This window comes from Amycolatopsis sp. CB00013 (assembly GCF_001905755.1).
Classification (GTDB): domain Bacteria; phylum Actinomycetota; class Actinomycetes; order Mycobacteriales; family Pseudonocardiaceae; genus Amycolatopsis; species Amycolatopsis japonica.
This window is the reverse complement of record NZ_LIWC01000004.1, coordinates 396,850-452,627: the sequence shown is the minus strand read 5'-3', so window position 1 is coordinate 452,627 and position 55,778 is coordinate 396,850. Positions and strand designations below refer to the sequence as shown.

At 68.7% G+C, this 55,778-nt stretch carries 57 protein-coding genes (1 of these 57 running past the window's edge); 28 read left to right on the top strand and 29 right to left on the bottom strand.

Going from position 1 to position 55,778, the window contains the following annotated elements; genetic code table 11:
* Together glpK and AMK34_RS43600 are read left to right on the top strand one after the other, a co-directional pair.
* Positions 1-382 carry the 3' end of a glycerol kinase GlpK gene (gene glpK, locus AMK34_RS28840; protein ID WP_073847453.1) on the top strand. The gene continues 1,130 nt to the left of window position 1, outside the view, so the window shows 382 of its 1,512 coding nt (coding positions 1,131-1,512); its start codon lies beyond the left edge, outside the window; its stop codon occupies positions 380-382.
* A gap of 119 nt (positions 383-501) precedes the next feature.
* Entirely contained in the window at positions 502-978 is a 477-nt protein-coding gene (locus AMK34_RS43600; RefSeq protein ID WP_241832886.1) for a hypothetical protein, read from the top strand.
* 81 nt (positions 979-1,059) lie between these two features.
* On the opposite strand, the gene AMK34_RS28830 is transcribed toward AMK34_RS43600, so the two are convergent.
* From AMK34_RS28830 to AMK34_RS28815, 4 genes are all read right to left on the bottom strand, one after another.
* Positions 1,060-1,602: a hypothetical protein gene (locus AMK34_RS28830; RefSeq protein ID WP_073847452.1), complete on the bottom strand. Its 543-nt coding sequence runs from the start codon at positions 1,600-1,602 to the stop codon at positions 1,060-1,062.
* 5 nt (positions 1,603-1,607) lie between these two features.
* Positions 1,608-2,261 carry a class F sortase gene (locus tag AMK34_RS28825; protein ID WP_073847451.1) on the bottom strand — a complete coding sequence of 218 codons (654 nt, stop codon included), beginning with the start codon at positions 2,259-2,261 and terminating at the stop codon, positions 1,608-1,610.
* Between the two features lie 152 nt (positions 2,262-2,413).
* Positions 2,414-2,854: a hypothetical protein gene (locus AMK34_RS28820; protein ID WP_083650040.1), complete on the bottom strand. Its 441-nt coding sequence runs from the start codon at positions 2,852-2,854 to the stop codon at positions 2,414-2,416.
* A gap of 104 nt (positions 2,855-2,958) precedes the next feature.
* The gene (locus tag AMK34_RS28815; RefSeq protein ID WP_016331316.1) at positions 2,959-4,362 is read right to left on the bottom strand and encodes an NAD(P)H-quinone dehydrogenase; all 1,404 of its coding nucleotides are present in this window, start codon (positions 4,360-4,362) and stop codon (positions 2,959-2,961) included.
* A 127-nt stretch (positions 4,363-4,489) separates the two neighbouring features.
* On the opposite strand from AMK34_RS28815, the gene AMK34_RS28810 reads away from it, so the two are divergent.
* Positions 4,490-4,942, top strand: a complete 453-nt coding sequence (locus AMK34_RS28810; protein ID WP_179948472.1) for a gamma-glutamylcyclotransferase — start codon at positions 4,490-4,492, stop codon at positions 4,940-4,942.
* Positions 4,943-5,005: 63 nt separating this feature from the next.
* Here AMK34_RS28810 and AMK34_RS28805 read toward each other — a convergent pair whose 3' ends face one another.
* The 6 genes from AMK34_RS28805 to AMK34_RS28780 all read right to left on the bottom strand — a co-directional run bounded on the left by AMK34_RS28805 (position 5,006) and on the right by AMK34_RS28780 (position 13,012).
* Positions 5,006-5,899, bottom strand: coding sequence for a DUF559 domain-containing protein (locus AMK34_RS28805; protein WP_073847450.1), 894 nt, complete (start codon positions 5,897-5,899; stop codon positions 5,006-5,008).
* Between the two features lie 177 nt (positions 5,900-6,076).
* A complete protein-coding gene (locus AMK34_RS28800; RefSeq protein ID WP_083650025.1) occupies positions 6,077-7,375 on the bottom strand; it encodes an amidohydrolase in 1,299 nt (432 codons plus the stop codon).
* A gap of 238 nt (positions 7,376-7,613) precedes the next feature.
* Positions 7,614-7,913 (bottom strand): hypothetical protein, encoded by a 300-nt coding sequence (locus AMK34_RS28795; RefSeq protein ID WP_038519335.1) that lies wholly within the window; start codon positions 7,911-7,913, stop codon positions 7,614-7,616.
* 57 nt (positions 7,914-7,970) lie between these two features.
* Positions 7,971-8,969 carry a methylmalonyl Co-A mutase-associated GTPase MeaB gene (gene meaB / locus AMK34_RS28790; RefSeq protein WP_038519337.1) on the bottom strand — a complete coding sequence of 333 codons (999 nt, stop codon included), beginning with the start codon at positions 8,967-8,969 and terminating at the stop codon, positions 7,971-7,973.
* 3 nt (positions 8,970-8,972) lie between these two features.
* Entirely contained in the window at positions 8,973-11,141 is a 2,169-nt protein-coding gene (gene scpA / locus AMK34_RS28785; RefSeq protein WP_038519340.1) for a methylmalonyl-CoA mutase, read from the bottom strand.
* Positions 11,141-13,012, bottom strand: a complete 1,872-nt coding sequence (locus AMK34_RS28780; protein WP_073847449.1) for a methylmalonyl-CoA mutase family protein — start codon at positions 13,010-13,012, stop codon at positions 11,141-11,143. The genes scpA and AMK34_RS28780 overlap by 1 nt, the downstream gene beginning before the upstream one ends.
* Positions 13,013-13,161: 149 nt before the next feature.
* Here AMK34_RS28780 and AMK34_RS28775 point away from each other — a divergent pair, with 149 nt between their 5' ends.
* Positions 13,162-14,928 (top strand): serine/threonine-protein kinase, encoded by a 1,767-nt coding sequence (locus tag AMK34_RS28775; protein ID WP_073847448.1) that lies wholly within the window; start codon positions 13,162-13,164, stop codon positions 14,926-14,928.
* Here the strand turns inward: AMK34_RS28775 and AMK34_RS28770 are convergent.
* A complete protein-coding gene (locus tag AMK34_RS28770) occupies positions 14,872-15,594 on the bottom strand; it encodes a MerR family transcriptional regulator (protein WP_073847447.1) in 723 nt (240 codons plus the stop codon). The two genes, AMK34_RS28775 and AMK34_RS28770, sit on opposite strands and share 57 nt — an antisense overlap.
* 76 nt (positions 15,595-15,670) lie before the next feature.
* Between AMK34_RS28770 and AMK34_RS28765 the strand changes: the two genes are divergently transcribed.
* Genes AMK34_RS28765 through AMK34_RS28755 form a run of 3 tightly spaced genes read left to right on the top strand, consistent with a single transcriptional unit; the run spans position 15,671 to position 17,851 of the window.
* Positions 15,671-16,645 carry a hypothetical protein gene (locus AMK34_RS28765; RefSeq protein ID WP_073847446.1) on the top strand — a complete coding sequence of 325 codons (975 nt, stop codon included), beginning with the start codon at positions 15,671-15,673 and terminating at the stop codon, positions 16,643-16,645.
* Complete coding sequence (locus AMK34_RS28760; protein ID WP_038519346.1) at positions 16,642-17,073, top strand: ABA4-like family protein; 432 nt, start codon at positions 16,642-16,644, stop codon at positions 17,071-17,073. Before AMK34_RS28765 ends, AMK34_RS28760 begins: the two co-directional genes overlap by 4 nt.
* Positions 17,066-17,851: a purine-nucleoside phosphorylase gene (locus tag AMK34_RS28755; protein ID WP_073847445.1), complete on the top strand. Its 786-nt coding sequence runs from the start codon at positions 17,066-17,068 to the stop codon at positions 17,849-17,851. Before AMK34_RS28760 ends, AMK34_RS28755 begins: the two co-directional genes overlap by 8 nt.
* Positions 17,852-17,923: 72 nt before the next feature.
* Here AMK34_RS28755 and AMK34_RS28750 read toward each other — a convergent pair whose 3' ends face one another.
* The gene (locus AMK34_RS28750; RefSeq protein WP_073847444.1) at positions 17,924-19,081 is read right to left on the bottom strand and encodes a glycosyltransferase; all 1,158 of its coding nucleotides are present in this window, start codon (positions 19,079-19,081) and stop codon (positions 17,924-17,926) included.
* A 29-nt stretch (positions 19,082-19,110) separates the two neighbouring features.
* Between AMK34_RS28750 and AMK34_RS28745 the strand changes: the two genes are divergently transcribed.
* The 8 genes from AMK34_RS28745 to hisS all read left to right on the top strand — a co-directional run bounded on the left by AMK34_RS28745 (position 19,111) and on the right by hisS (position 26,549).
* Entirely contained in the window at positions 19,111-20,748 is a 1,638-nt protein-coding gene (locus AMK34_RS28745; protein WP_073847443.1) for a phospho-sugar mutase, read from the top strand.
* A 1-nt stretch (position 20,749) separates the two neighbouring features.
* A complete protein-coding gene (locus AMK34_RS28740; protein ID WP_038519348.1) occupies positions 20,750-21,202 on the top strand; it encodes a flavodoxin family protein in 453 nt (150 codons plus the stop codon).
* 358 nt (positions 21,203-21,560) lie between these two features.
* Complete coding sequence (locus tag AMK34_RS28735; protein WP_038519350.1) at positions 21,561-21,953, top strand: helix-turn-helix domain-containing protein; 393 nt, start codon at positions 21,561-21,563, stop codon at positions 21,951-21,953.
* Positions 21,950-22,471 carry a hypothetical protein gene (locus AMK34_RS28730; protein ID WP_016331300.1) on the top strand — a complete coding sequence of 174 codons (522 nt, stop codon included), beginning with the start codon at positions 21,950-21,952 and terminating at the stop codon, positions 22,469-22,471. Before AMK34_RS28735 ends, AMK34_RS28730 begins: the two co-directional genes overlap by 4 nt.
* Positions 22,468-23,601, top strand: a complete 1,134-nt coding sequence (locus AMK34_RS28725; RefSeq protein ID WP_073847442.1) for an MAB_1171c family putative transporter — start codon at positions 22,468-22,470, stop codon at positions 23,599-23,601. Before AMK34_RS28730 ends, AMK34_RS28725 begins: the two co-directional genes overlap by 4 nt.
* Positions 23,598-24,776 carry an amidohydrolase family protein gene (locus AMK34_RS28720; RefSeq protein ID WP_073847441.1) on the top strand — a complete coding sequence of 393 codons (1,179 nt, stop codon included), beginning with the start codon at positions 23,598-23,600 and terminating at the stop codon, positions 24,774-24,776. Before AMK34_RS28725 ends, AMK34_RS28720 begins: the two co-directional genes overlap by 4 nt.
* Positions 24,777-24,836: 60 nt before the next feature.
* Positions 24,837-25,226 carry a hypothetical protein gene (locus tag AMK34_RS28715; protein WP_073847440.1) on the top strand — a complete coding sequence of 130 codons (390 nt, stop codon included), beginning with the start codon at positions 24,837-24,839 and terminating at the stop codon, positions 25,224-25,226.
* Positions 25,227-25,262: 36 nt separating this feature from the next.
* Positions 25,263-26,549: a histidine--tRNA ligase gene (gene hisS, locus AMK34_RS28710; protein ID WP_073847439.1), complete on the top strand. Its 1,287-nt coding sequence runs from the start codon at positions 25,263-25,265 to the stop codon at positions 26,547-26,549.
* Positions 26,550-26,598: 49 nt separating this feature from the next.
* On the opposite strand, the gene AMK34_RS28705 is transcribed toward hisS, so the two are convergent.
* The 3 genes from AMK34_RS28705 to AMK34_RS28695 are packed head-to-tail and all read right to left on the bottom strand — an operon-like array spanning position 26,599 to position 29,007.
* Positions 26,599-27,600 carry an aldo/keto reductase gene (locus tag AMK34_RS28705; protein WP_073847438.1) on the bottom strand — a complete coding sequence of 334 codons (1,002 nt, stop codon included), beginning with the start codon at positions 27,598-27,600 and terminating at the stop codon, positions 26,599-26,601.
* Between the two features lie 25 nt (positions 27,601-27,625).
* Positions 27,626-28,609: an aldo/keto reductase gene (locus tag AMK34_RS28700; RefSeq protein WP_073847437.1), complete on the bottom strand. Its 984-nt coding sequence runs from the start codon at positions 28,607-28,609 to the stop codon at positions 27,626-27,628.
* A complete protein-coding gene (locus AMK34_RS28695; protein WP_005165508.1) occupies positions 28,606-29,007 on the bottom strand; it encodes a MerR family transcriptional regulator in 402 nt (133 codons plus the stop codon). Before AMK34_RS28695 ends, AMK34_RS28700 begins: the two co-directional genes overlap by 4 nt.
* Before the next feature lie 84 nt (positions 29,008-29,091).
* Between AMK34_RS28695 and AMK34_RS28690 the strand changes: the two genes are divergently transcribed.
* Positions 29,092-29,688 carry a TetR/AcrR family transcriptional regulator gene (locus AMK34_RS28690; protein ID WP_038519371.1) on the top strand — a complete coding sequence of 199 codons (597 nt, stop codon included), beginning with the start codon at positions 29,092-29,094 and terminating at the stop codon, positions 29,686-29,688.
* 249 nt (positions 29,689-29,937) lie between these two features.
* On the opposite strand, the gene AMK34_RS28685 is transcribed toward AMK34_RS28690, so the two are convergent.
* The 4 genes from AMK34_RS28685 to AMK34_RS28670 form a co-directional block, all read right to left on the bottom strand.
* Positions 29,938-31,218, bottom strand: a complete 1,281-nt coding sequence (locus AMK34_RS28685) for a hypothetical protein (RefSeq protein WP_073847436.1) — start codon at positions 31,216-31,218, stop codon at positions 29,938-29,940.
* Complete coding sequence (locus tag AMK34_RS28680) at positions 31,215-31,808, bottom strand: RNA polymerase sigma factor (RefSeq protein ID WP_051972682.1); 594 nt, start codon at positions 31,806-31,808, stop codon at positions 31,215-31,217. The genes AMK34_RS28685 and AMK34_RS28680 overlap by 4 nt, the downstream gene beginning before the upstream one ends.
* A gap of 80 nt (positions 31,809-31,888) precedes the next feature.
* Positions 31,889-32,512 (bottom strand): uracil phosphoribosyltransferase, encoded by a 624-nt coding sequence (gene upp / locus AMK34_RS28675; RefSeq protein ID WP_037332384.1) that lies wholly within the window; start codon positions 32,510-32,512, stop codon positions 31,889-31,891.
* An 18-nt stretch (positions 32,513-32,530) separates the two neighbouring features.
* Positions 32,531-32,974 (bottom strand): protein-tyrosine phosphatase family protein, encoded by a 444-nt coding sequence (locus AMK34_RS28670; protein WP_073847435.1) that lies wholly within the window; start codon positions 32,972-32,974, stop codon positions 32,531-32,533.
* 105 nt (positions 32,975-33,079) lie between these two features.
* Between AMK34_RS28670 and AMK34_RS28665 the strand changes: the two genes are divergently transcribed.
* Genes AMK34_RS28665 through AMK34_RS28645 form a run of 5 tightly spaced genes read left to right on the top strand, consistent with a single transcriptional unit; the run spans position 33,080 to position 38,163 of the window.
* A complete protein-coding gene (locus tag AMK34_RS28665) occupies positions 33,080-33,691 on the top strand; it encodes a DUF1707 SHOCT-like domain-containing protein (protein WP_038524446.1) in 612 nt (203 codons plus the stop codon).
* Between the two features lie 21 nt (positions 33,692-33,712).
* Positions 33,713-34,873 carry a serine hydrolase domain-containing protein gene (locus tag AMK34_RS28660; RefSeq protein ID WP_073847434.1) on the top strand — a complete coding sequence of 387 codons (1,161 nt, stop codon included), beginning with the start codon at positions 33,713-33,715 and terminating at the stop codon, positions 34,871-34,873.
* A 19-nt stretch (positions 34,874-34,892) separates the two neighbouring features.
* Positions 34,893-35,867: a deoxyribose-phosphate aldolase gene (gene deoC / locus AMK34_RS28655; protein WP_016331285.1), complete on the top strand. Its 975-nt coding sequence runs from the start codon at positions 34,893-34,895 to the stop codon at positions 35,865-35,867.
* Positions 35,868-35,870: 3 nt separating this feature from the next.
* Positions 35,871-37,304, top strand: coding sequence for an aldehyde dehydrogenase family protein (locus AMK34_RS28650; RefSeq protein ID WP_073847433.1), 1,434 nt, complete (start codon positions 35,871-35,873; stop codon positions 37,302-37,304).
* Positions 37,297-38,163: an aldehyde dehydrogenase family protein gene (locus AMK34_RS28645; RefSeq protein WP_073847432.1), complete on the top strand. Its 867-nt coding sequence runs from the start codon at positions 37,297-37,299 to the stop codon at positions 38,161-38,163. Before AMK34_RS28650 ends, AMK34_RS28645 begins: the two co-directional genes overlap by 8 nt.
* 115 nt (positions 38,164-38,278) lie before the next feature.
* On the opposite strand, the gene AMK34_RS28640 is transcribed toward AMK34_RS28645, so the two are convergent.
* Positions 38,279-38,917, bottom strand: coding sequence for a TetR/AcrR family transcriptional regulator (locus AMK34_RS28640; RefSeq protein ID WP_073847431.1), 639 nt, complete (start codon positions 38,915-38,917; stop codon positions 38,279-38,281).
* Between the two features lie 216 nt (positions 38,918-39,133).
* Between AMK34_RS28640 and AMK34_RS28635 the strand changes: the two genes are divergently transcribed.
* A complete protein-coding gene (locus AMK34_RS28635; protein ID WP_038519390.1) occupies positions 39,134-40,348 on the top strand; it encodes a cytochrome P450 in 1,215 nt (404 codons plus the stop codon).
* Positions 40,349-40,356: 8 nt separating this feature from the next.
* Complete coding sequence (locus AMK34_RS28630) at positions 40,357-40,551, top strand: ferredoxin (protein WP_037332400.1); 195 nt, start codon at positions 40,357-40,359, stop codon at positions 40,549-40,551.
* 72 nt (positions 40,552-40,623) lie between these two features.
* Here the strand turns inward: AMK34_RS28630 and AMK34_RS28625 are convergent, their stop codons facing one another.
* The 4 genes from AMK34_RS28625 to AMK34_RS28610 are packed head-to-tail and all read right to left on the bottom strand — an operon-like array spanning position 40,624 to position 44,708.
* The gene (locus AMK34_RS28625; protein ID WP_073847430.1) at positions 40,624-41,439 is read right to left on the bottom strand and encodes a carbohydrate ABC transporter permease; all 816 of its coding nucleotides are present in this window, start codon (positions 41,437-41,439) and stop codon (positions 40,624-40,626) included.
* Positions 41,436-42,371, bottom strand: coding sequence for a carbohydrate ABC transporter permease (locus AMK34_RS28620; protein ID WP_073847429.1), 936 nt, complete (start codon positions 42,369-42,371; stop codon positions 41,436-41,438). Before AMK34_RS28620 ends, AMK34_RS28625 begins: the two co-directional genes overlap by 4 nt.
* Positions 42,371-43,711, bottom strand: a complete 1,341-nt coding sequence (locus AMK34_RS28615) for an ABC transporter substrate-binding protein (RefSeq protein ID WP_073847428.1) — start codon at positions 43,709-43,711, stop codon at positions 42,371-42,373. The genes AMK34_RS28620 and AMK34_RS28615 overlap by 1 nt, the downstream gene beginning before the upstream one ends.
* Entirely contained in the window at positions 43,704-44,708 is a 1,005-nt protein-coding gene (locus AMK34_RS28610; RefSeq protein ID WP_073847427.1) for a zinc-dependent alcohol dehydrogenase family protein, read from the bottom strand. The genes AMK34_RS28615 and AMK34_RS28610 overlap by 8 nt, the downstream gene beginning before the upstream one ends.
* A 129-nt stretch (positions 44,709-44,837) precedes the next feature.
* On the opposite strand from AMK34_RS28610, the gene AMK34_RS28605 reads away from it, so the two are divergent.
* Positions 44,838-45,818, top strand: coding sequence for a sugar-binding transcriptional regulator (locus AMK34_RS28605; RefSeq protein WP_073847426.1), 981 nt, complete (start codon positions 44,838-44,840; stop codon positions 45,816-45,818).
* Positions 45,819-45,900: 82 nt separating this feature from the next.
* Here the strand turns inward: AMK34_RS28605 and AMK34_RS28600 are convergent, their stop codons facing one another.
* A complete protein-coding gene (locus AMK34_RS28600) occupies positions 45,901-46,260 on the bottom strand; it encodes a winged helix-turn-helix transcriptional regulator (protein ID WP_038519405.1) in 360 nt (119 codons plus the stop codon).
* Positions 46,261-46,336: 76 nt separating this feature from the next.
* Here AMK34_RS28600 and AMK34_RS28595 point away from each other — a divergent pair, with 76 nt between their 5' ends.
* Entirely contained in the window at positions 46,337-46,927 is a 591-nt protein-coding gene (locus tag AMK34_RS28595; protein WP_073847425.1) for an NADPH-dependent F420 reductase, read from the top strand.
* A 54-nt stretch (positions 46,928-46,981) separates the two neighbouring features.
* Entirely contained in the window at positions 46,982-47,608 is a 627-nt protein-coding gene (locus tag AMK34_RS28590; protein WP_073847424.1) for a hypothetical protein, read from the top strand.
* Between the two features lie 51 nt (positions 47,609-47,659).
* Here AMK34_RS28590 and AMK34_RS28585 read toward each other — a convergent pair whose 3' ends face one another.
* Both AMK34_RS28585 and AMK34_RS28580 read right to left on the bottom strand, forming a co-directional pair.
* Positions 47,660-47,848, bottom strand: a complete 189-nt coding sequence (locus tag AMK34_RS28585) for a hypothetical protein (RefSeq protein ID WP_038519413.1) — start codon at positions 47,846-47,848, stop codon at positions 47,660-47,662.
* A gap of 86 nt (positions 47,849-47,934) precedes the next feature.
* Positions 47,935-50,439, bottom strand: coding sequence for a DEAD/DEAH box helicase (locus tag AMK34_RS28580; RefSeq protein ID WP_073847423.1), 2,505 nt, complete (start codon positions 50,437-50,439; stop codon positions 47,935-47,937).
* Between the two features lie 151 nt (positions 50,440-50,590).
* Here AMK34_RS28580 and AMK34_RS28575 point away from each other — a divergent pair, with 151 nt between their 5' ends.
* On the top strand, positions 50,591-51,832 hold the full coding sequence (locus AMK34_RS28575; RefSeq protein WP_038519419.1) for a hypothetical protein: 1,242 nt from the start codon (positions 50,591-50,593) through the stop codon (positions 51,830-51,832).
* A gap of 186 nt (positions 51,833-52,018) precedes the next feature.
* Here AMK34_RS28575 and AMK34_RS28570 read toward each other — a convergent pair whose 3' ends face one another.
* Both AMK34_RS28570 and AMK34_RS28565 read right to left on the bottom strand, forming a co-directional pair.
* Positions 52,019-53,224: an MFS transporter gene (locus tag AMK34_RS28570; RefSeq protein WP_073847620.1), complete on the bottom strand. Its 1,206-nt coding sequence runs from the start codon at positions 53,222-53,224 to the stop codon at positions 52,019-52,021.
* 65 nt (positions 53,225-53,289) lie between these two features.
* Entirely contained in the window at positions 53,290-54,390 is a 1,101-nt protein-coding gene (locus AMK34_RS28565) for an adenosine deaminase (RefSeq protein ID WP_073847422.1), read from the bottom strand.
* Positions 54,391-54,599: 209 nt separating this feature from the next.
* On the opposite strand from AMK34_RS28565, the gene AMK34_RS28560 reads away from it, so the two are divergent.
* Positions 54,600-55,688, top strand: coding sequence for a hypothetical protein (locus AMK34_RS28560; protein WP_038519424.1), 1,089 nt, complete (start codon positions 54,600-54,602; stop codon positions 55,686-55,688).
* The last annotated feature ends 90 nt before the right edge of the window (positions 55,689-55,778 follow it).

Here is a 55,778-nt window from a genome sequence, read left to right as displayed (position 1 = left end):
ACACATCTCGCGGGCGGTCCTGGAGGCGACGGCGTTCCAGTCGCGCGAGGTGATCGACGCGATGAACGCCGACTCCGGTGTCCCGCTGAAGTCGCTGAAGGTCGACGGCGGCATGGTCGTCAACGAGCTGCTCATGCAGTTCCAGGCCGACATCCTCGGCGTGCCGGTGATCCGGCCGGTGGTCAACGAGACCACCGCGCTCGGCGCGGCCTACGCGGCCGGTCTCGCGGTGGGCTTCTGGAAGAGCGAGGACGACATCCGCAACAACTGGGCGCAGGACAAGCAGTGGGACCCGTCGATGGACGAGGCCCGCCGCGAGTCGGAGTACCGGAACTGGAAGAAGGCGGTCACGAAGACCTTCGACTGGGTCGACGAAGACTGACCTGACGTCTGTCCGTGAAGGCCTCCTTGAGGGACCCTGCGTCCCTCAAGGAGGCCTTCACTTACTTGGCGCATTCAGAGGACTAAATGCCGCCGCCGGTTTGCGGAGCACCGGCAGGCTTGACCTTCACCTGCGGCGTCTTGCCCGGTGTACCGCACGGCTTCGTCAACGCGGCCGGGACGACCCGCGCCGAGCTCGACGACGGCGCGCTGCTGCTCGACGGCGGTTCACTGCTGGACGGTGGCCGGCTGCTCGACGGGGGCTGGCTGCTCGACGGCGGTTTGGTGGGCGTGGTCGTCGGCGGCGGGCAGACGATCTCGAACTCGACGGTCGCCATCCCACTGGCAGCGGGCAGGTTCGGCCCGCCGTCGCACCGGAAACTCGCCTTGAACTTGCCGGTCCTCCCCGCGGCCTTCCCGTGCCCGATGTACGTCGCGCCGGACTGGGCCGAGAGCGTGACCGGACCGGTCAGCCCCGGCGACGTCACGGCGCTGCGCGTGCCATGGCAACTGGCGGTGAAGTCCAGCGCCTGCCCCGGCGCGACCTTCGCCGGGCTGACCGACAATTTCGGCGGCGGTGCGGTGGCCGACGCCTGAGGAGCGAGGAACACTCCCGCCGTCATCGCGAGCAAACCGGCGCCCGCGACGATTCCCTTCATTCCCATGATCTTTTCTCCCTCAATGCGAGCCCTCGCACTGAGAACACCATCGGGAAAGGGAATCGGTTGCCCCGGTCTGCGGCGCCCCCACCGGAATTTTCGAAACCTGACGGCCCGAAGCCGGTTTCCCCGGCGAAGAAGGCTTCGGCAGCACTGTCGGCTTCGGTGCCGGCGGTTTACTCGACGAGGTCGGCGTCTTGTCCGGCACGATTTCGAGGTTCGCCGTGATCTTCGTGGTCTTGCAGATCGCCGTGACCGTGTAGAAGGCAGGCCGTGCCTCGGCGTCGATATGCGCGACGGCGCCCTGGATCACCGGAACCTCGTTGGTCACCGTGAATTCGCCGATGCGGTCGAGCACCTTCGACTTCACTTCGCCCAGTTCGCCGACCGGGCAGCCGACCGAGACCAGGATCTCCTCCCCCGCCACCGACTGCCGGGGCGAGAGCCCGAGAAACGGGTACGGATCCGCCTTCGGGCTCGTGGACGGGGCGTCCTGCGCGTACGCGACGGCCGGGGCGACTAGCGCGACTCCGCACGCCAGCACCAGGGCGGACCTGATCATGGAACTCACCTCGCGATCAACCGGGCGAAAACGATGATGTTGTCGAGATAGTTGCGTGACGCCTTGTCGAAGACCCCACCGCAGGTGATGAGCCGCAGTTCCGGTTCGGCGGTGTCGCCGTAGACGGCGTCGGTCGGGAACTTGTCCTTCGCCACCCGCTCGACCTTCGTGACCGCGAACTCGGCCGTCGTGCCGTCCTTGCGGGCGACCGAGACCCTGTCGCCGGGCGCCAGCTCCTTCAGCCGGAAGAAGATGCCCTTCTGCTTGTTGCCGTCCACGTGCCCGAGGATCACCGACGGCCCGACCTCCCCCGGCGTCGGACCGTTCACGTACCAGCCCGCCTGCAACGGCCGGGTCACCGGCGGTACCTCGATGGTGTTGTCCGCGTTGAGCCCGAGCGGGATCAGGCTGGACTTCGCCTCGATCTTCGGCACGTCGATCGACACCGGATCGGCCTTCGGCATCCCGCCGACCGGCTCGGCCTCCGGCTCGTCGCTCGGGGCCACCGGCACCTCGGTCCGCTCCGCGCTCGCCGGAGGCGCGGCCTGGCCGGTCTCCCCCGGACCTGACAGGACGATCGCCAGCGTCGCCAAGACGGCCGACAGGGCGGCCGCGAGCACCAGCGGCGCCCGTCGCCCTCGCACCCAGTTCGCTTTCATGTCCACCTCCCGGGCGCGACGAGCCGGTCCCCGGCCCCCAGACCGGGACCGGCTCGTCGTTCACCCCACGACTGGCAAACGCCGCAGGCGGCCCGGCGGTTGCCCGCCAGGGTCACGAAATGATCGCGACCGCCGGTGCGAGAGGAAGGAAGTCAGGAGGCCATGCTGCCGTCTCCCGCGTGGGCGGCACCGGCGGGTACCGCGCTCACCTGCCGGGGCGGCACGGAAAACGTTGCCGTATAAGACTTTCCGTTGCAGTTGACGGTCAGCGGGTAGCTGCCGGGAGCCGTGCCCGCCTTGAGTTCGACGTCGGCGCTGACATTCGCCGGGACACCGATGAGCGGGCCGTAGTCGTATTTCCCGATGGTCAGCACCGGCGAAGAGAACGTCGTCGACGTCGGCGCCTTCATGCCGTCTCCGCCGGGGCATTGCGCCAGCGCCACGTTGGCGTCGCCGTGCACGTACTTGTTGACGAGCCCGAGTTCGTAGGCCGTGTCGTCGTTGAGCTGCACGGTGACACCGGGATCCGGCTGGGGTTGCTGAGCGAAACCGGTCGACGGCCCCGCCAGCACCGCCGCACCGATCGCCACCACTCCGGCGAACACCCTGCGAATCACGAAAAACCCCTAGCTGTCAACGAAACACCGACACGCGCTAGACGCGGGCACCCCCGTGAAGGTTGCTCGGCCGACGAAGATCAGTCCAAGTCGTCGTGCCGCATGAGCTGGCGGCCCGCCTCGGTGATCGACCCCGACAGCGACGGGTACACCGAAAATGTCAGTGCCAGGTGTTCCACTGTGAGCTGGTTCTGGACGGCGAGCGCGATGGGAAGGATGAGTTCGCTCGCCGTCGGCGCCACGACCACCCCACCGACGACCACGCCGGTGGCGGGGCGGCAGAACAGCTTCACGAAACCGCGTCGCAGACCTTCCATCTTCGCGCGGGCGTTCGTCGCGAGCGGGAGCATGATGGTGCGGGCGGGCACCTCACCCGAGTCGATCGCCTGCTGGCTGATGCCGACGGTCGCGATCTCGGGGTGGGTGAACACGTTGGCGGCGACGGTCTTGAGCTTGATCGGCGCGACACCCTCACCGAGCGCGTGCCACATCGCGATGCGGCCCTGCATGCTGGCCACGGAGGCGAGCATGAGCACGCCGGTGCAGTCGCCGGCGGCGTAGATACCGGGCGCGCTGGTGCGGGAAACGCGGTCGACGCCGATGAAGCCGCCGGGGCCGGGCTCGATGCCGACCTTCTCCAGGCCGATGTCGGTGGTGTTGGGCACCGAACCGACGGTCATCAGCGCGTGGCTGGCTTCGATCACGCGGCCGTCGGAGAGGTGGATCTCGACGCCCTTTTCGGTGCGCTCGACCTTGTCGGCACGGGCCTGTTTGACGACCGTGGTGCCGCGCTGGGAGAAGACCTCTTCGAGCACGGCGGCGGCGTCGGCGTCCTCGTGCGGGAGCACGCGGTCGCGGCTGGAGACGACGGTGACCTTGACGCCCATCTCGGTGTAGGCCGAGGCGAACTCGGCGCCGGTGACACCCGAACCGATGACGGCCAGGTGCTCGGGCAGTTCGCGCAGGTCGTAGAGCTGACGCCAGTCGAGGATGCGCTCGCCGTCCGGCACGGCGCCGGGCAGCACCCGCGGCGTGGCGCCGGTCGAGATGAGGACGACGTCGGCGTCGAGCACCTCGGTCGAGCCGTCGGGGGCGGTGACGGCGACCTTGTGCGTGGCGAGCCCGGCCTCTTCGTCGTCGAAACGGGCCTGGCCGATGACGACGCGGACGCCCTCGCGCTGGACACGGGCGCGGATGTCGGCGGACTGCGCGAGCGCGAGGCCCTTCACGCGGCCGTGGACGGTCGGCAGGTCGACGCTGGTGTCGGCCATGTCGGTGTTGATGCCGAGCTCACGGAGGTCGTGCATGTTCGCGAGCGCGCCGGAGGAGGCGATGAACGTCTTCGACGGGACACAGTCGTAGAGCACGCACGCGCCGCCGAGACCGTCCCGTTCGACGATGGTGACGTCGGCTCCGTGCTGGGCCGCGACCAGTGCCGCTTCGTAACCGGCGGGGCCTCCGCCCATGATCACGATCTTGGTCACTGGTCTCCTCCTCGCAGCGGTGTCTGTGACTGCGTTTACCGTACGCGGGCGACCGTTGGGCGGATTGAGTGGCCGGACACGGCATGTGCGTCCAGCCGGGTGAGCGGTAGGTCGCTAGGCTGTCGCCGTGCCGTTGTATGCCGCGTATGGATCCAATATGGAGCCCGCCCAGATGCTGGAGCGCGCTCCGCACTCGCCCATGGCCGGCACCGGCTGGCTGGAGGGCTGGAGGCTGACCTTCGGCGGCGAGGACCTCGGCTGGGAAGGCGCGCTGGCGACCATCGTCGAAGACCCGGGCTCCCGGGTCTTCGTGGTGTTGTACGACGTCACCTCGCTGGACGAGCCCAATCTCGACCGCTGGGAAGGCGGCGAGCTGGGCATCCACTCCAAGATCCGCCTCCGCGTGCAGACCATGGACGGCTCCGTGCTTGCGTGGCTGTACGTCCTGGACGCCTACGAGGGCGGCCTCCCGTCCGCGCGCTACCTCGGCGTGCTGGCCGACGCGGCCGAGGCCGCCGGCGCCCCCGCCGACTACGTCGACGCCCTCCGCACCCGCCCCTGCCAAGGCATCTCCGGCTGATCACGCGTGTCGTCCGTCCAATCACGCGTGTCGTCCGCCTGATCACATGTGTCGTCCGTCCGATCACGCGACCGCGCGCCTTCCGAATGCCGTGGTCAGCTCGGACAGGACACGCCGGGGATCACGAAGGTCCTCCGCTGACGCCCGGATCGTGATCCAGCCCCGTCCAGCCATCCGTGCATCTCGCTCGGAGTCGTAGTCGCGACGCTCCTCGTGGGAAGCGAAGCCGTCATACTCCAGCGCGATCCGCCGAGCAGGCCACGCCATGTCGAGGACATAAAGGGTCCGTCCCTCGATCGTGGCGATCTCGTACTGCGCCTCCGGAACCGGGAACCCCGCCTCGACGACGATCAACCGGAGGATGCTCTCCGGTGGAGAATCCGCCTTACCGGTCGCCAGGTCGAGCAACATGACCGCCCTGTGGATACCTCGGCGGTCACGTCGGTCCACCATCCTGTCCCGGACGTTCGCATGCAGAGTGCGGACGTGGTCCGGCAGGAGCCCGTGCATCGCCTCGTCCAGCGCGGCGAACGCGGTTCGCTTGTCCCCCGCACAGAGGAAGTCGGCCAGTGCCAGGTCCAAGGAGAACATGGCGAGCCCGTCGAGTTCGATGACATCCGAAGGCCGGAAGTCGGCCTGATGGACGGCCAACCCGGGCTTCGACTTGACCCGCCTCGAGTAGGGCACCGTCACGTGGATCCTCGTGTCGTCCACCGCCGAAATCCCATGTAGCGCAAGGGCTGTGACTCCCGACAACGCGGCGGGCTGCCCTACCACGAGCAAGGCCGCCTGAGCCCGGGTCGCCAGTTCGAGCGAATCCGCGGCATGGACGACCACGCCCCGCCACGGCTGAACCAGGACGCCTGTGGCCAATCCTTCAAGGACCAGTCGACGCCCTAGAACCTCGTCGGCCTCACTACGCGAGACCGCCCCATGCCGTCCTCCCCAATCGATCATGCCTTCGAGGATCGTGGGGTTTCGCGGCCTCGGAAAGGCCGCTCATCCACATCTGTGGATAACTCCACATCTGTGGATAACCTGTGGACAGGTGTTCGACACCGGTTGTGGCGAACACCTGTGACCAGGTGGACGACACGCGTGATCAGACGGACGACACGCGTGACTGGATGGACGTCAGGCCAGGGTGGCCAGGGCGGTGTGGACCAGCGTGCGGACTCCGCACAGGAGCGAACGCTCGTCGAGGGTGAAGGTCGGGCGGTGGATGTCGGCCATCGGGCCTTCACCGGACCACACGCCGAGCCGCGCGAAGGCGCCCTGGACGTGCTCCAGGTACCACCCGAAGTCCTCGCCACCGGACGACTGCTCGGTCCCGGCCACGGCGGTCTCGCCGAGCGCGGCCTCGACGCCGGCCCGCATCAGCGCGTGCGACTCCGGATCGGAGACGACCGGCGGCACGCCGCGGCGGTAGTCGAGGGAGAACCCGACCCCGGTCGGCGCGAGCAGCGACTCCACCGAAGCCGCGACGAGCGGCTCCAGCATCGTCCAGACCTCGTGGTCCGCCGTGCGCAGCGTGCCGCGCAGCACCCCGTCCTGCGGGACGGCGTTCGCGGCCTGCCCGGCGTGCACCGCGCCCCAGACCAGCACGGTCCCGGATCGCGGGTCGACACGGCGCGAAAGGACCGCGGGCAGCGACGTGATCACGGTGCCGAGCGCGTGCACCAGGTCCGCGGTCAGATGCGGCCGCGAGGTGTGCCCGCCCGGCGAAGTGAGCCGCAGCTCGATGAGGTCGGCGGCCGAGGTCAGCGCGCCGACGCGCAGCCCGACCTTGCCGACCTCGAGCCGCGGGTCGCAGTGCAGCCCGTAGATCCGCTCGACGCCTTCCATCGCGCCCGCCGCGATCATGTCCAGCGCGCCGCCGGGCATGACCTCCTCGGCGGGCTGGAAGATCAGCCGCACCCGGCCCGGCAGCTCCGGCGCGCCCGCCAGCGCCCGGGCGGCGCCCAGGAGGATCGCCGTGTGCGCGTCGTGCCCGCACATATGCGCGGCGCCGTCGGTCTTGGAGGCGTACGGGAGCCCGGTGGCCTCGGTCAGCGGCAGGGCGTCCATGTCGGCGCGCAGCGCGACGCAGCGGTCGCCGCTGCCGATGTCGCAGACCACGCCGGTGCCCGAGGGCAGCACCCATGGCTTGAGCCCCACCGAGCGGAGCAGGGACATGACCAGTTCGGTCGTGGCGAACTCGTGGCGGGAGAGCTCCGGGTGCGCGTGGATGCGACGACGCCACGCGACGACGTCGGTGGCGTTCGCGCGGAGCCAGTCGTCGAGCCAGAAGGGGCCGCGCCCGGCACCCAGATCATGCACAGGTGCCATGCTGACGCCGGCCTCGGAGATCAGCGCGGTGGGCGCCTCTATAGGGGCAACGACGCGACCCTCGGGGTCGCCTGGAATGTCCGGACGTGAATCGAGCACCGTCACGCCGCACCTCCTCCCGCAACACAGTCACCTTCGTCTACCACCGTACGAGTGGTCGCTGAAGGCACGCTGGGTGCCGTTCGATCTGTGATACGCATTTGCGATAGATCGTGCACCATGCAGATGACAAGCCGCTCGTCGAGTGATCGAGCCCTAGACGGCCGGTAGTGGATCTGCGATGAACGGCTGCGAGAGTTCGGCCCGGGCTAAGCGGAGAGTCCTTCTACTTACGGGTAGCGGTTCAGGACTTCTTCTTCTTGGAACGGGAGCGCCGCCCGAGGATCACCAAGCCGAGCAGGATGGCCGCGGCGATACCCGCGATGACCTTGTTCTTGGTCTCCTGGCTGTTGGCCTTGTCGGTCTCGGCGGGGTCGAGCACCGGCCCCGGAGGCGCCTGCTCGAGCGCTTCGTGCACCGCCGCTGCCTGCATGATCACCGGCGCGGGCGCCTGGATCTCAACGGCCTGCGCGACGGGAGCGCAGACGACCAGCCCGGCGGCGACCAGCCCGGCCAGCTGCCCGAGACGAGACCTTTTCGGCATGACTCCCTTTCGTCGGCGTAGCGCGAGTCCGATTCTGCACTCTGCCGGGTTCCCGCGTCAGCCGCCACGCGGAGGACCGGAGAACGCCTCCAGAATCCGTTGGGCGGCCAGCGTCGGCGTCAGCTCACCGTCCCGGACCGCCCGTTCGACGTCCGGAACGACCGCTCGCACGTCCGGATGCGCGGCGAGCCGCCCGAGCAGCTGTTCGCGGACCATCGCCCAGGTCCACTCCACCTGCTGCCGCCGTCGCCGCCCGTCCAGTTCACCCGAAGCGGTCAGCACGTCACGGTGACGCCCGATTTCGGCCCAGATCTCGTCGAGCCCGACGTCGGTGAGCGCACTGCAGGTCAGCACCGGTGGCGTCCACTCGGCGTCCCGGCCGTAGATCATCCGCAACGCGCCCGCCAGTTCGCGAGCCGCGCGTTTCGCGTCGCGTTCGTGGTCGCCGTCGGCCTTGTTGACCGCGATGACGTCCGCGAGTTCGAGGACGCCCTTCTTGATCCCCTGCAGCTGGTCGCCGGTGCGGGCCAGGGTCAGGAACAGGAAGCAGTCGACCATGTTCGCCACGGTCACCTCGGACTGCCCGACGCCGACGGTCTCGACCAGCACGATGTCGTACCCGGCCGCCTCCATCAGCACGATCGTCTCGCGGGTCGCCCGCGCGACGCCGCCGAGCGTGCCCGAAGTCGGCGAAGGGCGGATGAACGCCTTCGGGTCCACCGCGAGCCGCGCCATCCGGGTCTTGTCGCCCAGGATCGAGCCACCGGTCCGCGTCGACGACGGGTCGACGGCCAGCACGGCGACCTTGTGTCCGGCCTCGGTCAGATCGGTGCCGAGCTGATCGATGAAGGTCGACTTGCCGACACCGGGAACCCCGGTGATGCCGACGCGCCGCGCGCCACCCGCGTGCGGGAGCAGCTCCACCAGCAGTTCCTGCGCCTGCGCCCGGTGATCGTCCCGATTGGACTCGACGAGCGTGATCGCCCGCGACAGCAGGCCGCGGTCACCCGCGAGGACACCTTTGGCCAGCGCCCCGACGTCGATCTTGCGCGGCAAGGTTCAGGACTCCTGGGCGGTCAGCTGTCCGATGAGGTCGATCGCCGCTTCGGCGATCACCGTGCCGGGGCCGAAGATCGCCGCCGCGCCCGCCGCGCGCAGCTCCTCGTAGTCCTGCGGCGGGATGACGCCGCCGACCACGACGATGATGTCCTCGCGGCCCTGCTCGGCGAGTTCGGCGCGCAGCGCGGGCACCAGCGAGAGGTGCCCGGCGGCCAGCGACGAAACGCCGATCACGTGCACGTCCGCCTCGATCGCCTGCCGCGCGACCTCGCCGGGCGTGGAGAACAGCGGGCCGACGTCGACGTCGAAACCGATGTCGGCGAAGCCGGTCGCGATCACCTTCTGGCCGCGGTCGTGGCCGTCCTGGCCCATCTTCGCGACCAGGATCCGGGGACGGCGGCCTTCCTCCTCGGCGAACTTCTCGACCAGCTCGCGCGCCTGCTCGACGTTCTCGGTCTTGCCGACCTCCTCGCGGTACACACCGGAGATGGTACGAATCTGGCCGGAGTGGCGCCCCCAGATCTTCTCCAGCGAGTCGGAGATCTCGCCGACGGTGGCCTTCGCCCTCGCGGCGTCGATGGCCAGCGCGAGCAGGTTCCCGTCGGACTCGGCGCCCGCGGTGAGCCGCCGCAGCGCGTCCTGGGTGGCGTCCTCGTCGCGCTCTTCGCGCAGCCGCCGCAGCTTCTCCAGCTGCTGCGCGCGCACGCCCGCGTTGTCGACCTTGAGCACGTCGATCTGCTCGTCGTCGGTCACTTGGTACTTGTTGACGCCGATCACCGGCTGGCGGCCGGAGTCGATACGCGCCTGCGTCCGCGCCGCGGCCTCTTCGATGCGCAGTTTGGGGATGCCGGCGTCGATCGCCTTCGCCATCCCGCCCGCCTGCTCGACCTCGGTGATGTGGCCCCACGCCTTGCGCGCGAGGTCGTACGTCAGCTTCTCGACGAACGCGCTGCCGCCCCACGGGTCGATGACGCGCGTGGTGCCGGATTCCTGCTGCAGCAACAACTGCGTGTTCCGCGCGATGCGGGCGGAGAAGTCGGTCGGCAGCGCCAGCGCTTCGTCGAGGGCGTTGGTGTGCAACGACTGCGTGTGGCCCTGGGTCGCCGCCATCGCCTCGACACAGGTGCGGACGACGTTGTTGTAGACGTCCTGCGCGGTCAGCGACCAGCCGGAGGTCTGCGAATGCGTCCTCAACGACAGGGACTTCGACGACTTGGGTTCGAAGCCCTTCACCAGCTTCGCCCACAGCAGGCGCGCCGCGCGGAGCTTCGCGACCTCCATGAAGAAGTTCATCCCGATCGCCCAGAAGAAGGACAGGCGCGGCGCGAACTTGTCGACGTCCAGCCCGGCCTCGACCCCGGCGCGGATGTACTCGACACCGTCCGCGAGCGTGTACGCCAGTTCCAGGTCGGCGGTCGCCCCGGCTTCCTGCATGTGGTAGCCGGAGATGGAGATCGAGTTGTACTTCGGCATGTTCCGCGAGGTGAACGAGAAGATGTCCGAAATGATCCGCATCGACGGCTGCGGCGGGTAGATGTAGGTGTTGCGGACCATGAACTCCTTGAGGATGTCGTTCTGGATGGTCCCGGCCAGTTTGTCCGGCGTGACCCCCTGTTCCTCGGCCGCGACGACGTAGAGCGCGAGCACCGGCAGGACGGCGCCGTTCATGGTCATCGAAACGCTCATCTTGTCGAGCGGGATGCCGTCGAAGAGCTGGCGCATGTCGTAGATCGAGTCGATCGCGACGCCCGCCATGCCGACGTCACCGGCGACACGCGGGTGGTCGGAGTCGTAGCCGCGGTGCGTCGCGAGGTCGAAGGCGACCGAAAGGCCCTTCTGCCCGGCGGCGAGGTTGCGGCGGTAGAAGGCGTTCGACTCCTCGGCGGTGGAGAAACCCGCGTACTGGCGGATGGTCCACGGCTGGTTGACGTACATCGTCGGGTACGGGCCGCGCAGGTACGGCGCGACACCGGGATACGTGCCGAGGAAGTCCACTCCGGACAGATCGTCGGCGGTGTACACCGGCTTGACGCCGATACCCTCCGGCGTCTCCCACGCGAGCGCGTCGGGGCCCTTGCCGGTGGCGGCGTGCAAGGCTTCGGTCCACTGAGGACGGTCGCCCGGCTCGGGGCTGCCGAGCTCGATTCCGGCGAAGTTCGGGATGGTCATCACTGCACTCCGAGCTCGTTCAACGTGCCGGTCAGGATTTCCAGGGCGTCGCAGCCCGTGAAGAGGTAGCCCGTGACGTCCGGGTGGTCACCGGGTTTACCGGCGAGCAGCACCGACGTGGCGCCCGCTTCCTTCAACGCCTTCGCGACGCTGTCCGCTTCTTCGGCGTAGGAAGTGTTGCTGCCGCAGAGGCAGGCGATCTTCGTTCCACTGGCCCGGAATTCCGCGACGACGTCCTCGGGCGCACCGGGGTTCACCGCCTCGATTCCGCCCGCCTGGAACAGGTTCGCCGCGAAACTCGCCCGCGCGGTGTGCGCCGCGACCGGGCCGAGGGTGGCGAGGAAGACGCGAGGACGGCTGGGATGCGCGTCCGCCCGGTCTCGCAGCGCCTCGAACGCTTCGGCGTACCGGTAGCGCGGCAGGCCGCCACCCGGCAGGTCGCCGAGCGGGTCGCGGACGACCGCTTTCTCCGTCAGATTGGGGAATTCGCTGACGCCGGTGATCGGATCGCGTCGGGTCCCGATCCGCTTCGACCGCTTCTCCCAGGTCTCGGCGAGCCGTGCCGCGAGGGCGCCGGAGGCCAGTTCCGCCTCGATCCCGCCCGCCGCCTCGATGGCGGTGAACTCGCGCCACGCGGCCTTGGCCAGCTCGTCGGTGAGGTTCTCGACGTACCAGGAGCCACCCGCCGGGTCGATGACACCGGCCAGTTTGGACTCCTCCAGCAGGACGGCGTGCGTGTTGCGCGCGATCCGCGCCGAGAACGCGTCCGGCTGGCCGATCGCGGCGTCGAACGGGAGCACGGTGATCGCGTCCGCGCCGCCGACCCCGGCGCCGAAACAGGCGAGCGTGGTCCGCAGCATGTTCACCCACGGGTCCCGCTGGGTCAGCATCGCGGGCGAGGTGACCGCGTGCTGCCGCATGCCCGAGCCCCTGCCACCCGAGACTTCGGTGACCCGGGCCCACAGGCGCCGCGCGGCACGGAACTTGGCGATCGTGAGGAACTGGTCTGCCGTGGCGGCGAGCCGGAATTCGATCTGGCCTGCCGCGGTGTCGACGTCCAATCCCGCTTCGGTGAGCGCCCGCAGATACGCGACGCCCGCGGCGATGGCCGCGCCGAGCTCCTGCGCGTCCGAGCCGCCCGCTTCGTGGAACGGGAGGCCGTCGGCGACGATCGTCCGCACCTTCGGGTGACTGGTGGCGACGCGCGCGGCCAAGTCCGCGGCGGGGGCGAGCGGATGCGCGGTGCCGGTGCGCGCGGTCAAGCCGATCGGGTCGGCACCCAGGGTCGCGGTGACCGCGCTCGCCGGGATCTCGCGCTCGGCGAAGAGCGTGAACAACTCGTTCGCGGCTGCTTCGTACTCTTCGCCCGCGTCGAGCGTGACGGGTGCGAGGTCGACGTAGACCTCGTTCAGCGCGTCACCCAGATCGGCGACAGGGACCCCGGTCGCGCCGGCGCGCAGCCAGATCGAGCTGACGCCGCCTTCGAGGTCGGCGAGGATCGCGGCGTTCGTGGCCTTGGCGTCGCGGCGCGCGTACCGGGCGCGGACGTCCCAGCCCGTCGTCACCGCGCCTTCGGGCCGGGCGCTTCGCACGAACGGCGGAAGGCCGGGAAAACCAGTCCCGTCGATGGTGTCTTCGGCCGTGTAGAGCGGCTGGATCTCCAGGCCGTCGTACGTCCGCGTGACCAGCTTGCTTTCGGGCAGGCCGTCGAAGGACTCGTCGATGGCGCCGCTCTTGCGCAGCACGCCCGCGACCAGCTCGCGCCACTGGTCCCGGCTCGCTTCGGGGAACTCCGCCGCGAGCTCCAATTCTTCCGGCGCGTCGGGCTCGCCAGGGGTCGGCACTGACTCCGTCTCGGCCACTTCCGTCATAGCCATCGATGCTAACGGCCCTCAAGTGGCACCACCTGTGACGCTAGTCGCGCCTAGGGGGTGATTAGGGGGCGATGCCGGGCGGCCCGTTCACTCCGACAGGGCACGGCGCATAGGGCCGCCACACGGGCATACGACACAATTGGGCCGTGCCGTCCGACACCACCGAGTCCAGCGAGAGTCCCGGCGACGAGAAGCGAGTAGTCGCCGGGCGATATCGGTTGCGCTCGGTCATCGGATCAGGGTCGATGGGCACGGTCTGGTCGGCCTACGACGAGTTCCTGCACCGCCCCGTCGCGGTCAAGGAGGTCCGCCTCCCGCCCGGCGTCCCGGCGTCGCAGGCGGACGAACTGCGCGAACGGACCCTGCGCGAAGCCCGCGCGATCGCCGTTCTGAGCCACCCGAACGTGATCATCCTGCACGACGTCGCCCGCGAGAACGACGAACCGTTCGTCGTGATGGAGCTGCTGCCGTCGCGCAGCCTCGCGCACATCCTGCGCGACCACGGGCCGCTGACGGTCGAGCAGGCCGCGGCGGTCGGCATCGCGGTGGCGTCCGCGCTCGAAGCCGCGCACGCCGCCGGGATCACCCACCGTGACGTCAAACCGGGCAACGTCCTCGTCGCGGGTGACGGCCGGATCAAGCTCACGGATTTCGGCATCGCGCGCAACGTCTCCGAAGCCACCATGACCCGCACCGGGATGATGCTGGGCTCGCCCGCCTACATCGCGCCCGAGGTCGCTTCCGGCGGCGCCGTCGTCCCCGCCGCCGATCTGTGGGGTCTCGGCGCGACACTGTTCGCCGCCATCGAGGGCTCGCCGCCGTACGACGCCGACGGCGACCCGCTCGAAACGGTCGGCAAGGTCGTCAACGGGAAGGTGCCGAAGCCCGGCCCCGGCCCGCTGGCCGACGTGATCGGCGCGCTCATGAAGAAGGAGCCGTCGAAGCGGATCACCCTGCGCGAGGTCCGGCGCCGGCTGTACCCGTTGCAGGCCAAGACACTCATCGACCTCTTCCCCGCCGAGCTGTTCCACACTCCCGACGGCAAGAAGACCACCGCGCATCTCGACGCCACCGACACCCAGGTGATCAAGCCGGTCGCGCCGGAGAAACCGGGCGAGGGCACGAGTTCGGAACTCGCCGCAGACCCCGGTCCGCTGCCGTTCCTCAACCAGTCCGCGCCGGCGCCTCCCGTCGAACTCGCGCCGATGCCGACCGTCACGCCACCGCCGCCTCGGCGGCCTGGCCGCTCGACGGTGGGCACGGTGGTGCTGGCGCTCGCGTCGGTCGTCCTGTTCCTGCTGGCCGCGGGCGGCGGGTTCGTGCTGGCCAGGGCCGTCGGCGGACAGGATCTGCGGCCGCCGGAGAAGCTGCAGCAAGGCGACACGATCATCACCCAGCCGCCGCCGAAACTGATCACGCAACAGGGTGACGCGAGCACGGTGAACGGCCTCAAGGGCGGCCGGTTCAGCCTCGGTGTCCCGGAGGGCTGGCAGAAGTTCGTCGCGCCGCATATCACCAGGGGTGTGCCGAGCACGGTGGTCCAGTACGTCTCGCCCGACGGCCGCCAGGCCATCCGGGTCGAGCGGCTGAGCGGTTTCCTGGCCGAGAGCCCGCCGCCCGCCTACTTCAGCTGGCTGAGGAGCCAGCATCCGGAGATCGCCCCCATCGGCGGGCCGACCACCGTTCCCGGCCGGGGCGACGACAGCCAGCGGTACACCTACCGGACGACGGAGCGCGCCGCCGGGAACCGGGACGCCGTGAACGAGAGCATCACGCGGACGACGTACATGGATCTGTTCAGCGGCGGCACGGATCTGTGGATCCTGTCGGTGACCTCGACGATCGAGCAGGAGAACTCAGCGAAGACCGGGATCTTCGAGCCGGTCGCCTTGTCGTTCATCGTCGACGGTTAGCCCGGCGAAGTACGCCTTCGACGCGCGCTGCTGCGCCAGCCTCCGCAGCACCGAGAGCAACCTGTCGCCCAGAACCGTCTCCACGACGGCGATCTCGATGATCTGATCCAGCGACTCGATCCCCGAGATCCCTTCGAGGTCCAGGTCGGCGGTCCGGTCGGCGATCTCGGCGTAGGCGTCGAGTTTCTCGAGATACCAGCCGTGCCCGACCTCGCGGATCGTGCACAGGACGCCGACCAGGGCCTGGATGACCAGGTCGTCTTCGTCCTTGCAGGGCCAGCCGCGGCGGTCGGCGAGGTCGCGGACCGTGGCGAGCGCCCATTCGCGGGCTTCGTCGTCGACGACCCGCTTCGACGTCGTGATGCCTTGCTGGGCGATACCGAGGACGTGGTGGGGGCTGGCCTCCCCGGCGTCGACCGCGGCGAGCACTTCGCCGACCGTCGCGAGCGAGAGGCCGCCGACATCCATCAGCGCCCTGATCAGCTTGATCCGCTGCACGTGCCCGTCGTCGTACTTCGCCTGGTTCGGGCTGGTCCGCTCGCCCGGCGGAAGCAGTCCTTCCCGCAGGTAGTACTTGATCGTGGCGACCGGGATCCCGGCTTTTTCGCTCAGTTCGGCCATCCGCACGCGTGCGTTCTCCCATCTCGGGGACGGTTCCAGGGTCATCCCTGAAGACTTCTCAGGATGGATAGTTTAACTTCCCATAACGGAGAGCTTGACTATCCATTTCTGGGAGGGACCCATGACCATCTTGACCGATCTCCGCGAGAGAACCCGCACCTGGCACCGGGGTTCGTATCGCTTCGCCCAGGCCTTCGCCGTGATCACCGTGGTGTGCGTCTTGGCCATGCTGATCGACCAGCGGACGCTGAACGGCGCCCCGCTCTGGGCGAAACCGTTCAAATTCGCCGTCTCCGCCACGCTGTACTTCTTCACCTGGAGCTGGCTCGTCTCCCTGCTGCCCAAGTTCCGGCGGACCGCGAGCTGGCTGGCGAACACGCTCGTCGTGATCTTCGGGGCCGAATACGCGCTCGTGATCTTCCAGGCCGCTCGCGTCCGCGCGAGCCACTTCAACAACGCGACACCGCTCGACAACACGATCTTCCAGGTCATGGGCGGGATGATCGCCGTGCTCTGGATGGTCAACCTCGTCCTGACGATCGCCGTCATGTTCACCCGGATCCCCGACCGCGCGACGGCGTGGGCGGCCCGGATCGGCGCGATCCTCGGCATGATCGGGATCTCGCTGGCGACGCTGATGAGCAGCCCCACCCCGGACCAGCAGGCCCTGCTCGACGCGACCGGCCAGTCCGCGATGATCGGCGCGCATACCGTCGGCCTCCCCGACGGCGGCCCCGGTCTGCCGATCCTCGACTGGAGCACGGTCGGCGGCGACCTGCGGATCCCGCATTTCCTCGGCCTGCACGGACTCCAGGCGCTTCCGCTGCTCGCGCTCGTCCTCGGCGTCCTGGCCGCGCGCTACCCGCGGCTTCGCGACGACGTCCTCCGGCTGCGGCTCGTGGTGATCGCCGGCGTCGGCTACGCGGGCCTGCTCGCGTTGCTCACCTGGCAGGCGCTGCGCGGCCAGTCGATCGTCGCGCCCGACAGCCAGACCCTCACCGCCTTCGCCCTCCTGATCGCGGGCGTCGCCTTTAGCGGGCTGATCGCGATCGGGCGGCCGGCGAAGGACAGGGAGCTGGAGGCCTCGCTGCGATGAGCGTCGAGACCCTCTTCACCTGGACCTTCCCGCTGGCGACGCCGTTCTGGCTGCTGATGATCTTCCTGCCGGGCTGGTCGTGGACCCGCCGGATCATGGCGTCACCCTGGACGCCGCTGCTGCCGCTGATCCCGTACTTCGTCCTCGCGATCGCGCATTTCGGCGAGCTCTGGACGGCGGTCAGCAGGCCGGACCTCGGCGTGCTCGGCGCGTTCACCGGATCGCCGTACGGGGCGGCCACGATCTGGGCGCATCTGATCGCCTTCGACCTGTTCATCGCGCGCTGGATGTACCTCGAATCCCGCGAGCACCGGATCCATCCGCTGGTGACAGGGCCGATCCTGGCGCTCACGATCTTCCTGTCCCCGTTCGGACTGGTGGCGTTCCTGCTCGTGCGAACCGTCCGGATACGCTCGTCGCATGAGTGAGAACGAGGTCGCGGCGGCCGCCGCCATCGCCGAACGCACCGGCGTCGAGAAGCACGACATCGCCGTCGTGCTCGGTTCGGGCTGGCGCCCGGCGGCGGACGTCATCGGGGAGCCCGAGGCGGAGATCCCGCTGGGCGAACTGCCCGGATTCGCCGCGCCGGGCGCGGTCGGGCACGGGGGAACCGTCCGGTCGGTCCGCGTCGGCGAGAAGCGCGCGCTGATCCTGCTGGGCCGCACGCATTTCTACGAGGGCAAGGGCATCGACCCGGTCGTGCACAACGTGCGCACCGCCGCGGCGGCAGGCGCCAGGACGGTGCTGCTGACCAACGCCGCGGGCGGCCTGCGCGAGGGCTTCCGCGTCGGGCAGCCGGTACTGATCTCCGACCACCTGAACCTCACCGCGCGCTCGCCGATCGTCGGCGCGAACTTCGTCGACCTGACGGATCTCTACTCGAAGCGGCTGCGCGACATCGCGCGCGAAATCGACCCTTCGCTGGAGGAGGGCGTGTACGCGGGGCTCACCGGGCCGCATTTCGAGACGCCCGCGGAAATCCGCATGCTGCGGACGCTCGGCGCCGACCTCGTCGGCATGTCGACGGTGCTGGAGGCCATCGCCGCCCGCGCCGCCGGGGTCGAGGTGTTCGGGCTTTCGCTGGTGACCAACCTGGCGGCCGGGATGACCGGGGAACCGCTGAACCACGAAGAGGTCCTCGAGGCGGGCCGTCAGTCCGCCACCCGGATGGGCACGCTGCTCAAGGAACTCGTCTCCCGCGCCTGACAAGTGTCATGAAAGGGTCGTTCAGGACGTTTTTCGTCCTGAACGACCCTTTCATGACATCCGGGGCACTTCTCAGCCGGCGAACTCGGGAAGCCGCTGGGCGACCTCCGCGGGCGAAGGCATCGCGGCGACCTCGTCGGCGAGCCGACGTGCAGCACCGTGGACGGCCTCGTCGGCGAGCAGCTTTCGCGCCTGCTCGAAAATGACGTCCTCAACGGCCTCGGCACCGATCAGCTGCGCGCCCACCCCGGCCGCGACGACGGCCTCGGCGTTCGTGAACTGGTCCGCCCCCTGCGGCAGCACCAGCTGCGGCAGCCCGGCGCCGAAGGCCCCCATCGTCGTCCCGCTGCCGCCGTGGTGGACCACGAGATCGACGTGCGGCAGGAGCTCGACCTGCGGCACCCAGCTCTCGACCCGGACATTGCCCGGGACTTCGCCCAGGCTCGCCGGATCCACCGTCGGGCCCGCCGCGACGATGACGTCCGCGTCGAGCCGCGCGAGGGCGCCGATGGCCCGCTTCAACACGTCTTCGTCACCGAAGGCGGTCCCGAGGGTGAGGTAGACGAGCGGACGGCTCTTGTCCCGGCCGACCACACCCGCCGGGAGGTCTCCCGGCTCGGCCCAGCCGACCGGACGTAGCGGGATCCGGGTCGCCGTGGCCAGGAAATCCGGCGCTTGCACCGATTCCGGACAGATGTCGACGACGGGATCGCCGAAGGACGGCAGCTTCAAGCCACCCAAACCGACTTCCGTGGCGAATTCCGCGACGCGGCCGTAGATGACGTCCATGACGTCCCCCGGCGAGAACCGGCCGAAACCGTGCCCGATCGCGGGAATCCCGGCGAGGTGGGCGGCGATGGCGCCACCGGCGTTGCCGCTTTCGTAGACGACGAGATCCGGCCGGTGCCGTTCCAGCAGCGGTGTGAGATCGGCGACGAACCGCCGGGGCAGCACATTTCCGAACACTTCGCCGATGACGGGATTGAACGATTCGGGCGGGGCGTCGGAGGCGTTGGGTTTCGGAGCGTCGGGCCCGGCGATCGACTCGAACGCCTCCCGCATCCCGAATCCGGCGATTTCCACTGCCAGACCGGCCTTTTCGACCACCGCCAGCATGTCTTCGCCGGTGGCGAAGACGACCTCGTGCCCGGCGTCGCGAGCGGCGACGGCGAGCGGTAGTAGGGGATAGAGATGACCATGACTCACCAGAGAAGTGAAGATCAATCGCACCCTCTCCAACGTACCCGTAGGCTGACTCGGTGACGACTTCCTTGACCTCGGATCTCCGGGATCGGGCGTTCCGCTGGATCGCCGACGACCCGGACGACGATTCCCGCGTCGAGCTGCAGAACATCCTCGCCCGCGCGATGGGCGGCGAAGCCGGTGCGGCGGACGAACTCGCGGACCGCATGGCCGGACCGCTCGAATTCGGCACCGCCGGACTGCGCGGCCCGGTGCGCGCGGGCCCCAACGGGATGAACGTCGCGGTCGTCACCCGGACCACGGCGGGTGTCGCGGCCTGGCTGACCGCACAAGGACATTCGGGCGGTGTCGTGGTGGTCGGCCGCGACGCGCGGCACGGTTCGGAGGCCTTCGCCAAGGCCGCCGCCGAGGTGCTGACGGCCGCCGGGTTCGCGGTGAAGACGCTGCCCGGCCCGCTGCCCACGCCGGTGCTCGCGTTCGCCGTACTGGAACTCGGCGCGGTGGCGGGTATCCAGATCACCGCGTCGCACAATCCCCCGGCCGACAACGGTTACAAGCTTTACGACGCGACGGGCGGCCAGATCGTCCCGCCTTCGGACGGCGAGATCGAGCGCGCCATCGAAGCCGCTCCCCCGGCGATCAGCGTGCCGCGCGAGCCCGGCGCCGAGGTGCTGGGCGACGAACTCCGCGACGCGTACCTCGCCAAGGTCGCGCTGCTGCCGCGCGGCCCGGAACGCGCGGTCAAGGTCGCCGCGACGGCGTTGCACGGCGTCGGCGCGGAGACCCTGCGCGCCGCGTTCGAGCGCGCCGGTTTCACCGAGCTGAGCCTGGTCGCCGAGCAATCCACGCCGGATCCCGACTTCCCGACGGTCGCCTTCCCGAATCCGGAGGAACCGGGCGCGACGGATCTCTTGCTGGCTCTGGCGTCCGAGGTCGGCGCCGACCTGGCGATCGCGCTCGACCCGGACGCCGACCGGTGCGCGCTGGGCGTGCGCGAGCGGGACGGTTCGTGGCGGATGCTGCGCGGGGACGAAACGGGCGTCCTGCTCGGCTGGCACGTTCTGTCCACTGTAGACAGTGTCGATCCGCTGGTGGCCACGACGATCGTGTCGTCGTCGATGCTCGGCGAAGTCGCGAAGGAATTCGGGGCGCGCTACGCGGAGACCTTGACCGGGTTCAAATGGCTGGTCCGTGCCGGCGAAGGGCTCGTGTTCGCTTACGAAGAGGCGCTCGGACTCTGCGTGAACCCCGGTTTCGTGCGCGACAAGGACGGCATCTCCGCCGCCGTGCTCGCCGCGGGCCTGGCCGCCTCCCTGCGCGCGGCGGGCCGCGGACCGCTGGACGTCCTCGACGAACTGGCCGTGAAGCACGGCGTACACGTGACGGATCAGGTCTCGCTGCGCGTCACCGACCTGTCGGTGCGGGAGCGCCTGATGGCGGGCCTGCGCGCCACACCCCCGGTGTCGCTGGGCGGCACCGACGTCACGATGGAGGACCTCCTGCCCGACGCCGACGTCCTCCGCCTGACCGGCGAGGGGCTGCGTGTCGTGATCAGGCCGTCCGGGACCGAGCCGAAACTGAAGGCGTACCTGCAGATCAAGGAGCCGGTCACCGGCGATCTCGCCGAGGCGCGAGCCGCCGCGGACGCGCGGCTGGCGGCACTCCGGGCCGACATCGAGTCCCGGCTGGCCTGACATGCCGAAGCTGCTGATCGTCCACCACACGCCGTCGCCCTCGACGCAGGCGATGTTCGAAGCCGTGCTCTCCGGCGCGAACCATCCGGACATCGAGGGCGTCGACGTCGTGCGCCGCGCGGCGCTGGGCGCGACCGTGCCCGACGTCCTGGAGGCCGACGGCTACCTGCTCGGCACCCCGGCGAATCTCGGCTACATGTCCGGCGCGCTGAAGCACTTCTTCGACACCGTCTATTACCCGTGCCTGGATTCCACGCGGGGGCGTCCGTTCGGGTTCTTCGTGCACGGCAACAGCGACACGTCCGGCACCGTGCGCGGGATCGAGGCCATCACGACCGGCCTCGGCTGGGAAAGCGCGGCCTCGCCGGTGCTCGTCACCGGCGAACCGGGCAAAGCGGATCTCGAGGCCTGTTTCGAATTGGGCGGCACCCTGGCCGCCACGCTCATGCCCTGACCCCCGCCCGCATTTCGTCCTCTGAATGCGGTGAAAGTAAAGGGGCCTGTCACCGGAAGCCCTGGGGGTCGACCTCCGGCAACAGGCCTAGGCCAAGGGTTCGCCGTGATGGCGATCAACCTTGGCTGCCTCAGCGTACTACATCCGGCACGATCTTGTGCACCCACCGGAAAAAACGGCTCTCACTCCGGCGTCCGTACACCCCCAGGGCACGGATTCCGGAGTGAGAGACCGGACACGGCACGAAACCGCTTGACAACTGTAAACCACTGCATACATGCGCTGTCAACAGCTGCGGACAGGCTGTATCGCGTTACACTCCAACTACGGAACGGGACTACGGAACGGTTGGGGGGTCATGTCGCCGTATCAGACCTTCGCCCAGAAACTGACCGCGCTGATCGATTCGGTGCGCGCGGACGAAGGCGCCCCGCACAGCTATCGCGAGCTGTCCGCGGCGATCGACCGTGCCGGCGGGCCCACCATGTCGCCCGCGTACCTCCAGCAGCTCGCCACGGGCAAACGGGTCAATCCGAAGATCCACTACGTCGAAGCGCTGGCGAAACTGTTCGGGGTGCCGATCACGTACTTCTTCGACGAGCAGGAGCCCCAACCGGTCGGAGAGGCGACGCTCATGGCCATGCGCGCACAGGAACTGTCCCCGCAGGGCCGTCGTCAGGTGATGGACCTGCTGGAGCTCGTCGAACGCTACGAACGGGCCGAGCGCGAGCAGCCGGAAGAGAACCGATGAAGGAACGGGAACTCCGCAAACGCTGCCGCAAGATGCTGAACAAGCTCGACATCGAGCCGCCGCTCGACGTCGGCGTGCTCTGCGAACGGCTCGGCGAACAGCGCGGCAGGCCGATCCGCCTGATGCCGTATCCGCTGGAGGTCCCCGGCCCGTTCGGCTGCTGGATCGCCACCGGTTCGGCGGACTACATCTTCTTCCAGCAGGAGACCACGAAGTCCCACCAGGACCACATCATCCTGCACGAACTCGGGCATATGCTCGCCGATCACCATCCCGGCGGCGACGCCGAACCCGCCGACTTCCTGCGCGGCCCCGCCCCCGGCCTCGACGGCGACGCGGTACACCGCGCTTTACGCCGCACCTCCTACGATGAGGCGCACGAATGGGAAGCCGAGACCGTGGCGACCATCATCCTCGAATGGGCGTCGGTCTTGAACTACACGATTCCCCGTCGCGCCGACGACGATGACGTCCGCCGCGTCCAAGGCGCGCTGGGCGACCATCAAGGGTGGCTGTGACTCCACTGTTCTCCCCCATCAACGTCGTGGCGATGGTGCTGTTCGCGACCGCGCTCGCCTGGCGGATCTACCAGACCTACCGAGCACCCCGCCTGCTGCCGAACTGGGCGATCACGATCACGATCGTCTGCGTCGCAGGCTCCTTCCTCGCCCAGCAGAAGGTCATCGTCGGCTGGCTCGACGACCTGACCGGCAAGGGCACCGGCCGCCTGGTCAACAACGTCCTGCTCGCGATCGGCGTCTGCGCGCTGTTGATCGTGTTCCTCGGCTCCGCACTGGGCCCGCGCAGGCCGGGGCGGGTCCTGTTCGAGCTGATCCCGTTGTCCGGCGCGATCGCGCTGATGCTGGTCGCCATGGCCGTCACCCCGCCGGAGGTGCGGGGGCTGGCGCTGAGCCCGAAGCTTGTGCACGTCCCTGGGGTGGCGCTGTTCTACCTCGGCGCCGGGATCTACCTGATCTACGGCCTCGCCGCCTGCGCCTGGTGGATCTTCCGGTACATCCGCACCGCGGACCGCCATCTGAAGATCGGGCTGAAACTCAGCGCCGCCGGGCTGATCTGCCTTTCCGTCGGCAGCGTCTTCCGCGCACTCTACATCGTGATCGCCTGGGCGTTCGGGCCGTCGATCCCGCTCCTGCTCACCGTCGCCGTCCCGCTGGTGCTCCTCGGGATCGTGCTGTTCCTCGCCGGGATCACCTATCCCGGCGCCCGTGCGCGGTTCGCCGCGCTGCGCCGCCGCCGTCAGCACCGGCGGCATCACGACGAGCTCACCCCGCTGTGGACCGCGCTGGCCGGGATCTACCCGAACATCGTGCTCCGGACCACGCCGCAGGGCGCGTGGGAGCGGTGGCGTCCGCGTACGGTCCACCGCCGGTACTACCGCCGGGTGATCGAGATCCGCGACGGGCTCGTGCAGCTGAGCCCCTATCTGGAAACCGATCTGACCGCACTCGCCGCGGACGATCCGCACGCGGCGGCGGAAGCGCTCAAGCGGGCGATCGCCCGGCAGACCGCGGGCGAGGAGACCGACGGGCGCGCGAAACTCGTGCTCCCCGGTGGCGCCTCCGACATCGAATCCGACGTGCGGCCGCTGCTCGCACTCTCCGCCGCCGTCTCCAGGAGCGACGCATGACGAAACAGCTTTTGCTGACGGCGAGCCGGATCCTGCCGCGTCCGAGCACGCCGGTCGAAGACGGCGCCGTGCTCGTCGAGGGCGACCGCATCCTCGCGGCGGGCCCGCGCGCCGAGGTCGCGGCACAGGCGTCGCCGGAGGCCGAGAAACTCGACTTCCCCGGCGCGACCCTGTTGCCCGGCCTGTTCAACGCCCACGTGCACCTGGCGTTCGACGCCACCCGCGAGATGCTGCCGAACTTCCTGGCGAGCGACGACGAGACCCTGCGCAAGGGCGCCAAGGATCGCCTGGGGCAACTACTGCGCAGCGGCGTCACGACGGTGCGGGATCTCGGCGATCGCGGCGCTTTGGGCGCGCGGGTCCGCGCGGAACTCGAAGGCACCGCCGCGCCGCGTCTGCTGACCGCCGGATCACCCCTGACCGTCCTCAATGGACACTGCCACTTCTTCGGCGGCGAGGTCGGCGACGACGACGCGATCCGGGCCCTGATCGACGCGAACGCGGCCGCCGGCGCGGACGTGATCAAGGTGATGGCCAGCGGCGGCCAGATCACCGAGGGCGGCGCGGACATGTGGGAGTCCCAGTTCGACGTCCGGGCGCTGCGCCTGATCGTCGAGCACGCGGGGCGCCACGGGCTCCCGGTCGCGGCGCACGCCCACGGCACCGACGCGATCGAGGCGTCGGTCGAGGCGGGTGTGGCGACCATCGAGCACTGCACCTGGATGACCGGACCGCAGCGGCAGGACCGGCGCGAAGGCGTCGCCAAGCGGATGGCCGCCGAGGGCATCGCGGCCTGTTCGACCAGCAGCCGCAACTGGCGGATGCTGGCCGAGCGCATGGGCGAGGAGCTCGCGAAGACCGTCTACGGCAGGCTGTCCTGGCTGGAGGAGCTGGGTGTCCCGCTCCTCGCGGGCACGGACGCCGGCTTGCCCGGTTCGGTCTTCGACGATCCCGTCGGCGCCCTCGAACTCTACGAATGGCTCGGTTTCGGCAGGCGCCGGATCCTGGAGATCGCGACCGAGGACTCCGCCGCCGGGCTCGGCCTCGGCGAGGTGACCGGACGGCTCGCCCCGGGGCTGAGTGCCGATGTCCTGGCGGTCGACGGAGATCCGCTCGCCGATCTTTCCGCCCTGCGGAACCTGCGTTTGGTGCTTTCGCGCGGCGTTCGGGCCTGATTCCCGGAAAGGGACGCCGAGTTTGGTGACAGCGTTTTAAAACAGTGTTATCGTTGCCTCATGGAAGGACCGATCAAACTCTTCACCGTCATCGCCCTCGTTTCGCTGCCGACGGTGATGTACGGCGGCTACGCGCTGATGGGTGTCCTGCGCGACAAGAAGCTGACCGAACACCAGCGCGGGATGTTCCGCGCCGGCCACGCGCACGCCGGCGTCCTGCTGGTCCTCGCGCTGGTCGCGCTGCAGATCCTCGGGCAGACCGGGCTCCCGGACACCGCGCGATGGATCGTCTGCTTCCTGCTGCTGTTCGGCGTGCTCGCCCAGTCCGGCGGCTTCTTCCTGCACCTCGCACCGGGCAAGGGCAAGCTCGGCGGGCGGGTCACCGGCGCCGGGGCGGTGCTGCTCGGGGCGGCGATCCTGACCACCGCGTACGGCGTGGCCTTCCCCTGACAAAACCACTGGCAACGGCTCGTTAAGCTTGTTGACGTGCCTGAATACCTGCCGACAGCCCCCGCCAAGGGGACCCGCGACTTCCTGCCCGCCGAGATGTCCGTCCGGACGCAGGTGTTCGGCCATCTCTACGACGTGCTCGAACTGCGGGGTTTCCTCCGCTACGACGGGCCGATCCTCGAACCCGCCGAGATCTACGAGCGGAAGTCCGGACAGGAGATCGCCGACCAGCAGCTGTACACGCTGACCACCAAGGGCGGCGAGCGGCTGGCGCTGCGCCCGGAGATGACGCCGTCGGTCGCCAGGATGATCGCGGGCAACGCCAAATCGCTGCAGTTCCCGGTGCGCTGGTACAGCCACCCGAACTGCCACCGCTACGAGCGGCCGCAGCGCGGGCGGGTCCGCGAGCACTGGCAGATCAACGCGGACATCTTCGGTTCGGACAGCGCGAACTGCGAGATCGAGATCTTCGAGCTGGTCCACGACATGATGAGCGCGCTCGGGGCGACCCCGGACATGTTCCAGGTGCGGGCCAACGACCGGAACCTGCTCTCGTCGGCGCTCACCGACATCGTCGGCGTGACCGCGGAGCAGCTGCCGCAGGTGTTCACCCTGGTGGACCGCTGGGAGAAGTCGGACCGCACGAAGCTGAGCGACACCGCGACCGAGATCGGGTTGACCGACAAGCAGTTCGAGAAGCTGACCGAGATCCTGTCCTCGGGCTCGGCCCTGCTCGACGAGCTGCCGGAGCAGGTCAAGGAGAACTCGAACCTGGTCAAGGTGCTGAACAGCGGCGCCGCGGACCTCATCACGTTCGATCCGATGATCGTGCGCGGGCTCGCGTACTACACGTCGACCGTGTTCGAGGTCTTCGACACCTCCCCGGAGAACCGTCGTGCCCTCTTCGGTGGCGGCCGGTACAGCGACCTGGCGTCGTTGTTCACGTCGCAGCAGATCCCCGGGATCGGCTTCGGCATGGGCGACGTCACGCTGATCGACTTCCTCGACACGCACGGCCTCACCCCGAAGCCGCGCAGCGAGGTCGACGTCGTCGTGATCCCGGTGACCGAAGAGCTCACCGACGCCTCGCGCGAGGTCGCCGGACGGCTCCGGAAGGCCGGTCTGCGCACGTCCACGCCGGTCGAGCTCCGCAAGCTGGGCAAGGAGCTCACCCGGGCGGACAAGGCCGGGGCGCGGGCCGTGGTGATCGTGGGCCAGGAGGACTGGGACGCCGGGAACGTGACGGTGCGCGGTCTCGCGACCCGCGAACAGCAGACCGTGGCCCTCGACGGCGTGGTCGACGCGGTCAACTCCTCGCTCTGACAAACGAAAAAGCCGGCGCCCTTTCCGGGAGCGCCGGCTTTTTTCGTGTTCAGCGGGACAGCAGGCGCATGGCCGCTTCGGGGTAGCGCTCCCCCGCGACCGCGTCGGCGGGGACCGCCTCTTCGATCGCGGCGATGTCCTCGGCGGTCAGGTTCAGGCCGACGGACGCGACGTTCTCTTCGAGATACTTGCGACGCTTCGTACCCGGGATCGGCACGACGTCGTCACCCTGCGCCTGCACCCACGCGAGCGCGAGCTGACCGGCGGTGACGCCCTTCTGCTCGGCCAGCGCGCGCAACGCCTCGACGATCGCCAGGTTCCGCTCCAGGTTGCCCTCGGCGAACCGCGGCTGGGTCGTCTGACGGAAGTCACCGTCCGCGAAGTCCTCTTTGGACTTGAAGCGGCCGGTGAGGAAACCGCGGCCCAGCGGGGAATACGGCACCAGCCCGATGCCGAGTTCGCGGCAGACCGGGACGACCTCGTTCTCGATGTCGCGCGACCACAGCGACCATTCCGTCTGCACGGCCGTCACCGGATGCACGGCGTGCGCCCGCCGGATCGTCTCCGGACCGGCCTCGGACAACCCGATGTGCCGGATCTTCCCCTGCTCGACCAGCGAGGACAGCGCACCCGCGGTCTCCTCGATCGGCACCTCCGGGTCGACGCGGTGCTGGTAGTAGAGGTCGATATGGTCGACGTCCAGCCGGCGCAGCGACGCCTCGACCTGTTGCCGTACATAGAATTCGTCGCCGCGGATGCCGCGCTTCGACGGATCCGCCTCATCGCGCACGATGCCGAATTTGGTCGCCAGCACGACTTGGTCGCGCTTGCCCGCGAGGGCGCGGCCGACCAGTTCCTCGTTGCGGCCGAAGCCGTACATGTCGGCGGTGTCGATCAGAGTGACGCCCAGCTCGATCGCGCGGTGGATCGTCGCGATGGATTCGGTGTCGTCACCTTGGCCGTAGAACTCGCTCATGCCCATGCAGCCGAGCCCTTGCGCGCCGACTTCCAGCGTGCCGAGCCCGCGGGTGGGCAGGGTGGAACCCGTCATGATTTCTTCTCGCACTTCTCTCGGGTTATTTGCCGGCCGCGCGGGCGAGCCGCTCCGGGTAACGCTCACCGGCGATCGCCTCGAGGGGCGCGGCCTTTTCGATGGCTTCGATGTCCACTTCGGACAGTTCCAGCTCCGCGGCGGCGGTGTTCTCTTCGAGGTACTTGCGGCGCTTGGTACCCGGGATCGGCACGACGTCGTCGCCCTGCGCCTGCACCCAGGCGAGCGCGAGCTGTCCGGCGGTGACGCCCTTCTGCTCGGCCAGCGCGCGCAGCGCCTCGACGATGGCCATGTTGCGCTCGAAGTTGCCCTCGGCGAACCGGGGCAGCCCGCGGCGCATGTCGTCCTCCGGAAGGTCCTTCACCGACGTCACGCTGCCGGTGAGGAAACCGCGGCCGAGCGGCGAGAACGGCACGATGCCGACGCCCAGCTCACGCGCGGTCGAGAGGATCTCCCCCTCGATGCCGCGCGTCCACAGCGACCACTCGCTCTGCAGCGCGGTCACCGGGTGGACGGCGTGCGCGCGACGGATGGTCTCGGCGCTGGCCTCGGAGATCCCGGCGAAACGGATCTTGCCTTCCTGAACCAGCTCCGCGAGCGCGCCCCAGGTCTCCTCGACCGGCGTGTCCGGGTCGACGCGGTGCTGGTAGTAGAGGTCGATGTGGTCGACGTTCAACCGGCGAAGGGACTCTTCGCAGCTCTGCTTGACGTACGCCGCGTCGCCGCGAGCGGACATCCCGCCGTCTTTGTCCCAGACGATGCCGAACTTGGTCGCCAGCACGACCTGGTCCCGTTTGCCCGCGATCGCGCGGCCGACCAGCTCCTCGTTCGCTCCCGCGCCGTAGACGTTCGCGGTGTCGAGCAGGGTCACACCCAGTTCGAGGGCGCGGTGGACGGTGGCGATCGACTCCGTGTCGTCGTCGCGGACACCGTAGGCCTGGCTCATCCCCATGCAGCCGAGCCCCTGCGCCCCGACTTCCAGACCGCCGAGCCTCCTGGTGCTGATCACGCTGAAATTCCCTCCACGGTGGCTCCGGTGCCGAGCACCTTGCGCTCCACCTGGTCGTAGTGGTCGATCTTGTAGTCGAGGATGTCGAGGCAGGCCTGCAGCTCGGCGATCCTCTCGGCGACGGAGGTGCGCTGGTCGACGAGGATCGACTTGCGCCGCCCCGCGCTCGCCGCCCCGTGGTGACGCAGGGAGGCGTACTCCCGCATCCGCTTGATGGGCATGCCGGTCAGGCGCAGTTTGGTCAGGAACCCCAGCCATCCGAGGTCGTCGTCGGTGTAGGCGCGCCGGCCCGCGGCGTCCCGCGCCGGGGGCTCGACGAGTTTGATGCGCTCGTAGTACCGGAGAGTGTCGATGGACAGTCCGCTACGTCGCGCGGCTTCCGCTATCGAGTAGCTCATGTGAACGACACTACGACCTGGAGTGCGCTCCAGGTCAACTCCGAATCCGAGCGATTGATAACAGCGTTGCGTTACGCTGGGATCATGCCCCGCCCCAGGACGCACGACGAGAACCTCCGGCTGAAACTGCTGGACCGCGCCGGTGAGCTCATCTCGGCCGACGGCCCGAAGGCGCTCAGCCTCCGCAAACTGGCCGCCGACGTCGGCACGTCCACCACCGCGGTCTACTCGCTCTTCGGTGGGAAGACGGATCTCGTCAGCGCGCTCTTCACCGAGGGCTTCCGCCGGTTCGGACGGCGGATGTCGGGGGTCACGCTGAGCGGTGACCCGGTCGAGGACCTGGTGCGGCTGGGCGTCGCGTACCGGGAAAGCGCGCTGGCCGACCCGCATCTCTACGCGATCATGTTCACGAAGTCGGTGCCGGGTTTCGAGCCGGCGGATGAAACGGCGGGCCAGGCGCGCGCCACGATGGCGCCGCTCGAGGAGACGATCCGCAAGGCCGTCGCCGACGGCGCCTTCCTCGACGTGCCGCCCGAGGTCATCGCCGTGAGCTGCTGGGGCATCGTGCACGGGCTCGTGTCGCTGGAGCTGAACGGGAACCTGCCCGACGAGTTCACCGTGAGCGCGGCTTACGAGGCCGCGCTGCGGGCGAACGCTTCGGGCTGGCTACGTCGCGTTTAGCCCGCTAAACGCGATCCGCCGCGGGATGCCGTGAAGGCCTCCTTGCCTACCTTCAGGGTAGGGAAGGAGGCCTTCACTACCTCGACGGTCGGTACCGGATCGCGTTTAGCCCGCTAAACGCGATCTGCCTGCGGCGCCCTCCAGCCCACGCGCGTGAAGGCCTCCTTCCCTCGGCTGAGCCGAGGGAAGGAGGCCCAGCAAGCCCAAAGCAACGCATCGCGTTTAGCGGGCTAAACGCGATGCGGGCACTCAGTACAACGGAAGGCTGCCTTCGTGGAGCGTCTTCCCCTCGGCATCGAGAACGACGACGCCCACCTGCGCGTTCGGGTCCATCGCTCCCGGAAGCTCCGGCCGCCAGACCGCGAAGGTCCCTTCGGTGACCGTCGCGTCGACCTTCTTACCCGCTCCGAAGTCGAGCTTCACCGTGGTCGCGGCCCGCGGGACGACCCCGACGAACGGGGTCTGCGCGTTGCCCGACCCGCCCTGTTCGGCGGCGCCGAGCGTTTCGGTCGACAGTTTGCGCACCGGTGGCCGCTCGGCCGCCAGGTCGGCGAAGACGCGGTAGTACTCGCTCGTTCCGTCGCGGTAGCCAAGCCCGCCTTGGCAGACGACGACCCTGTCGCCGAGCCGCGCGGTCACCACCTTGACGCCGTTGCCTTCGAGCAGCGTTCCGATCTCGTACACGTCCTCGTCCGGCAACGGTTCCGACGCTCCGGCGATACAGGTCTTGAAGAACTCCCCCGCCGGCGTGTCCCGGATCGGCACCACCGGCGGGATGCGATCGATATCCGTCACGACCGGCTCGGGCGCGGGCAGGAGGACGTGTGGCGCGTCGGTGACGGCGTCGTTCGAGTCCCCGGTGTACGGCCCGACCGAGTACGTCGTCGAGGAAGGCTTGGACTGCGAGATCTCCACGAACAGGTTCCCAGGCCGGAACACGCGCACCTCGGTCGAGCCCGTCGTGTCGGCGGTCCGGCCGAAGAGTTCCATCTTGTCCCAGCCGGGGTCGGCCACCCCCGCGACCGTTCCGGCGCGGGTCATCAGCAGCGCGGCCGCCTTGGTCCCCGCCGAGTACGACGGGGAGGCGTCCGGGTCGGACACCGTCACGGTGATCGCCGTGGTTTCGCAGAAGAAGACCTTGTCGCCCGCGCGCACCGCGACGACCGTGATGGACGTCCAGGAGGGAGCGGTGGTGAACTGCGGCACCCACTCGTCACGGGCCGGAAAGCCGGCCGCCCTGCCCTTCTTCTCGATCGCGGCCCAGCACCGGTCCATCGCCGTCACGGCCTTCGGCCAGTCGAGGGAGAAGTCAGGGTTCGCGACGACGGGGCCCTGCCCGTCCGGCTCCCGGATGACCACGGTCGCGACCAGCGCACCCGCGAGCACCAGGACGACGGCGGCGGCCGCGGCGACGATCGGCCATCGCCGCCGCGCGGGTTTTCCCATTCCCTCCCGCAGCGTCATCCGCAGGTTGTCCAGCACTTCCGGAGGAAGTTCACGCCTGCCCGGCAGGCCGAGGTCGTCGGTCATTTCTCCTCCAGGGCGGCCCGCAGCTGGGCGCGGGCCCGCGAGATGTGGGCGCGAACGGTCACCTCGGCGACGCCGAGCAGTTCGGCGGCGTCCGGCACGGAGAGATCGCCGAGCAGGCAGAGTTCGACGGCTTGTCGTTGCGACTTCGGCAGTTTCGCGACCAAGGCGAGCACGTGCCGGAGACGGTCCTCGCCGTCGAGCTGATCGACGACGGTGTCGGCGTGGTCGGACACCGACCGCGGTTCCGGCAGCCGCCGGACGAGCCGCAGCCGCCGCCCGGCACCGCGGTGTTCGGTGCGCGCGAGGTTGCCCACGACGGTGTACAGCCAGGGCAGCGCGCTGTCGCGGACGAGCGTGATGTCCGCCCTGCGCCGCCAGGCGGTGAGGAAGGCCGCCGACGTCAGGTCTTCGGCCGACGCCCATGACCCCGTCAGCCGGTAGGCGTGGTTCCACACCGACTGGACATGCCGTTCGAACAGCTCGGTGAACGCGCCGTGATCACCGCCCGCGGCCGTCCGCCACAGCTCCGTGTCGCTCCTGTCGGAAGGAGGTTCGCGTGAGTCCACCGGCACCCCCACCGTTCCGGTCACTGTTCTGGTCACATCTGTCAGTGACCGGCAACGGCGGAGATGTTGCGGATCGCGTTTAGCCCGCTAAACGCGATCCGGGGTCAGACGGCTCCGTACTGCCGGTCCCCCGCGTCCCCGAGCCCCGGCACGATGAACCCGGAATCGTTCAGCCGCTCGTCGATGCTCGCGGTCACCACCCGCAGCGGCAGCCCGGTCTTCTCCAGATGCTCGATGCCCTCGGGCGCCGCCAGCGCGCAGATCGCCGTGACGTCGGTGGCGCCGCGGTCGGTGAGCAGCCGGATCGTGTACTCCATCGACCCGCCGGTCGCCAGCATCGGGTCGAGCACCATCACCGGCCGGTCGGCGAGCGATTCGGGCAGCGATTCGAGGTACGGCGTCGGCTTGAGGGTCTCCTCGTCGCGGGCGAGGCCGACGAAACCCATCTGGGCGTCGGGGATCAGCTTGTGCGCCTGATCCGCCATCCCGAGCCCGGCGCGCAGCACCGGCACGAGCAGCGGCGGGCTCGCCAGCGCGTAGCCGTCGGTGCGCGCCACCGGCGTGTGGATCCGCTCGATCCGCACCGGCATGTCGCGCGTGGCTTCGTAGACCAGCATGACGGTCAGTTCGTGCAGCGCCGCGCGGAAGGCGGCGCTGTCGGTGCGCGCGTCGCGCATGGTGGAGAGCCTGGCCTTGGCCAGCGGGTGATCAACGACGTGCACATCCATGCCGGTCAATTTAGCCGTTCACGCCTGCCGCGCGAACCAGCCGACCCAGCGGCGCTGCCAGGGCGTCTCCACCGAACGCTTGTCGTGGTTGGCTCGCGCCCAGGCCACGGCTTCGTCGGCGCTCAGCCCGGAAAGGGTGGCGAGGCAGGACAGCACCGTGCCGGTCCGCCCGACTCCGCCGTAACAGGCGACCTCGACCCCTTCACCCCTCGCCGCCCGCTCGTGCAGGTCGACGATGCGCCGCCGCGCGTCCGCCCAGTCCGTCGGCAGCAGGAAGTCGGGCCAGCGGATCCACGCCCGGTCCCAGTCCATTTTGTGATCGTGTTTCCGGCGCAGCTTCGCGCCGCCCAAATACAGTCCGAAATCCGGCGAGGGCCCGTCCGGCCAGGGACGCCCCAGGCCCCGTCCGCGCACCTTGATCCCGTCCGGCAGCTCGACGGCGCCGGGTAGTGAGTTCCCCATCTCGGGAGGATGCCACTGTCGACCATAAGATGGACGCTCGGCCCTCCCGTCGGCGCTAGGCTCCTCCGCGTGAGTGAAGAACCGGCCCTGCCGGGCCCCGAACAGATGCGCATCTCCGACGCCGATCGCGAGCAGGTCGCGCAGGTGCTGCACGCGGCGATGTCCGAAGGGCGCATCACCATCAACGAGCTGGAAGAGCGGCTCACCACCGTGTACGCGGCCAAGACCGTCGGCGACCTCAAGCCGGTCACCGCGGATCTGCCGCAGCAGTCACGGTCGGCGATCGAGCCGGCGACGTCGCGCGCGCTCGGCCTGCCCGACGACCGCATCGGCGGGCATCCCGGCTCCGGCGCGTCGATCGCCGTCATGTCCGGCGCGTCGCGCAAGGGCAGCTGGGTCGTCCCGCCGCAGCACAACAGTTTCGCGTTCTGGGGCGGCGCCGAACTCGACCTGCGGCACGCGCGGTTCGCCGAGAAGCATTCGACGATCACCGCGGTCGCGATCATGGGCGGGATCGACATCATCGTGCCCGACGACATCAACGTGGACGTCACCGGAATCGGCTTCATGGGCGCGTTCGAGCTGGAAGACCGTGCCGGGACGCCCGCGGCGCCGCCGACGGCGCCCACCGTGAAGATCACCGGCCTGGCATTCTGGGGTGGGGTCGTCGTCAAGCGGAAGCCACGCAAGAAGGACGTACCTGAAATCGAAGGCTGAACACAACCTGGGGGATATCCGATGCGTCGAAGTTTCGTCGCGATCGCTTGTGCCGCAATGCTTTCCGTCACCGCCTTTCCGGCAGCGGCAGCCGGGAAGACCGATCCGCGCCAGACCGCGATGGACGCGGCGGTCGCAGCGGGCATCCCCGGCATGGTCGCCGTCGCCGACGATTTCCGCGGTGTCAGCGGCGTCGCGGACATCGAGCGTCCCGGCAAGCCCGACGCGTCGGGCCGCTGGCGGATCGCGAGTGTGTCCAAGGTGTTCGTCGCGACACTGGTCCTGCAGCTCGTGGCGGAGAAGCGTGTCGGGCTCGACGAGCCCGTCCAGCGCTCTCTGCCCGGATTGCTGCCGTATCCGGAGCCGATCACCGTCCGCCAGCTGCTGCAGCACACCAGCGGCCTCCCGCGCGACCTGGCCCCCGAGGACACCTGGGCCTCCGGTCCGGAGGTCGACACCGAACGCTTCGAGCACTTCGACAGCGACGACCAGATCCGCCTGAGCGTCACGAAGCAGCCGCTGCAGTTCAAACCCGGGACGAGCTGGGCGTACTCGAACACCGGCTACAACGTCCTCGGCCTGCTGGTCGAGAAGACCACGCGCAAGCCGCTGGAACGCGCGCTCGCCGAACGGATCACCGGGCCGCTGCACCTGCGCGACACCTCGCTGCCCCGCGACTTCCCGTTCCTGATCCGCCCGGCCGCCCGCGGCTACGAGCAGCTGTACGACGCGCCGCGCGGCCTCACCGACGTCACCACCTACAACTACTCGCGCTACTTCGGCGCGGGCGGCATGGTGTCTTCGGGCAAGGACCTCAACCGCTTCTTCGAGGCGCTGTTCGGCGGCCGCCTGCTGCCCGCGGACCTGCTGAAGCAGATGAAGACGACGGTCCCGGCGGGCGGTATGGAGTACGGCCTCGGCCTGATGAAGCTGAACCTCAAGACCGCGGGCGCCTGTGCGGACGACCACGTCGTCTGGGGTCACGGCGGCGATCTGCCGGGCTTCAACACCCTCAGCTTCCACGACGACTCCGGCAAGGACATCTCCACGCTGGCCACCGTCGACCTCACCGTGTCGCCGGACGCCGCGCTCAAGCGCCAGCTGCCCATGGTCAGCGAGTTCTGCACCCCGGTGGCGCCCTCGACCAGGGCCGTCGCCCAGGCCCCGGTGCCCAGCTTGTAGGCCGCTTACACTCACCCGTATGACAGCTACGACCAGCTCGTCAGCGGCGACGGCCACCCCGTCGCCGCTGGCGGACGCGACTCGCGACGAGGCGAGCCTGCGCCGGTTCCTGCACGGGCTGCCTGGTGTCGACCAGGTCGGCGTCGAGCAGCGGGCGGCGGGACTCGGCACGCGCAGCATCAAGAAGGCCGCCAAGCTCTGGGCGATCGACACCGCCATCTCGATGGTCGACCTGACGACCCTCGAAGGCGCCGACACCCAGGGCAAGGTCCGCGCGCTCGCGGCCAAGGCCAAGCGGCCGGACCCGGAACGCCCGGACACCCCGCAGGTCGCGGCCGTCTGCGTGTACCCGGACATGGTCGAGACGGCTGTCGAGGCGCTTCGCGGCACCGGCATCCACGTCGCGAGTGTGGCCACCGGCTTCCCGGCCGGCCGCACGAGCCGCGAGATCAAGCTGGCCGACACCAAGATCGCCGTGGACGCCGGCGCCGCCGAGATCGACATGGTGATCGATCGAGGCGCGTTCCTGGAAGGCCGTTACCTGGAGGTCTTCGAGGAGATCCAGGCGATCAAGGCCGCCTGTGGCAGCGCTCACCTCAAGGTCATCCTCGAAACCGGTGAGTTGGCCACCTACGACAACGTCCGCCGCGCGTCCTGGCTCGCGCTGCTGGCGGGCGGCGACTTCATCAAGACCTCCACCGGCAAGGTTTCGCCCGCCGCGACGCTGCCGGTCACCCACGTGATGCTGCAGGCCGTCCGCGACTGGTTCGTCCAGACCGGTGAACTGCGCGGCGTCAAACCGGCCGGTGGCATCCGGACGACCAAGGACGCGATCAAGTACCTGGTCGCGGTGCACGAGGTCGCCGGCGAGCAGTGGCTGAACCCGGACCTCTTCCGGTTCGGGGCGTCCAGCCTGCTCAACGACCTCCTGCTGCAGCGCCGCACCCAGGCCGACGGCCACTACAGCGGTCCCGACTACGTGACGGTGGACTGATCCATGGGCATCTTCGAGTACGCGCCCGCGCCCGAATCGCGCGACCTCGCGAACCTCAAGTCGCATTACCGGCCGTTCGTGAACGGCGAATTCGTCGACGGCTCGGGCGAGCCGCTCAAGACGATCAACCCGGCCACCGAAGAGGTGCTCGCTGAGGTCGACACCGCGTCGGTGTCCGATGTGGACACCGCGGTGAAGGCCGCGCGCAAGGCGTACAACAATGTCTGGTCGAAAATGCCGGGCTCCGAGCGCGCCAAGTACCTGTTCCGCATCGCGCGCCTGATCCAGGAACGGTCGCGGGAGCTGGCCGTGCTGGAAAGCCTCGACAACGGCAAGCCGATCAAGGAATCGCGTGATTCCGACGTGCCGACGGCCGCCGCGCACTTCTTCTACCACGCGGGTTGGGCCGACAAGCTCGATTACGCGGGCTACGGCCCGAACCCGAAGCCGCTCGGCGTCGCGGGCCAGGTCATCCCGTGGAACTTCCCGCTGCTGATGCTGGCGTGGAAGATCGCGCCCGCGCTGGCCACCGGCAACACCGTGGTGCTCAAGCCCGCGGAGACCACGCCGCTGACCGCGCTCGTGTTCGCGGAGATCTGTCAGCAGGCCGAACTCCCGCCCGGCGTGGTCAACATCCTGCCCGGCGCCGGGGACATCGGCGCCGCGCTGGTCGGCCACGGCGACGTGAACAAGGTCGCCTTCACCGGATCGACCGAGGTCGGCAAGGCCATCCAGCGCCAGATCGCGGGTACCGCGAAGAACCTGACGCTGGAGCTGGGCGGCAAGGCGGCGAACGTCGTCTTCGATGACGCTCCGCTGGACCAGGCCGTCGAGGGGATCGTCAACGGGATCTTCTTCAACCAGGGCCACGTCTGCTGCGCGGGTTCGCGCCTGCTGGTGCAGGAATCCGTCGCCGAGGAGGTCCTCGAAAAGCTGCGCCACCGCGTTTCGACGCTGCGGCTGGGCGACCCGCTGGACAAGAACACCGACATCGGCGCGATCAACTCCGCCGAGCAGCTCGCGAAGATCAAGGGGCTCGTGGAGTCCGGCGACGCCGAGGGCGCGCAGCGCTGGACGAGCCCGTGCCCGGTGCCGGAACGCGGTTTCTTCTTCGCTCCCACGGTGTTCTCCGACGTCCAGCAGTCGATGCGCATCGCCCGCGAGGAGATCTTCGGGCCGGTGCTCTCGGTGCTGACCTTCCGCACGCCGGACGAGGCCGTCACCAAGGCGAACAACACGCCGTACGGGCTCTCCGCCGGAATCTGGACCGAAAAGGGCTCGCGCATTCTCTGGATGGCGAACCAGCTCCGCGCCGGCGTCGTCTGGGCCAACACGTTCAACCGCTTCGATCCCGCCGCGCCGTTCGGCGGCTACCAGGAGTCGGGTTTCGGCCGCGAAGGCGGACGCACCGGACTGGAGGCCTACCTCGATGTCTGACCGTATTTCGGTGGCGAAGACCTACAAGCTCTACATCGGCGGCAAGTTCCCGCGTTCGGAGTCGGGCCGGGTGTACCCGGTCACCGACACCAAGGGCAAGTTCCTGGCGAACGCCTCGCACGCGTCGCGCAAGGACGTCCGTGACGCGGTTTCGGCCGCCCGCAAGGCTTTCGGCGGCTGGTCGGCGGCGACCGCCTACAACCGCGGCCAGGTGCTGTACCGAGTGGCGGAGATGCTGGAAGGCCGCCGCGAACAGTTCGTCGCGGAGGTGTCCGCGTCCGAAGGCGTCGCGGCGAAGAAGGCTCAGTCCATTGTGGACGCCTCGATCGACCGATGGGTCTGGTACGCGGGCTGGACGGACAAGATCGCGACCGTGCTCGGCGCGGCCAACCCGGTCGCGGGCCCGTACTTCTCCTTCACCGTGCCGGAACCGACCGGTGTCGTGGGCGTGCTCGCGCCGCAGCAGTCGTCGCTGCTGGGTCTGGTGAGCGTGCTGGCCCCGGTGCTGGCGACCGGCTCGACCGCGGTGGTCGTCTCCAGCGCGGACCGGCCGCTGCCCGCGATCACGCTTTCGGAGGTCCTGGCGACGTCCGACCTGCCCGGCGGCGTCGCGAACATCCTGACCGGCCGCGCGTCGGAGCTGGGCTCGTGGCTGGCGTCGCACGGCGACGTCAACGCCCTCGACCCGACCGGCGCGGAGCCGTCCGCGCGGGCGGATCTGGCTCGTGAGGCCGCTGGCACCGTGAAGCGGGTCCTGACCATCCCGGACACCGAGCCGGACTGGACCGCCGACGCCGACATCGCGCGACTGCGGCGATACCTGGAGGCGAAGACCGTCTGGCACCCGCTGGGTGTCTGAGCCGGCCCGTTTTCCGCACTTGGACAGCTGACCGCGGGGCAAATGTCAGGAAAGGGTCGTTCAGGACGTTTTATGTCCTGAACGACCCTTTCCTGACATCCGGGACCTCACGGGCTCACGGATCGAGATCGGCCCCGGTCAGCACCCGGCCCGGCAGCGGCTCGTTCGAGCCCACGGCCCGCAACCCGTCGATCATGATCCCGATGCACCGCCTCGTCGCCATCCGCGCGACCTCCTCGCCCTTGCCGGGCATCTGCCGCAGCAGCGTCGCGAACAGGATCGCGACGTCACCGGTGGCGACGTCCGTCCGGAGCCTGCCCTCCGCCTGCGCGCCCTGGACGAACGAGTCCATGACCAGGAGCAACTCGTCACGCAGGGCCTTGATCGCGGGGTCGCTCTTCAGGATCACCAGCGCCCGCGGCGAGACCATCGCGAGCTGAATGCTCAGCTGTAGTTCCATCGACTGGTGCAGGAGCCGGATCAGCGCTTCCCAGTCCGAGGACTCCTGGTCCTTCGCGGCCTTCGCGTCCCTGAGAACCCGGTCGAAGTTGTCGACGGCGACCGCCCGGATCAGCGCGTCCCGATCCGGGAAGCGCCGGTAAAGGGTGCCGACTCCGACGCCGGCCGAGCGCGCGATCTCCTCCATCGGGACCTCGGCGCCCTGGGCGGCGAAGATGACTCTCGCGGCGGCCAGGATCTGATCCCGGTTCCGGCGCGCGTCGGCACGCAAGCGGGTCTCGGGGTCGGCTGTCATGGTCCTCGCCTCTCGAAGGTCCTTCAGGGCCGTGATTCTCGCACGTAAGGGCGTGCCCTTCACGCCTCCCGCGAAACCACCCCTTCGCGAGTGGACGACCTGTCTCCACTTGAGTACCTTGGGTGCATAAGCGGAATGAAACCATCCGCATACGTTTTGGGGCTCGCTGTCCGATATCGCCCGAACCCACCCGACATTCTGGGGAAGGACAACCCGATGACCGACGTCGAGGAAACCACCGCGACCTTGCCGCTGGCGCGTAAATGCCCGTTTTCGCCACCTCCCGAATACGAGACGCTTCGCGAGGAAAGTCCGATTTCCCGGGTCGGTCTCCCGTCCGGGCAAACGGCGTGGGCACTCACCCGGCTCGAAGACATCCGCGAAATGCTGAGCAGCCCGCATTTCAGCTCCGACCGGCGTAATCCGTCGTTCCCGCTGCTGGTGGCGCGCCCGGTCCGCTCGGAGGACGACTCGTTCCGCCCGTCCCTCATCGGAATGGATCCGCCGGAGCACAGCCAGGCCCGGCGCGACGTCGTCGGCGAATTCACGGTCAAACGCATGAAGGCGTTGCAGCCGCGGATCCAGCAGATCGTCGACGAGCATATCGACGCCCTGCTCGCCGGACCCAAACCCGCCGACCTGGTCCAGGCGCTTTCCCTGCCGGTTCCGTCGCTGGTGATCTGCGAACTGCTCGGCGTTCCCTATGCGGACCACGATTTCTTCCAGTCGTGCAGTTCCCGCATGCTCAACCGGGAGGTCAGCCCCGAAGAGCGGCAGACGGCGTTCGAGGGCCTCCGGAACTATCTCGACGACCTCGTCACCAAGAAGGAAGCGAACGCCACCGAGGACGATCTCCTCGGCCGTCAGATCCTGAAGCAGCGTGAATCGGGCGAAGCCGACCACGGCGAACTCGTCGGTCTGGCGTTCCTGCTGCTCATCGCCGGACACGAGACCACCGCGAACATGATCTCGCTCGGCACGGTGACCCTGCTGGAGAACCCGGATCAGCTGGCGAAGATCAAGGCGGATCCGGACAAGACCCTCGCCGCGATCGAAGAACTCCTGCGGGTGTTCACGATCGCCGAGTCGGCGACCTCGCGCTTCGCCACCGCGGACGTCGAGATCGGCGGCACGCTCATCCGCGCGGGTGAAGGCGTCATCGGCCTGAGCAACGCGGGCAACCACGATCCGGCCGGCTTCGAGAACCCGGACACCTTCGACATCGAGCGCGGCGCGCGGCATCACGTCGCCTTCGGATTCGGTGTGCACCAATGCCTCGGGCAGAACTTGGCGAGGTTGGAACTCCAGATCGTGTTCGATACGTTGTTCCGGCGAGTGCCGGGCATCCGGATCGCCGTACCGGTCGACGAACTGCCGTTCAAGCACGATTCGACGATCTACGGCCTCCACGCCCTGCCGGTCACCTGGTAGGAGGAGCCATGAAGATCATCGCGGACACCGGGAAATGCGTCGGAGCGGGCCAGTGCGTGCTCACCGATCCCGATCTGTTCGACCAGAACGAGGACGACGGGACGGTCCTTCTGCTGAACGCCGAGCCCGAGGGCGAAGAGGCGGAGGAGAACGCGCGCACCGCCGTGCACATCTGTCCGGGGCAGGCCTTGTCGCTCGCGTGAGGCGTGGGGGTCGTGAGTGGCGTTTCGGGTTCTAACCCGAAACGCCACTCACGACCACCTGTACCGACAGTCCTACTTGACCGCGCCCATCGAAAGGCCGCGCACCAGGTGGTTCTGCGCGATCCAGCCGACGATCATCACCGGCAGCGACGCGAGCAGAGCGGCGGCGGAAAGCTGCGCCCAGTACAGGCCTTCGCTGGTGATGAAGCCGACCAGGAACACCGGCACCGTCCCGGCCCGCGCGGCGGTGAGGTTGACCGAGTAGAAGAACTCGGTCCACGAGAAGATCACGCAGATCAGCGCGGTCGCGGCCACCCCGGGCGCGACCACCGGCATGATGATCTTCCGCAGCAGGATCGGCAGCGTCGCCCCGTCGATCCGGCCCGCCTCGATCATCTCGTGCGGCACCTCCAGGAAGAACGACCGCATCATCCAGATGGCCAGCGGCAGGTTCATCGAGGTGTACAGGATGATCAGCGCCCACACGTTGTCCAGCAGCCGGGTGTTCTGCGAGATCACGTAAAGCGGGATGATCGCCGCCACGATCGGCAGCATCTTCGTCGACAGGAAGAAGCCGAGCGCGTTGCTCGTCCCCTTCACAGGCGCCAGCGACAGCGCGTACGCCGCCGGGATTCCCAGCAGCAGCACGAAAAGCGTCGAAACGACGGTCACGAACGCCGAGTTCGACAGGTACGGCAGGAAGCCGCGTTCGAGCACGCCCGCGAACTGGTCGAGGGTCGGGGTGAAGAGCAGCCGAGGCGGATCGGTGTAGGCGTCGGCCTCCTGTTTGAAGGCCGTGAGGATCATCCACAGCAGCGGGAACACGAACAGGATCGCGATCACCCAGGTCGCGACCGTCAGCGCGCCGGGGCCGAAACGGCTTTTCATTTCGCGCCTCCCTGTACCGAGAACGTGCGGAACATCAGCCGCAGCGCGAAGGTCGCGACGATCATCGTCAGGATCACGACGATCACGCCCATCGCGGACGACTGCCCGATGTCGAATCCTTGGAACGCCCGCTGATAGATGTAGAACGGCAGGTTCGTGCTGGCCGTCCCCGGGCCGCCTTGTGTCATCAGGAAGATCGCGTCGAAGCTGTTCACGATGTAGATCGCGCCCAGCAACGTCGCCAGCTGCAGGAACCGGCTCAGATGCGGCAGCGTGATCGCGGTGAACGTCCGCCAGCGGCCGGCGCCGTCGACCGACGCGGCCTCCAGCACGTCCTTCGGCTGGCTCTGCAGCCCGGCCAGGATCAGCAGCATCATGAACGGCGTCCACTGCCAGACGACCTGCGCCATGACGGCGGCCAGCGGGAATTCCGACAGCCAGTCGACGTCGGTGCCGAAAACGAAGTGCAGCAACCCGTACGTCGGGTCGAACATCGTCGTCTTCCACAGCAGCGCGCCCGCCGCGGGCAGGATGAGGAACGGCGTGATCAGCAGGGTCCGGACCACACCGCGGCCGAGGAACTTGCGGTCCAGCAGGATCGCCAGCCCCAGGCCGAGCAGCAGCGAGAAGAACACGCAGACGACCGTGAGCACGACGGTGTTCAGCAACGCCCCGAGGAACGTCGAGTCGGCGAAGACGTCGATGTAGTTCTGCAGCCCCACGAAATGCCGCGAACCCGGCCGCACCAGGTTCCACGACTGGAACGAATAGAACACCGTCAGCACGAACGGCAACTGAGTCACGGCGACGACGAACAGCAGCGCCGGCAGGAGCGGCAGCCGTCGTTTGAATGGCGTATCGGTGCCGCGTTTCGGAGGCGCCTTCTTCGCATGGGCGGGCTCTGGGCGAGCAGGAGCGGAGATCGTGGCCATCACTGCACCTCCTGATACGACTTGCCGACGGTCTGCGCGTACTCCTGCGACTGCTCGAGCGCTTCGTCCACGGTGATCTGGCCCGCGATCGCCGCCGAAAGCTGCTGGCTCACCCGCGTGCCGAGATCCTGGAACTCGGGGATGCCGACGAACTGGATCCCGGGGTAGGGCACCGGATTCGCCATCGCCTTGCGCTGGTCGGCGTCCGCGATACCGTCCAGAGTCGGCTGCGCGTAGGCCTTGGCGGCCTCGCGGTACTGCGGGATGTCGTAAGTCGATTTCCGCACGCCCGGCGGGACACGGTTCCAGTCGCCGAACTCCTTCGCGACCCGCTGCACGTAGGCCTTGTCGGTCATCCAGGCCATGAACTTGAAGGCGGCGTCCTTGTCCTTGGCGACCTTGGGGATCGCCAAAGCCCAGGTGTAGAGCCAGCCGCTCGCCTGCGTCTTCTCCACCGGCGCCGGGGCGTAGCCGGACTTCCCGACGACCTTGCTGGCCGACGGGTCCTCGTTCGTGCCCGCCATGACCGTGGCGTCGTACCACATCGCGGCCTGGCCTTGGGTGTACCGCGTGCCGCATTCGGAGAAGCCCGCGCTCGACGCGCCGACCTCGCCGTGGTTCCGCACGAGGTTCACGTAGAACTCGGCGGCCGCCTTGAACTCGGGGCTGGTCAGCTTCGCGTTCCAGTTCTTGTCGAACCATTGCGCGCCGAAGGTGTTCGCGACCGTGGTGAACGGCGCGAGGCTCTCACCCCAGCCGGGTTTGCCGCGCAAGCAGATCCCGGCGATGCCCTTGGCCTTGTCGTCGAGTTTCGCGGCGTACTCGGCGATCTGGGTCCACGTCGGCTTGGCGGGCATGGTGATCCCGGCCTGTTCGAACAGATCCTTCCGGTAGGCCAGGAACGACGATTCGCCGTAGAACGGCACCGCGTACATGGACCCGTTGTGCGACAAGGATTCCTTGATACTCGGGATGAAGTCGTCCGCGTCGTAGGACGGATTCGCCGCGATATGCGGGCCGAGGTCTTCGAGCCAGCCGTTCGCGGCCCATTGCGGCGCCTCGTAGTTGCTGATCATGACGACGTCGAATTCGCCGCCCTCGGTGGCCGTCGACGCGGTGATCTTCGCGCGTGCCTGGTTCTCCGGCAGCGACACGAATTTGAGGCTGACGCCGGGATTCGCCTTCTCGAACTCGCCGGAAAGCTCGATGGCGTCCTTCATCTGCGGGTTCGCGACGATCGCGACGACGAGCGTCCGGTCACCGGTCCCGAGCGCCCCCGCACCGGCGCACCCGGTGAGGGTCAGCAGGAGTACCGAGAGCAGAGCGGCTGCTTTACGCACCTTCGCCTCCCGGTATTACCTGCACCTTCAGGCCGGCGCCGCTGCGCATGAGGGCGAGAGCGTCGGGGTACTGCTCCAGCGGAAGGGTGTCGGTGAGCAGCGCGGCGGTGTCGACGGCGCCGTCGGCGACCAGGTCGAGCGCGGCACCGAAGCTGTTCATGACGGCCATCGAGCCGACGACGGTGATCTCGTCGTTGTAGATCCGGAACGGCGAAAGCGCGACGCGTGCTTCGGCGGGCGCGACGCCGAAGACCAGCAGACGGCCTCCGCGCTGAAGCGAGTCGAAAGCGGCTTCGATGGCGGGTGCGGCGCCGGTGCAGTCGGCGGCGGCGTCGAACTTCTCGTCGTCGAGGTCCTTCACGTCACCCGCGACCGCGACCGCGCCGAGGTCCATGGCCCGGCCGAGGCGGGAGGTGTTGCGGTCGACCACCGTGACGTGGGCGCCCGCGCGCTGCAGCAACTGCTGCATGATCAGCCCCATCGTGCCCGCGCCGACGACGAGGAACCGCTCCCCCGCCTCGACCCCGATCCGGCGCACGCCGTGCACCGCGCAGGAGACCGGTTCGACGAGGGCGCCCTGTTCCCAGGTCATCGTGTCCGGCATGCGGTAGCAGTTCGCGGAGGGAACGGCGACGTACTCGGCGAAAGCGCCGTCGACGGTGTCGCCGGTCGCGTTCCAGTTCTCGCAGAGGTTGCCGCGGCCGGACCGGCAAGGTTTGCAGTAGCCGCAGAACAGCGACGGGTCGACGGCCACCCGGTCGCCGATCTTCCAGCCACCCGGCACGTCCGCGCCGAGTTCGACGATCTCGCCGGCGAATTCGTGGCCGGGGACGATCGGATAGGGCGTCGGCGGGAAATGCCCGTCGGCGATGTGGAGGTCGGTCCCGCAGATCCCGCAGGCACCCACCTTGACGACGACCTGGCGATCCCCCGGTTTCGGGTCGGGTACCTCGCCGACCCTGATCTCCCCGGGCTTGTCCACGATCGCGGCACGCATGCCAGCTCCTCTTCTCTCCGCTCAAATGAGCGGGGCAGGCTTATGCTTCGGACTGCATGTCCAGGCATGGTGAACTTTTCCCTGGTGTTACGTCAACCTTTCGGGTAGATTTCGCGCTATAGTGCTCATATGAGCGCCAAGAAACAGTGTCCCGGCCTGGTTGAATCGCTACGCCTGGCCGCGGTGGCTCGGCGCTTCTACGAACAGGGCGCCTCGAAACTCGAGATCGCCGAAGAGTTCGGGATCAGCCGGTTCAAGGTCGCGCGAATGCTGGACACGGCCAGGGAAAGCGGCATCGTCAAGGTCGAGTTCCACCTGCCCGCGCCGGTCGATCTCGTGCTGTCCGAGGAGATCCGCGCCGCGTACCGGCTGGACCGGGTCCTGGTGCTCGAACGAGCGCCGGAACCGGAATCCCGCGAGGTGGCCCGACGCAAGATCGGCACGCTCGCCGCCCGGCTCCTGGCCGAAATCATCACTCCAGGCGACGTCCTCGGCCTTTCTTGGGCACGTTCGGTGAACGCGATGACCGACGCGATCGAGTCGCTGCCGAAATGCCCGATCGTGCAACTGTGCGGCGTACAGGCGGGGATGGACATGCGCGACCGGTCGGTGGAGACGGTCAGCCGGGTCGCCTCCGTCTCGGGCGGCGCGCCGTACCCGATCTTCGGCCCGCTCGTCCTCCCCGACCGCCGCACCACCGAAACGCTGCGCAGGCAGCCGGGTATCGCGGAGACCTTCGGGCAGTTCAAGAACCTGACCAAGGCCGTCGTCAGCATCGGCGCGTGGAAACCCGAAGAGTCGACGGTGTACGACGCGCTCGACGAGGCCGAGCGGAGCGCGATCGCGAAACGCGGCGCCAAGGCCGAAGTCTCGGCCCGCCTGTTCGACGCCGACGGCAACCCGATGTCCACCGGCTTGGCCCACCACGTGCTGGCCATCAGCGCCGAGGAACTCCTCGCCGTCCCCGAGGTGATCGCGCTGGGCTACACGGAACCGAAGGCCGAAGCGATAGACGCCGTCCTGCGCTCCGGCATGGTCTCGACCCTGATCACCGACGCCGCCGCGGCCGTCCCGCTACTCCGGCTGGCCGAGGCCCGCCCACTCCCCTGACCCCGTGTCGTCCGCCCAATCACGCGAGATCGCCCCCCAATCACGCGAGATCCGCCTCCAATCACGCGAGATCGGCGTTCAATCACGCGAGATCGCGAAACCGGGCCGCCTCGTCCTGCGCCGCCATGACCTCGTCGCCGTACCGGAACGCCCACTCCCCGAAGGCCTCGATGGGCGCCAGCAACGTGGTCCCGAGATCCGTCAGCGAGTACTCGACCTTCGCCGTCCGCCCGCAGTCGCGCCGGTGGACGAGACCGTTGGACTCCAGCCGCCGGACCGTCTCCGTGAGCACCTTCGTGCTGATCCCGCCCAGCCTTCGCCGCAATTCCGCCGGGCGCAGCGGACCTTCGCGCAGGGCCCACAGCACGACCGGGTTCCACGTGTTCGCCATCAGGTCGAAGGCCAGCCGGGCACGGCAATCGGCGAGGAAGACGTCGTTCATCGGACCTCCGGTAACCATTCGGTACCCGCGCGGCTTTCTACGGTCGGTGTTGTCACTCGATCTTAGGGAGCAGCACATGCGTATCGGTATTTTCGGGGCGGGCGGGATGGCGGAGGCGCTCGGCGGCCAGTGGTCCGGGCACGACGTGATGGTCGCGGCGCGCGATCAGGCGAAGGCCGCCAAGATCTCCGCGCGGGTCGGAACGTGGGCGGAGACCGCCCGCGCGAGCGACGTGATCCTGCTCGCCCTCCCCGCCGCTTCGGTGCTGGAAGTCCTTGCCGCGGCGGGGAATCTCGACGGCAAAGTGCTCATCGACTGCACGAACGCCGTCGGCCCCGGCGCCGCGCTCACGATCCCCGACCAGGCCGCCCGGATCGCCGCCGCCGCACCCGGCGCGCAGGTGGTCAAGGCGTTCAACCTCTGCGACGTGGACGTCTGGCGGATGACTCCCCCGGTGTTCGGCGGCCGCCCGCTCGCGGTGCCGCTCTGCGGTGCGCCGGAGGGCGTCGAGGTGGTGAGCTCGCTGGTCCGCGACCTCGGCTGCACCCCGCTGAACGCCGGCGGGCTCGACCGGGCGGGGCTCATGGAGGCGACCATGGCGTTCATGGTCGGTCTCTGGTTCGACGGCCACGACGCCCAGGCCTGCTTCCCGCCCCTTCCGGCCTGATTTCAGGGTCGTCCCCGATGCGCCGGGCCGGGCGGTCACGCGAATCTGTGCGCCATGCGGACGAAGACCTGGCGGCAGCTGACCGTGTGGCTGCACATCGTCACCTCGGTGGGCTGGATGGGACAGGCCTTGGCCCTGTTCACCCTCCTGGCGATCGGCCGCACGAGCGCGGACGGCGAGATCCGCGTCGCGGCCACGTCGATGGCGCACGAGATCGACTCGTTCCTGCTGGCGCCGCTGGCCAACGCGTCGGCCTTCACCGGTTTCCTGCTCGCGGCGGCGACGGCGTGGGGATTCACCCGGCACTGGTGGGTGCTGGCGAAGTTCGCGATCACGCTCGTCCAGCTCGACGCCGGGATCTTCCTGCTGTCGGGCACTTTGCGGGATTCCGTCGCCGCCGCCAGGGCCGGTGATCCGCCGCCGGTGGCGCTGGTCGCCGGGACCGCGCTGATGGCGAGCGCGTTGGCTTTCCAGGCCTGGCTTTCGGTGGCGAAACCGTGGGGCAAGGTCCGCTCCGGCGCGAAACTTCCGACCGCGCCGACGTGGGTGTTCGTCGCCGCGGTCCTCGCGCCGCTCACCGACATCACGGTGGGCCTGCTCCTCGGGTACCCGCTGCCGGCGCTTTCACTTGTGGTTCTGGTCGTTCAGCTGGTCCGCCGCCGCATCGTCACAAGTCCGTGAAGGCCTCCTTGAGGGACTCTGGGTCCCTCAAGGAGGCCTTCACGGAACGAGCTACTTCTTGTACGCGCCGGCCACGATGTCGGCCGAGTTGTCCGAAGCGACGCCGTACTCGACGGTGGTCGCGTCGTCCCCCGCCAGCGAGTACTCGGTCATCGACGCGGCCTGCGCGGCCGCCCCGCCCGCGATTCCCAGTCCCGCCGCGATGGCAACGACGACCAGCGCACGCTTGAAGACGCCCATGATTCCTCCCAGCCCCTGTGACACTTACCTGACGAATGTAACACCGATCCGCCGGGTCGCACAGTCGTTTCGGCGGAATGCCGAAATCAGAGCCGGTCCACCGCCGTGATCCGGATGACCGCCGAGCCCGCCTCGTCCGAAGCGGCCAGATCGACCTCGGCGCTGATGCCCAAGTCGTGATCGCCCGCCGGATCGTCGAAGATCTGCCGCACCCGCCAGATCCCCGGCTCCTGCTCGATGATCAGCAGCTTGGGCCCGCGCGCGTCCGGGCCGATGCCGAGCGTTTCGTGCTCGTCGTAGTAGTCCTCGATGGCGTCTTCCCACGCGTCCGCGTCCCAGCCCGACGCGGCGTCCAGCTCGCCGAGCGTGTCGTAGGCACGCCGCGAAGCCAGCTCCACCCGCCGGAACAGCTCGTTGCGCACGAGCACCCGGAACGCTCGCTCGTTCCGCGTGACCGCGGGCGGCTCGGACGGCGGCCTCGTCGAAACCGGGCCCTCCTCTTCGGGATGCCGCAAGGCTTCCCACTCGTCCAGGAGGCTGGAGTCGACCTGGCGCACGAGTTCGCCGAGCCATTCGATGAGGTCCTGCAACCCCTCGTTCTTGGCCTCGTCGGGCACCGTGTGCCGCAGCGAGTCGTAGGTGTCGGTGAGATACCGCAGCACCAGCCCTTCCGAGCGGGCGAGCTGGTAGAAACCGATGTACTCCACGAAGTTCATCGCGCGCTCGTACATGTCGCGCACGACGGACTTCGGCTTGAGCTCGTAGTCCTCGACCCACGGATGCCCCTGCCGGTAGCGGGAATACGCCGCCTCCAGCAGTTCCTCCAGCGGCTTCGGGTACGTGACGTTCTCGAGCAGCTCCATCCGCTCGTCGTACTCGATGCCCTCGGCCTTCATCGCCTGCACGGCCTCACCGCGCGCCTTGAACTGCTGCTGTGACAGCACCGGCCGCGGATTGTCCACAGTGGATTCCACAATGGACACGACGTCGAGCGGATACGACGGCGACTCGACGTCGAGGAGTTCGATCGCGGCGAGCGCGAACGGCGAAAGCGGCTGGTTCAGCGCGAAATCGAACTGCAGGTCCACGGTCAGCCGGACGATACGGCCCTGCTCGTCGGGTTCGTCGAGCCGTTCCACCACACCGGCCGCGAGCAGCGCGCGGTAGATCGCGATCGCGCGCAGGATCAGTTTCCGCTGGGCGGGACGGTCGGAGTGGTTGTCCTCCAGCAGATGCCGCATCGAGTCGAACGCGTTGCCCGGCCGGGAGATCACGTTCAGCAGCATCGAGTGGCTGACGTGGAAGCTCGACGTCAACGGCTCCGGCTCGGCCGCGATCAGCCGGTCGAAGGTGCTCTCCGTCCAGTTGACGAACCCTTCGGGCGCCTTCTTGCGGACGATCTTCTTTTTCTTCTTGGGATCGTCGCCCGCCTTCTCCAGCGCCTTGGCGTTTTCGACGACGTGGTCCGGCGCCTGCACGACGACGTAGCCGTCGGTGTCGTATCCGGCGCGGCCCGCGCGGCCGGCGATCTGATGGAACTCGCGCGCCTTGAGATGCCGTTGCCGCACACCGTCGTACTTCGTCAGCGCCGAAAAGACCACCGTGCGGATCGGTACGTTGATGCCGACGCCGAGCGTGTCGGTCCCGCAGATCACCTTCAGCAGCCCCGCCTGCGCCAGCTGCTCGACGAGGCGCCGGTACTTCGGCAGCATGCCGGCGTGGTGCACGCCGATCCCGTGCCGGACCAGCCGCGACAGCGTCTTCCCGAACCCGGCCGAGAAGCGGAAGTCGCCGAGCATGTCGGCGATGGCCTCCTTCTCCGCCTTCGAAGTGACGTTGATGCTCATCAGCGTCTGCGCGCGTTCGATCGCCGCGGCCTGCGAGAAGTGGACGACGTAGACCGGCGACTGCCCGCCGTTGAGCAGCTCGGACATCGTCTCGTGCAACGGCGTCAACGCGTAACGGAAGGTCAGCGGCACCGGCCGCTGCGCCGAGGTGACCACCGCGGTCGGACGGCCGGTCCGGCGGGTGAGATCTTTTTCGAAGAACGAGACGTCGCCCAGGGTGGCCGACATCAGCACGAACTGTGCCTTCGGCAGTTCCAGCAGCGGCACCTGCCAGGCCCAGCCGCGATCCGGCTCCGCATAGAAGTGGAACTCGTCCGCGACGACCTGGCCGACCGGCGCGTCGGCACCGAAGCGCAACGCCATGTTCGCCAGGATTTCCGCCGTGCAGCAGATGATCGGCGCGTCGGCGTTGACCGCCGAGTCGCCGGTCATCATGCCGACGTTGTCCGCGCCGAAGATCTCGATGAGCTGGAAGAACTTCTCCGAGACGAGCGCCTTGATGGGTGCCGTGTAGTAGCTGCGGCGGCCGTGTGCGAGCGCGGTGAAGTGCGCCCCGACGGCGACCAGGCTCTTACCCGAGCCCGTCGGCGTCGACAGGATCAGGTTCGCGCCGGAGACCACCTCGATGATGGCCTCTTCCTGCGCGGGGTACAGCTCCAACCCGCGCTCGGCCGTCCAGGTGGAGAAGGCTTCGAACAGCGAGTCGGGGTCGGGATCCGCAGGCAGGAGGTCTGTAAGTGTCATCAGAGGACCTATCGTGCCATCCGTTGGTCGCTTCTTGCCCAGGGGTGATCGCGCCCATCGGCGGAAACCCGTAGGCTTCGCGGTACCGCGCACCTTCCGGGCACCATCACCCGGCCGCGCACACAGGCGGTAATCCGAGAGGGCTAAAGGAATGGCACAGGACATCATCCCGATCGAACTCGGCCTGCCACAGGGTGACGTCGTCACCCTCTGGGCGCCGCGCTGGCGGGAAGACGGCGAGGAATGGGAAGCCTTCCTCGGCGACGAGGAAGACCTGTACGCCTTCCCGGACGCCGCGCATCTCGCCGCCTTCGTGCGGACCTCCGAGCAGCACGACCTGCTCGACCACCCCGCGTGGGAGGTCGTCCCGGCGCTGAACGTGCCCGAGCTCATCCCGGACGACGACCACACCTACGACCTGGTGGGCGTCCCCGAGCTGGTGGCCGAGAAGCCGGACCAGTGGACGCTCGGCGAGCTGGCCGAGATCATCGGCATCGTGCGTTCGCTCGCGGACGTGTGCGAGCTGGACGAGGTCCACGAAGTCCTCGACGCGCACGAGAGCTTCTCGCTGCTGGACCAGGGCACGCTGCCCTTCTCCGGCCGCGACGGCGAGCGCCTCTGGGCGGACCTGTCGCAGGCGGTCTCCGAGAAGTGGGACACCGTCCTCGACGCGATCGACGGCCTGGTGACCGTCCCCGACGTCGACGAGAAGGTGCTGGAGCAGACCGCGGAGGAGCTCGCGACCTTCCTCGCGGAGTCCGCCGAGGCCGAAGCGGCCGCCGTCGACGCGGATCTCGTGGACGAGGACGACGAAGACGAGGAAGACGACGAGCCCGTCGGTTTCTGGGGCGAGGTCGGCATCGACCCGATCAAGATCATCACCTCCGGCGCCGAGTACTACACGCTGCGCTGCTACCTCGACGACAAGCCGATCTTCCTCGGCAGCGAAGGCGAGATCGACGTCTTCACCTCCGAGAAGGCCCTCATCCGCGCGATCGCGGACGGCAAGGAGCTGGCGGGCAACGACCTCGCCCAAGTGTCCACTTGGGACGAGGTGACCACGAAGGCCACCGCGGGCGAGCTCGAGATCGAGGTCGACACCGAGAACACCTACGTGCTCAACGGGATCGCCGACGACATCGCCGAAGGCCCGGAGTCGATCGACCCGACGCAGCTGGAGCTGGCCGTCGAGCTGATCACCGACGCCGCCGAGTGGGCCGAAGACGACAGCGTCGAAACCGCGCTGGCCGCCAACGAAAGCCTCGGCTGGCTGGTGTCGTTCGTGCTGCGGCCGGACCCGTCGCGGCTGGAGCCGAGCGCTCCGTTCGATGCCGAGCAGTCCGAATGGCGCAAGCTCGTCGAGACCTTCGAGAACCGCCTCACGGTGTTGTAGCTCGCGCGCTGACGAAAAGCCCGCCGAAGGGGCGTCGTTTCCGCTTCAACGTCAAGTTGAGCGAGGAGGCGCCCCTTCATCGCGTTTTCGTGGGCCTCCGGCCCGAAAGAGGGCGCGCGAGGTGAAGTCTCTCGTCGCGCTGGCGCGCTTCCGAGAGACGGTCTGCCGGTCACCTTGAAGGGCCCCTCAGGTTCGTCCTGAGGGGCTCTTTTCGTCTTTGACGGGCACCAGGGCGACGGCCAGTGCGGGGAAGATCGCGGCCACGCAGAACGCCAGCGCGTACCGCGAATCACCGATCACGAGGCCCAGCATCGGCGGCGTCAACGCGGCGGCGATGTTCTGGCCGGTGTTCTGCGTGCCCATCGCCCGCCCCGCCCAGGCGAGCCCGGCCATCTCCGCCGACGCGGTGAACCCGAGCCCGTTGTCGGACACGGTGATCACCGCGGCCAGGACGAGCGCCAGCAGCACCAGCCACGGCCACGTCGCGTCCCCGAGCGCGACCAGCAGCATCACCGCGCCGCTCGCGATCGCCAACTGCCGCATCGGCCGCAGCCTGCTCCCGACGCGGTCGGACCAGTAGCCCGACACCAGCCTGCCCAGCGCGCCGAGGATCTGGACGGCGCCGACGAACCAGCCCGCGGACGCCGCCGTCCAGTCGTGCATGGTCACCAGGTACACGGGGGTGAACGCGGAGACCGTGAACTGCGGGACGACGAGCAGCGCGCTCGCGCCGTGGACCCGCCACAACGCCGGCCTCCGGTACGGCGACGGCGGTTTCTCCCCCGTCGTCCCGGATTCCGGACGCGGTGGGTCGATCAGGAGCCACGCGACCAGGAGCGCGACGCCGATCGCGGTCAGCGCGGGCAGCAGGAGCGAGACCTGGAAACCCCAGCGGTCCGCGAGCGGCGGGAGGCCGAAGGCGGCGACGCCCACCCCGAGCGGCTGGGCCATCTGGCGGATGCCCATCGCGAAGCCGCGTTCGGCCGGGCCGAACCAGCCCAGGACGGCCCGGCCGCTCGCGGCGTTCACTGACGCGGTGCTCGCGCCGGCGAGCAAGAACACCCCAAAGAGGATCCCGAGCGAGTGGTCACCGACGGCCGCGTACACGAGGAGTAACCCCGAGACGCCGAGCCCGATGGCCATTACCAAACGCTCTCCGTAACGGTCCGCGGCCGCGCCCCACAGGATCAAGGTGAACAACAGGCCAAGACTCGGCGCCGCGACGACGGTTCCCGCTTCGGCGAGCGTGAGACCCTCCGCACGCTGCATCGACGGCACCAGGAACGGGAGCCCGTAGAGGAACGAGCAGCTCGCGGTCTGCGCGGCGAGGCCGAGCGCGAGGATGAGCCAGCGTCGTTTGCCGCCGATCCCCACGTCCACGACCTGCGCCATCTTCGCCACCGTTCCACTATTTGGGAGACAACTCCTACATAGTGAACGATAGTTGTCACTGCTAACTAACGCAAGGCCGCGTACCCGGGCTTGATGACCGTGTTGATGATGTCGAGCCGCCGGTCGAAATCGAGGAAGGCGGATTTCATCGCATTGATCGTGAACCACTCGAGATCGGCCAGCCCGAAGCCGAACGCCTCGCTCAGGGCCGCGAATTCGCTGGTCATCGAGCAGCCGCTCATCAGGCGGTTGTCGGTGTTGACGGTGACCCGGAACCGCAGCCTGGCGAGCAGGCCGATGGGATGCTCGCCGATCGAGCGCGCCGCTCCCGTCTGGACATTGGACGTGGGGCAGATCTCGAGCGGGATCCGCCGGTCGCGGACGTAGGCGGCCAACCGTCCCAAATGGACCGTGCCGTCACTGTCGGTCTTGATGTCGTCGACGATGCGCACGCCGTGGCCCAGCCGCTCCGCGCCGCAATGCTGAATCGCCTCCCAAATGGACGCGAGCCCGAACGCCTCCCCGGCATGAATGGTGAAATGCGCATTATTCGTCCGCAGAAACTCGAATGCGTCGAGATTTCTGGTAGGCGGGAATCCGTCTTCCGGTCCGGCGATGTCGAACCCGACCACGCCGGCGTCGCGGTAGCGGACGGCCAGCCCGGCGATCTCCAGCGCCCTGGCGTGCTGGCGCATCGCGCAGAGCAACGTCCCGACGCGGATCCGGCCCCCGGCGGCCGCCACTCTCCGTTCACCTTCGGCGAACCCGGCCTGAATGGCCTCGACCACCGCATCGAGTGACAGTCCGCGTTCGACGAAGAGTTCGGGGGCATAACGCACCTCGGCGTAGACGACGCCGTCCGCCGCGAGGTCTTCCACCGCCTCGGCGGCCACTCTGACCAGCGCTTCCTCGGTCTGCATCACGCCGCAGGTATGCGCGAACGTCTCAAGGTACGAGACGAGGGAGCCGGAATCGGCGGCGTCGCGGAACCAGCGGCCGAGTTCCACGGGATCGGTGGTGGGCAAGGCCTCGTAGCCGGTCTGTTCGGCGAGTTCGGCGACCGTCGCGGGACGCAATCCGCCGTCCAGGTGGTCGTGGAGGAGAACCTTGGGAGCGCGGGCCAGTACCGCCTCCGGGATGCGGGATCTGCTGCTTTCAGAGGACATACGTAACGGTAACCAGCCTGTCATTCCCCTACATGGCTGTAAGTCTCATGCTTGACTTAACCCTCGGCTTTGTGGATCACCGGCTGAATCGGCCATCAGGGCAGAGCTCGGCATTGTCCGATACCCGGGGGCCATACGCAGAGCAATTTCGCAATGGATAAGCTTCACGTCACGTCCCTCCCATTTCCCCGCCCACGAAGGACACCGCAGTGACCACTGACAACCACATTGCAGCCCCGTCCTTCGACCGGATGCGCAACATGCTGGTGCGCGCGGCCGAAGTGCGTGAGAGCGAACAGCAGCAGATCTTCGACGCGCTCGACGACATCTACGCACGTCTGGCCCCCGTCGACTCGCTCGGCGCGGTGCGCAAGCGGCTCTCCGAGATGCCCGACCGCACCGAGACCAGCGTGCTCGCCGAGCGGCTCGACGAGACCATGTCGCGGCTCGAAGCGCAGGACACCGCGATCGCCGCGCTGACCCGCGCCGTCGAAAGCATCGTCGACAAGCTGGCCAAGCCGTTCGCTCAGCTCGACGGCCGCCTCGACGGCATGGCCGCGCGTCTGGAAGGCGTCGGGGGCCGGATGGACGGGCTCGAGGACAAGCTCCAGAACATCCACCGCCGTCTCGACGAGCTCGGCGCGCACCTCGACAAGCAGGACGTGAAGACCGACGCGCTGCCGCAGTCGGTGATCGGGCCGGTGCGCGAGCGCGTCGAGCAGGCCGAGTCCACCCTGCGGGACCGCGTCGACACCGTCGACCGCGAGCTGCGGACCCGCGTCGAGAACCTCGACAAGGCCACCAAGGAAAGCCTCACCGCGAACACCGAGGCGCTGAAGACCGCGCTGACCGAGACCGGCGAGATGATCGACGCTTCGGAGCGCCTCGACGGCCTCGGCGACCGGCTCGAGAAGGTCACCTCGCGGCTCGACGACCTGGCGGAGCGGCTCGACAAGGTCGAGGACGGCTTCACCGGGCGCCTCGGCGACCTCGACGGCTCGATCCGCTCCGGTCTGTCGAAGGTCGAGAGCACGCTGCAGAAGCAGCCGGACACCGACTCGGTCGACTCGCTGGTGCGCAAGAGCAACGACGAGTCCGTGCGCCGCATCGGCGGCCAGCTGGACGAGGCCATGGCGACCTTCGCGGAGCTGATGCTCGGCGGTGGCCCGGCCGTGCAGCAGATCTCCCCGCCGCCGCCCGCCCCGCGTCAGCCGCGTCGCAGCTCGCGCAACGGCCGGGCGCCCAAGGCGGCCGACGCCAAGGCGAAGGCCGACGGCGGCGACGAGTCCTCGGACTGACGCCCTCGCTTAACGCGTGAAGGCCCCCTTCCCACGGCTTCGCCTGGGACGGGGGCCTTCACGCTTCTCCGGCCACGACCTGCGTTTAGC

Coding starts and splice junctions, on each gene's coding strand:
- AMK34_RS28735 (WP_038519350.1), top strand. CDS start 21,561: ATGTCGCCGTATCAGACCTTCGCCCAGAAACTGACCGCGCTGATCGAT.
- AMK34_RS28640 (WP_073847431.1), bottom strand. CDS start 38,917: ATGACAGCCGACCCCGAGACCCGCTTGCGTGCCGACGCGCGCCGGAAC.
- AMK34_RS28690 (WP_038519371.1), top strand. CDS start 29,092: ATGCCCCGCCCCAGGACGCACGACGAGAACCTCCGGCTGAAACTGCTG.
- AMK34_RS28665 (WP_038524446.1), top strand. CDS start 33,080: ATGCGCATCTCCGACGCCGATCGCGAGCAGGTCGCGCAGGTGCTGCAC.
- AMK34_RS28770 (WP_073847447.1), bottom strand. CDS start 15,594: ATGACCCTGGAACCGTCCCCGAGATGGGAGAACGCACGCGTGCGGATG.
- AMK34_RS28635 (WP_038519390.1), top strand. CDS start 39,134: ATGACCGACGTCGAGGAAACCACCGCGACCTTGCCGCTGGCGCGTAAA.
- AMK34_RS28600 (WP_038519405.1), bottom strand. CDS start 46,260: ATGAACGACGTCTTCCTCGCCGATTGCCGTGCCCGGCTGGCCTTCGAC.
- AMK34_RS28650 (WP_073847433.1), top strand. CDS start 35,871: ATGGGCATCTTCGAGTACGCGCCCGCGCCCGAATCGCGCGACCTCGCG.
- AMK34_RS28580 (WP_073847423.1), bottom strand. CDS start 50,439: ATGACACTTACAGACCTCCTGCCTGCGGATCCCGACCCCGACTCGCTG.
- AMK34_RS28575 (WP_038519419.1), top strand. CDS start 50,591: ATGGCACAGGACATCATCCCGATCGAACTCGGCCTGCCACAGGGTGAC.
- AMK34_RS28585 (WP_038519413.1), bottom strand. CDS start 47,848: ATGGGCGTCTTCAAGCGTGCGCTGGTCGTCGTTGCCATCGCGGCGGGA.
- AMK34_RS28595 (WP_073847425.1), top strand. CDS start 46,337: ATGCGTATCGGTATTTTCGGGGCGGGCGGGATGGCGGAGGCGCTCGGC.
- AMK34_RS28780 (WP_073847449.1), bottom strand. CDS start 13,012: ATGACGGAAGTGGCCGAGACGGAGTCAGTGCCGACCCCTGGCGAGCCC.
- AMK34_RS28625 (WP_073847430.1), bottom strand. CDS start 41,439: ATGAAAAGCCGTTTCGGCCCCGGCGCGCTGACGGTCGCGACCTGGGTG.
- AMK34_RS28645 (WP_073847432.1), top strand. CDS start 37,297: ATGTCTGACCGTATTTCGGTGGCGAAGACCTACAAGCTCTACATCGGC.
- AMK34_RS28620 (WP_073847429.1), bottom strand. CDS start 42,371: ATGGCCACGATCTCCGCTCCTGCTCGCCCAGAGCCCGCCCATGCGAAG.
- AMK34_RS28705 (WP_073847438.1), bottom strand. CDS start 27,600: ATGACGGGTTCCACCCTGCCCACCCGCGGGCTCGGCACGCTGGAAGTC.
- AMK34_RS28590 (WP_073847424.1), top strand. CDS start 46,982: ATGCGGACGAAGACCTGGCGGCAGCTGACCGTGTGGCTGCACATCGTC.
- scpA (WP_038519340.1), bottom strand. CDS start 11,141: ATGACCATCCCGAACTTCGCCGGAATCGAGCTCGGCAGCCCCGAGCCG.
- AMK34_RS28720 (WP_073847441.1), top strand. CDS start 23,598: ATGACGAAACAGCTTTTGCTGACGGCGAGCCGGATCCTGCCGCGTCCG.
- AMK34_RS28660 (WP_073847434.1), top strand. CDS start 33,713: ATGCGTCGAAGTTTCGTCGCGATCGCTTGTGCCGCAATGCTTTCCGTC.
- AMK34_RS28670 (WP_073847435.1), bottom strand. CDS start 32,974: ATGGGGAACTCACTACCCGGCGCCGTCGAGCTGCCGGACGGGATCAAG.
- AMK34_RS28610 (WP_073847427.1), bottom strand. CDS start 44,708: ATGCGTGCCGCGATCGTGGACAAGCCCGGGGAGATCAGGGTCGGCGAG.
- AMK34_RS28825 (WP_073847451.1), bottom strand. CDS start 2,261: ATGAAAGCGAACTGGGTGCGAGGGCGACGGGCGCCGCTGGTGCTCGCG.
- AMK34_RS28765 (WP_073847446.1), top strand. CDS start 15,671: ATGACCATCTTGACCGATCTCCGCGAGAGAACCCGCACCTGGCACCGG.
- AMK34_RS28730 (WP_016331300.1), top strand. CDS start 21,950: ATGAAGGAACGGGAACTCCGCAAACGCTGCCGCAAGATGCTGAACAAG.
- AMK34_RS28795 (WP_038519335.1), bottom strand. CDS start 7,913: ATGCCGAAAAGGTCTCGTCTCGGGCAGCTGGCCGGGCTGGTCGCCGCC.
- AMK34_RS28630 (WP_037332400.1), top strand. CDS start 40,357: ATGAAGATCATCGCGGACACCGGGAAATGCGTCGGAGCGGGCCAGTGC.
- AMK34_RS28760 (WP_038519346.1), top strand. CDS start 16,642: ATGAGCGTCGAGACCCTCTTCACCTGGACCTTCCCGCTGGCGACGCCG.
- AMK34_RS28715 (WP_073847440.1), top strand. CDS start 24,837: ATGGAAGGACCGATCAAACTCTTCACCGTCATCGCCCTCGTTTCGCTG.
- AMK34_RS28565 (WP_073847422.1), bottom strand. CDS start 54,390: ATGTCCTCTGAAAGCAGCAGATCCCGCATCCCGGAGGCGGTACTGGCC.
- deoC (WP_016331285.1), top strand. CDS start 34,893: ATGACAGCTACGACCAGCTCGTCAGCGGCGACGGCCACCCCGTCGCCG.
- AMK34_RS28740 (WP_038519348.1), top strand. CDS start 20,750: ATGCCGAAGCTGCTGATCGTCCACCACACGCCGTCGCCCTCGACGCAG.
- AMK34_RS28755 (WP_073847445.1), top strand. CDS start 17,066: ATGAGTGAGAACGAGGTCGCGGCGGCCGCCGCCATCGCCGAACGCACC.
- upp (WP_037332384.1), bottom strand. CDS start 32,512: ATGGATGTGCACGTCGTTGATCACCCGCTGGCCAAGGCCAGGCTCTCC.
- AMK34_RS28605 (WP_073847426.1), top strand. CDS start 44,838: ATGAGCGCCAAGAAACAGTGTCCCGGCCTGGTTGAATCGCTACGCCTG.
- AMK34_RS28685 (WP_073847436.1), bottom strand. CDS start 31,218: ATGACCGACGACCTCGGCCTGCCGGGCAGGCGTGAACTTCCTCCGGAA.
- AMK34_RS28570 (WP_073847620.1), bottom strand. CDS start 53,224: ATGGCGCAGGTCGTGGACGTGGGGATCGGCGGCAAACGACGCTGGCTC.
- AMK34_RS28695 (WP_005165508.1), bottom strand. CDS start 29,007: ATGAGCTACTCGATAGCGGAAGCCGCGCGACGTAGCGGACTGTCCATC.
- AMK34_RS28805 (WP_073847450.1), bottom strand. CDS start 5,899: ATGATCGATTGGGGAGGACGGCATGGGGCGGTCTCGCGTAGTGAGGCC.
- AMK34_RS28830 (WP_073847452.1), bottom strand. CDS start 1,602: ATGATCAGGTCCGCCCTGGTGCTGGCGTGCGGAGTCGCGCTAGTCGCC.